This window comes from Streptomyces sp. NPDC057702, assembly GCF_042799315.1.
Lineage (GTDB): Bacteria > Actinomycetota > Actinomycetes > Streptomycetales > Streptomycetaceae > Streptomyces.
In genome coordinates this window covers 113,497-171,167 of the sequence record NZ_JBHVJC010000005.1, presented here as the reverse complement: position 1 = coordinate 171,167, position 57,671 = coordinate 113,497, and the positions used below count along the sequence as shown (strand labels likewise).

The following is a 57,671-nucleotide window of genomic DNA, read 5'->3' as shown; positions in this document are numbered from 1 at the left end:
GCCCAGGAGCGGCTGAACATCGCGGTCGCCTCCATCGCCGGTGCCGAGCACGTCCTGGAGATGACGACGGCCTACGTCAGGGAGCGCGAGGCGTTCGGCCGGCCGCTGGCCCGACTCCAACACGTGCGCTTCGAGATCGCCGAGATGGCCACCGAGTGCGCCGTCACCCGCAGCTTCGTGGACCGCTGCATCGTGGACCACGACGCCGGGGAGCTGGACGCCGCGCACGCCTCGATGGCCAAGTGGTGGGCGAGCGAACTCCAGAAGCGGGTCACCGACCGCTGCCTCCAGCTCTACGGCGGCTACGGCTACATGGCCGAGTACCCCATCGCCCGAGCGTTCACCGACGGCCGTATCCAGACGATCTACGGCGGCACCACCGAGATCATGAAGGAGATCATCGGCCGGTCCCTGCTCTCCTGACCCTCCGCCCCCGGCGAGCGCGGACGCGCCGACTCCGGTGGCACACCCCGTACCGCTCTCCCCGAAAGGCATCCGACGTGAGCACAGAAGCGTACGTGTACGACGCGATCCGCACCCCGCGCGGGCGCGGGAAGGCCAACGGCTCCCTGCACGGCACCAAGCCCATCGACCTGGTGACCGGCCTCATCCACGAACTGCGCCGCCGGCTGCCCGACCTGGACCCGGCGGCCATCGACGACATCGTCCTCGGCGTCGTCGGCCCCCTCGGCGACCAGGGCTCGGACATCGCCAAGGTGGCGGCCATCGCCGCCGGTCTGCCCGACACCGTCGCCGGCGTCCAGGAGAACCGCTTCTGTGCCTCGGGCCTGGAAGCGGTCAACATGGCCGCGGCCAAGGTCCGCTCCGGCTGGGAGGACCTGGTCCTGGCCGGCGGCGTCGAGTCGATGTCGCGGGTGCCGATGGGCTCCGACGGCGGCGCCTGGTTCGCCGACCCGATGACCAACCTGGAGACCGGCTTCGTCCCGCAGGGCATCAGCGCCGACCTGATCGCCACCGTGGAGGGCTTCAGCCGGCACGACGTGGACTCCTACGCCGCGCTCTCCCAGGAGCGGGCCGCCGAGGCGTGGAAGGACGGCCGCTTCGAGCGCTCCGTCGTCCCCGTCCGCGACCGCAACGGCCTGGTCGTCCTGGACCACGACGAGCACATGCGCCCCGGCACCACCCCCGAGACGCTGGCCGGCCTCAAGCCCTCCTTCGCCGCCATCGGCGACATGGGCGGCTTCGACGCGGTGGCGCTCCAGAAGTACCACTGGGTCGAGCGCATCGACCACGTCCACCACGCGGGCAACTCCTCGGGCATCGTGGACGGCTCGGCGCTGGTGGCCATCGGCAGCGGCGAGGTGGGGGAGCGGTACGGGCTCACGCCGCGCGCCCGTATCGTCGCCGGGGCCGTCTCCGGCTCCGACCCGACGATCATGCTCACCGGGCCCGCCCCCGCCTCCCGCAAGGCCCTGGCCAAGGCCGGTCTGACGGTCGACGACATCGACCTCTTCGAGATCAACGAGGCGTTCGCCGCGGTCGTGCTGCGCTACGTCAAGGACATGGGCATCAGCCTCGACAAGGTCAACGTCAACGGCGGGGCCATCGCCATGGGCCACCCGCTCGGCGCCACCGGCGCCATCCTCCTGGGCACCGTCGTCGACGAACTGGAACGGCGCGACCAGCGGTACGGCCTGGTCACGCTGTGCGTGGGCGGTGGCATGGGCATCGCCACCGTCGTCGAGCGCCTCTGACCGCCCGCCGCCACCCCTCATACGGAGACAGACAGATGAGCACCGAGCCCACCACCATCCGCTGGGAGCAGGACGACACGGGCGTGGTCACCCTCGTCCTGGACGACCCGGACCAGTCGGCCAACACCATGAACGCCGCCTTCAAGACGTCGCTGGCCGCCGTCGCCGACCGCCTTGAGGCCGAGCGCGACTCCGTCCGTGGCGTCATCGTCACCTCGGCCAAGAAGACCTTCTTCGCCGGCGGCGACCTGCGCGAGCTGATCGCCGTCACCCCCGAGGACGCCCAGCGGGTCTTCGACGCCGGCCGCGAACTCAAGCGCGACCTGCGCCGCATCGAGACCCTCGGCAAGCCGGTCGTGGCGGCCATCAACGGCGCGGCGCTCGGCGGCGGTTACGAGATCGCCCTGGCCTGCCACCACCGGGTCGCGCTGACGGCCCCCGGCAGCAAGATCGGACTGCCCGAGGTCACCCTGGGCCTGCTGCCCGGCGGTGGCGGCGTGGTGCGCTCGGTGCGTCTGCTCGGCATCACCGACGCGCTGCTCAAGGTGCTGCTCCAGGGCACCCAGTACAGCCCGGCCCGCGCGCTGGAGGCCGGCCTGGTCCACGAGGTGGCCACCGACCGGGACGAACTGCTCGCCAAGGCGCGGGCGTTCATCGACGCGCACCCCGAGTCCCGCCAGCCCTGGGACACCGACGGCTACAAGATCCCCGGCGGCACCCCGGCCCACCCCAAGTTCGCCGCCAACCTCCCCGCCTACCCGGCCAACCTGCGCAAGCAGCTGAACGGCGCCCCCTACCCGGCCCCGCGCAACATCATGGCCGCCGCCGTCGAGGGCGCCCAGGTGGACTTCGAGACCGCGCAGACCATCGAGGCCCGGTACTTCACCGAGCTGGTCACCGGCCAGATCGCCAAGAACATGACCCAGGCGTTCTTCTTCGACCTCCAGGCCGTCAACTCCGGCGCCAACCGACCCGGCGACAGCGAGCGGCACACCGTCCGCAAGGTCGCGGTGCTCGGCGCCGGCATGATGGGCGCCGGCATCGCCTACGCGTGCGCCAAGGCGGGCATCGACGTCGTCCTCAAGGACGTCAGCCAGGAGGCGGCCGACCGGGGCAGGGGCTACTCCGAGAAGCTGTGCGCCAAGGCCGTCGGGCGCGGGCGCACCACCCAGGAGAAGGCGGACGCGCTGCTGGCGCGCATCACCCCGACCGCCGACCTCGGGGACCTGGCCGGCTGCGACGCGGTGATCGAGGCCGTCTTCGAGGACACCGCGCTCAAGCACAAGGTCTTCCAGGAGATCGAGTCCGTCCTCGCGCCGGACGCGCTGCTGTGCTCCAACACCTCCACGCTGCCCATCACCCTGCTCGCCGAGGGCGTCTCGCGCCCCGCCGACTTCGTCGGCCTGCACTTCTTCTCCCCGGTGGACAAGATGCCGCTGGTGGAGATCGTCCGGGGCGCCGAGACCGGCGACCGGGCCCTGGCCCGCGCCTTCGACCTGGTCCGGCAGATCCAGAAGACCCCGATCGTGGTCAACGACTCGCGTGGCTTCTTCACCTCGCGCGTCATCGGCCACTTCATCAACGAGGGCGTGGCGATGCTCGCCGAGGGCGTCCCCGCGGCCACCGTCGAACAGGCCGCGGGCCAGGCCGGCTACCCGGCCAAGGTGCTGTCCCTGATGGACGAGCTGACCCTGACGCTGCCGCGCAGGATTCGCGAGGAGACCCGGCGGGCCGTCGAGGAGGCGGGCGGGGTGTGGCAGCCGCACCCCGCCGAGGCGGTCATCGACCGGATGGTGGTGGAGTTCGAGCGCCCCGGCCGCAGCGGCGGTGCCGGGTTCTACGACTACGTCGACGGCAAGCGCGCGGGCCTGTGGCCAGGCCTGCGCGAGCACTTCGGCCCCGCCGACGGCGCGCCCGAGATCCCCTTCGAGGACCTCAAGGAGCGCATGCTGTTCGCCGAGGCGCTGGAGACCGTGCGCTGCGTCGAGGAAGGCGTACTGACCTCGGTGGCCGACGCGAACATCGGCTCCATCCTGGGGATCGGCTTCCCCGCCTGGACCGGCGGCGTCCTCCAGTACGTCAACGGCTACGAGGGCGGTCTGCCCGGCTTCGTAGCCCGTGCCCGCGCCCTCCAGGCCGCCTACGGCGAACGCTTCGCCCCGCCGGCCCTGCTGGTGGACACGGCGGAGCGCGGCGAGCGCTTCACCGACGCGTAGCGCGTCACCGGCCCGCCAGCCCGCCCACCGGGCGCCCCGCCCACCGCCTCAGCGCGGGGCGGCGGGCCGCCCGGTGGCGGGGGCGCCCTCGGGCGCGGGGGCGGCCTCTCGGGCGCCGGGCCCCGGCTCCGCCGCGCCGTGCCCCGCGCGCAACTCCTCGCGCAGGGACCGCTGGAACGCGGTGACCAGGGCCTGGACCACCATGGGCTGCATGTGCGCCGACAGCGACCGCATCGCGGCCACCTGCGCCGGGTCCGCCTCCCGCTCGCGATAGGGGTCCCAGACCTCGTCCCGGAACAACCGGCTCAGCTCGCGCGCCGCCGCACGGGCGTGGTCCAGGACCACCGTGCGGGCCGCCAACACGGTCTCCAACGCGATGGGCACGTCCAACAGCCGCACGCCCAGGTGCAGGATCGCCGGGTCCACCCGGAAGACGTCGGGGTCGGCGGTGCGTTCCAGCACGTCCATGGCGGCCAGCCGGTCGATGTCCCCTTCCGCCAGGGGCCGCCCGGCGCGCCGCTCCAGCAGTTCACGCCCGGCCTCCTCGGCCACGTCCGGGGTCCAGGAGGCCACCAGCGCGCGGTGTATCGCCAGGTCGTGGGCGCTGATGTCGGCGGGCAACTGCTGGAGGTAGCGCTCGATGGCCGCCAGCGTCATGCCCTGGTGCTGGAGTTCCTCGATCAGGGCCAGCCGCGAGAGGTGCTCGGGCCCGTACCGGCCCACCCGGCGCGGCCCGATGTGCGGGGGCGGCAGCAGCCCCCGGGTGCCGTAGAAGCGCACCGTGCGGACCGTGACCCCGGCCCGCGCCGCCAGTTCGTCGACGGTGAGCCCGAGCCGGGCGGAGCCGGCGCCGCCGGCGGCCGTCGCCCCGGGCGCACCGTCGCCCCCGGACGCGTCGGGCGCGCGGTCGTCTCCGGCGGCGCTGGTCCGGCGGCGCCCTTCGGGCTCGCTGGCGTCCGTGGTCAGGGGCTGGGTCATCGGCTGCGCCTCGCTCTCTGGGCCACTGAGGTGCCGCGAGGTGGCCGATCGTGGCCTTGCGCGCACGCGGCACGGGTACATCTGAGTTCAACAGTATTGCTGTCGCACCGCTCCTGTGAAACCTTCCCTCCGCGCAGTCCGTCCGGCACCCACTCCACCAGGAGGCGGCCTTGGCCCTGACCTCGCACCTCTCGGACCCGCCCGGCGACCCCACACTGCCCGCCCTGATGTGGCGCAACGCCAGGGAGTTCGGGCACCTGCCCGCCCTGTCGTGGCGCGCGCCCGGCGGCGGCTGGACCTCGATGACCTGGGCCCGGGCCCGCGAGCGGGTGGCCGAACTGGCCACGGGACTGGCCGCGCTCGGCGTACGGCGCGGGGAGCGAGTGCTGCTGATGATGTCCAACCGGCCCGAGCACTGGCTCAGCGACCAGGCCCTGGTGCACCTGGGCGCGGTGCCGGTCTCGGTGTACGGCACGGCCGCGCCCGAGCAGATCGCGCACATCGCGCGGCACAGCGGTGCCCGGCTGGCGATCGTCGACGGCGCGGGGGAGCTCGCGCGCTGGGGGCCGCTGCTCGACGCGCGGGTGGGGCGCCTGGAGCGCCTGGTGGTCGTGGACCCGCCGTCGGCCGGCGCGGAGCCCCCGCCGGCCGCCGCCATCCCACCCGCCGCGCCGGCGTCGGCCGATGGAGCCCCCGCGCCCGCCGGGTCGGCCGTGACCACCGCCCCGGCCCCACCCGCCCCGCGCCCCGCCCCGTTCACGTCGTACGCCGATGTGGTGGCCGAGGGGGCGCGCCGGTTCGACTCCCCCCGGTTCGAGGGGTGGTGGCGGCAGGGCCGGCCGGACGACCCGGCGACCGTCGTGTACACCTCGGGCACCAGCGGTGAGCCCAAGGGGGTGGTGACCACCCACCGGCAGGTGGTGGTCAGCGGCGCCGCGCTGGACCGCAAGCTCGGTGTCGCCGCGCACGGGGCGCACATCTGCTACCTGCCCTTCGCACACATCGCCGAGCGCATGCTGGGCCTGTACATGCCGCTGCTGCGCGTCTCACACGTCTACTTCTGCGCCGACCCCGCCGAGGTGGCGGGCGCCGTGCGCGAGGTGCGGCCCGAGGAGTTCTTCGGGGTGCCACGGGTGTGGGAGAAGCTCACCGTGGCCGCGCGCGGCGCGCTCGCCGCGCTGCCCGCCGAGCGGCGGGCGGCCGTCCACGCGGCGGGCGAGACGGCGCGCGCCTGGGTGGCGGCCCGCGAGCGCGGCCAGGAGCCCGAGCCGGCGCTGGCCGCCGCGTACGACCAGGTCAAGCGGGAGGTGCTGGAGCCGCTGTTGGCCGTCATGGGCTTCGACCGGTTGGCGTGGGCCATCAGCGCGGCGGCGCCGATGCCGCAGGACGTGGTGCGGTTCTGGGCCGGGCTCGGGGTGGTCATCCTGGACGTGTGGGGCATGTCGGAGGCCACCGGCGTGTGCACGCTCAACCACCACGCGGGGTTCCGGCTCGGCTCGGTCGGCAGCCCGATCGACTGTGTCGAGGTGCGTACCGCCCCCGACGGCGAGATCGAGGTGCGCGGCGAGGTGGTGTGCGGCTACCTCCGCGCGGACGGCTCGGTGGCACGACTCGGTGACGCCGACGGGTGGTTCGCCACCGGCGACGTGGGTCACCTGGACGCGGACGGCTATCTGTACGTCACCGACCGCAAGAAGGAGCTGATCATCACCTCCACGGGCAAGAACGTCTCGCCCGCGCTGGTGGAGAACACGCTCAAGGAACACCCGCTGATCGGCCAGGCCCTGGTGTACGGCGACCGACGCTCCTACCTGGTGGCGCTGTTGGTCCTGGACCCGGACGCCGCCGCGGCCTGGGCGGCGGGCCGGGGCGTCACCGCCGAGGGCGAGGCGCTGGCGCGCCATCCCGAGGTGCGCGCCGAGGTCGAGCGCGCGGTGACCGCCGCCAACAGCCGGCTCAACCGCACCGAACAGGTCAAGCGCCACCGCCTCCTGGGCCGCGAGTGGGGACCGGCGACCGGCGAACTGACCCCCTCCCTCAAGCTGCGCCGGCACGTGATCCACGCCACGTATGCGCAGGTCATCGAGGGGATGTACGAGATGTGAGATGACCCACGGTATGACGTGAACACCGCAGCGGGAATGTGAGACTGCCGCGGGCCGCTCGACCAGCGGCCCGTTCCAGACATTCCGATGCGAAGGCGAGAGACGTAACTCGTGGGCAAAGAAGCCGTTCAGGACGCGACCCCGCCGCCGCCCGAGGGGGCGCTGCGCGACGCCGGCGACGCGGGGTACAGCAAGGACCTCAAGGCGCGCCACATCCAGATGATCGCGATCGGCGGCGCCATCGGCACCGGCCTGTTCCTCGGGGCCGGCGGGCGTCTGGAGTCCGCCGGGCCCGCGCTGGCCATCGCGTACGCGGTGTGCGGGCTCTTCGCGTTCTTCGTCGTCCGCGCCCTGGGCGAGATGGTGGTCTACCGGCCGTCCTCCGGCTCCTTCGTCTCCTACGCGCGGGAGTTCCTGGGCGAGAAGGGCGCCTACGCGGTGGGCTGGATGTACGTCGTGAACTGGTCCACGACCGGCATCGCGGACATCACGGCCATCGCGCTGTACACGCACTACTGGAGCATGTTCAGCGACATCCCGCAGTGGGTCATGGCGCTGATCGCGCTCGCCGTGGTGCTCTCCATCAACCTGGTCTCGGTGAAGATCTTCGGCGAGCTGGAGTTCTGGTTCGCGATCGTCAAGGTGGCGGCCCTGGTCGTCTTCATGGCCATCGGCATCTTCCTGCTGGTCACCCGGCACGAGGTGGGCGGCGAGACGCCGGGCCTCAGCCTCATCGGCGACAACGGCGGCATCTTCCCGACCGGCCTGCTGCCGGTCGTGGTGGTGCTCCAGGGCGTGGTCTTCGCCTACTCCGCCGTGGAGATGGTCGGCGTCACCGCGGGCGAGACGGCCGAGCCGGAGAAGGTCGTGCCGCGCGCGGTCAACTCCATCATGTGGCGGGTGGGGATCTTCTACGTGGGCTCGGTCGTGCTGCTGGCACTGCTGCTGCCGTGGGACGGGTACAGCGCGGGCGAGAGCCCGTTCGTCACCGTCCTGTCCAAGATCGGCGTCCCGGCGGCCGGACACGTGATGAACCTGGTGGTCCTCACGGCCGCCATGTCCAGCCTCAACTCCGGCCTCTACTCCACCGGTCGCATCCTGCGTTCGATGGCCAAGGCCGGTTCCGCGCCCCGGTTCACCGGCCGGATGAACCGCCACCAGGTGCCCTACGGCGGCATCATGCTCACCTCGGCGGTGTGCGTGGTCGGCGTGGGCCTGAACTTCGTCGTGCCGGACAAGGCGTTCGAGATCGTGATCAACATCGCCGCGCTCGGCATCATCGCCGCCTGGGCCTCGATCATGCTCTGCCACATCGTCTTCGTCCGCCGCGCCGAGGCCGGCCACCTCACCCGACCCGCCTTCCAACTGCCCTTCTCACCGTTCACCGAGATCGTCACCATCGGCTTCCTGGCCGGCGTCATCGTGCTGATGTGGTACGACGGCGGCGTCGGGCGCGACACCGTCATGCTGGCCCCGATCATCGTCGCCTCGCTGGTCGCGGGCTGGTTCGTGGTGCGCGGCCGGGTGCGCGAGATCAGCGCGGCCCAGGCGGCCGAGGGCGCCGGGGCGCCCGGCCCGGCCAGGGAGGCCGACGCCCCCCAGTGAGTCCGACGCGGGCCCGGGACGCCCCCTCGTCCGGGCCCGCGCCCCCGCCCGGCGTCGCGGCCGCGCGGGCCGCCCGAAGGACGCCGGCCGCCACGCGGCCTCGCTCCGTTCGCCCCCGCGCCACCCTCAACATCGTCAAGATCCTTGTGCCGCACCCCGTTTACCGCTTTCTTATGGGGAACGCGCGCGCACGACGGGCGCGCGCGGGGGCACGCGATCAGGACGACGGGGGTCGGGATGGGACAGGAGTGGGCCGGGGCGTCCGAGCGCGACCGGGCCGTGGAGAAGTACGTCGAGCGCGGACTGCACCTGCCCCGCGCCACCACCCGACTGTCCGGGGTCACCCGCACCGCGACCGCCGCGCTGGAGACCACGCTGCTACTCGGCCCGCGCGGCAGCGGCAAGACCACCCTGCTGCGCCACCTCGCCGACTGGGCCGAACGCGCCCCCGTCGCCCGCCTCGACCTGGCCGCGCTCGGCCGCGACGGCGGCAAGCCCATCGACGCGCTGGCCGCCCTGGCCTTCGACCTCAACGCCCGCAAGCGGGACTTCCCCCCGTTGGCCTTCCCCTCGTTCGGGCTGCTGGCCATCGCCGTGGCGACCGAGGTGGACGGCACGGCGCGCGGCAACGCCGTACGCGACATGGAGCGCGCCCTGTCCCACCCGCCGGCCGACCGCGGCGAGGTGCTGGGCCGGCTCGCCGAGGCAGCCGCCGCGCTCGGCGCCCCCGCCCTGGTGCGCGCCGCGCTACTGCTGCTGCCCGAGTGGCAGGGCGGCTGGGCCCGGCTGCGCACCCGCTGGCGGCTGGCCCGGCTGCGCCGCGGCTCCCCGCAGCAGCCGGTCGGCACCTTCCTGCTGGCCCTCAACGGCCGCTACGGGGCGCAGGAGGAGAGCGAGCGCAAGCGCGCCGAGGCCGTGCTCTTCCAGGCGTTCGTGGACGACCTGTGCCGGGCCTACGAGGGTCGCCGCGCCCGCCGTCGCACCACCCGCTGCCTGGTGCTCCTGGACAACGTGGACTGCCCGCTGGGGGACGAGTTCCTGCGGCTGCTCCTGGAGGCGCGGCAGAGCGCGCCGCCCACCGACCCGCTGGTGGTGCTGGCCGCCGCCGGCAGCTACCCGGACGTCCTCAAGACCTTCTCCTGGGGCGGGCCGCCGCAACCCGGCGGCTACCCGGGGCGCTGGGACGCGGACCAGCCGAAGTTCCTGCCACCACGGGTCGCCCGTGGCCTGCGCGTGGGACAGCTGCGCGACCTGCACCGCCACGAGGTGGAACAGCAGGCGGAGCAGGTGCTGCGGGTGGCCGGCCGCCAGGTGCCGGCGCCGCAGGCCGACAGTGGCGTCAAGTGGCTCGGCTGGGTGGTGTACGAGCTGACGCGCGGTCAGCCAGCAGCCACGGCCCGCGTGCTGGACGCCCTGCTCGTCCACGGCGGACGGCTGACCTGGGAGGAGCGGCTGCGACGGGCCTTCGAGCCCACCGGCGAGCTGGTGGACGAACTCCTGGGGCGGCTGCTGCCGATCGGCGCCGGCCGGGAACTGGTCCGCGTGCTGACCCGGGCCTCGGCGGCGGCGGACCTGGCCCAGGCCGGCACGGCCCGGACGCTGTGGGGCGAGGCGGACGAGGCCGTACACAAGGACTTCGACGACTTCTGCGCCGACGTGCTGAGCACCCTGCACATCGACACCGGCGACCGGGACACCGACGGCCGCACCGAGACCCCGCACCCCATGCTCCGCTTCCTGCTGCTGCGCAAGCTCGCCGTCGCCACCGGGCCCGCCACCGGCCCGCTCACCGCCGCCGCGCCCACCGGCTGGGAGGCGGCGCACACCGCGCTGCGCGCCCACGCCGTCGAGGGCGCGGCGCCCGGTACCGCCGCCTACCACGCGCTGGCCCTGGGCGACCTGCCCGCCGCGGCGGCCTACCTCAACGACCGCTTCGAGCGCGGCTCCCCGCACGAGTGGTGCGTCGAACTGTGCCGGCTGCGCCGGGCCCCGGTGCGCACGCCCGGCGGCGCCCTGGAGGGCCCGCCCTGGGAGCACTACGAGCAGCTGGTCGCCTTCCTCGCCGAGGGGGAGATCGACAGCAGGCTACGCACCGTCACCCGGCTGCTGGCGGCGAGCTGGATCGCCCCCGAGCCGCCCGCGGGGGCCGCCACCGACCGGGCCGGCGACCCCTACCGCAACCCGTTGGGCGACCCGTATGCCGAGCTCTACGGCGAGATCGCCGCCCGCTTTCGCACGCTGGCCGCGCACACCAACAGCGCCGACTGGTATCCGGTGCTGCTGGCCAAGGCGGCACAGTACGAGGGGAAGCCCTGGTGAGCGACGCGGGCACACGACGTTTCGTACCGACCCGCCCGCCGGTGCGCTGGCGGCTGTGGGCGCTGGTGGCCGTGGTGTGCGCCGCCGCCCTCGCGGTGACGCTGCCACTGGCCGGTGAGCGCTGGTGGCCCTCCGAGCGCCGCTGCGCGCCGGGGGTGACCCAGCGCGGCCCCGGCCAGGAGTGCGTGGGCGTCACGGACGGCTCCTACGTCTACGGAGCGGAGTTCGCCGAGGTCAGCGCGAAGATCCGGGAGGAGAACGAGCGGGTGGCGAGGTCCGGCGAGGACTGGGTGTCCATCGCCTACACCGAGCCCATGACGCGCCGCTCGGGCTCCTTCGCGCCCAGCGACCGCTCGCCCGAGGTGACCCGACAGGCCATCGAGGGCGCCTACCTGGCCCAGGTGGAGCTCAACCGGGGCGGCGGGCACGGCCGTACGCCGCAGATCAAGCTGTTGCTGGCGAACAGCGGGCAGGGCGGCGAGCAGTGGCGACCGCTGGTGGAGCAACTGGTGGAGCTGGCCCGCGACGGTGACCACCGGCTGGTCGCGGTCGCCGGCTTCGGCCAGAGCGTGGCCACCACCAAACAGGCCGTCGACGCGCTGCGCGCGGCGGAGATCCCCATGGTCGGCTCGACCGTCGCGGCGGACGACCTGTCCACCCCCGACCCGACGTTCTTCCGGGTCTCCTCGCCCAACGCCGACCAGACCGCCGTCGCCGCCGACTACCTCAGGGGGCGGCAGGCCCGTGGCGCGCGGATCGACGTCGTCAAGGACATCAAGCGCGACGACACCTACAACCAGTCGCTGGGCGCGGACTTCGCGCGCGCGGCGAAGGCGGCGCGCCTGCGCCTGGAAACCCCCGACGGCCACCGGTTCGTCTCGGGCAGCCCGTCGGCCGCCAACACCCTGGCCGACATCGCCGACACCGTCTGCCGCCCCGAACGGCGGCTGGACGCCGTGTACTTCGCCGGCCGTGGCCGCGAACTCAAGCTCTTCGTCGAGGCCCTGACCTCGCCCGGCCGGGACTGCCCGCTGACCGTGCTCTCCGGCTCCAGCGCGCTGGGCGTCTTCTACGACCCGCCGGTCACCGGAAGCGACGCGGTCGGCGGCGACGTGCTGGCCCGCTGGCGCGCCAGCAAGGGGCTGCGGGTGCTGTACACGGCCTACGCGCACCCCGAGGGGGCCGCGCGTGTCTACCCGACGAGGGCCGCCAACCCCTACCCGGCCTTCGCCGACGCCTACGACCTCGCCTTCGGCGGCGACCGGGAACTGCGCAGCGGCCAGGCGATGATGGGCCACGACTCGGTACTCGCCCTCGGCACGGCGATCCGCGACGCGGCCGGGCCCCGGGGCGCGGACGAGGTCGACGCGGCCGGCGTACGCAACATGCTCCTGCAGATCGGCCAGAGCGGGCCGCTGCCCGGACTCAGCGGGCCGATCGCCTTCGACGCCAAGGGCAACCCGCACCGCAAGCCCATGGCCCTGGTGGAGCTGCGCCCCGAGCCGGAGCGGCGCTACACCTACCGCGCGACGGTCCGGGCGACGGGCGCGCGCTGAGCCCGGGCGCGGGCACGACACCGATCGGGCTTCCGGGCCGGGGGCGGGTGGGGCCGTTGGTGGCGGGGCGCCGGTGACGGCCGTGGCGAAGCTCGGGACCGGTCCCCGCGTGAGCCTGTGACACTGCGCGGGCGCCCCCCACCAGGCCGAGGGAGACACCCGTGACACCCACCGACCCGCCGCCCGAGCGCACCACCATGCCCGCGTCCGTCATCTTCAGCCTGGTCGTGGTCTGGCTCCAGGTGCTGGCCAACGTCCTGCTCGGCTGGCTGGTCCTCGCGGAGATCGACTCGCGCGCCGACCACGGACAGGAGACGGAGGGCGAGGGGCCGCTGCGGTTCCTGGCCTACCTCGGCTGGGCGCTGGCCGGGGTGCTGCTGGTGGCCAGCGGGTACTTCTTCCGGCGTGCGCTGGTGGCGTGCAAGGTGGTCTACGCCTACCAGGTCCTCGCCCTGTGCTTCGGGGCGTTGGGCATCGTGTTCGCGGCGTCCGCCTCGACCCTCCACCCCCTCCAGATCCTCGGGGTGCTGCTGCCCGGCGCGGTCTGCTTCGCGCTGAGCCGACAGGACGCGGACGACTGGTTCGAGGCCCCCTCGCGCGAGCGGTCGGCCACCCCCGCCGCGCCCGAGCCGTGGCACGACACCACCCCGTGAGCGGGCCGCGCCCGGCCCGCCACCCCGACCCCGCCGAAGGGGCGCCCGGCGACCACGCGCGACCGGCAGGGGGGCGGCGCGTGAGCCCGGCGCCCGGTGCGCCGGTGTGGCGAGGGGAACTCGCCACACCGGCGCACCCGGGGCCCGAGGCCGACCGACCCGAGGCCGACCGACCCGAGGCCGACCGACCCGAGGCCGGGCGGCCGTGCCGTGGGCCGTGCGTCAGTGCTGGTGACCGCTGTGGCCGCGGTGACCGCGCGCGCCGTGGTCGTGCACCGAGTTGGTGGCCTGGATCTGCTTCCAGGACTTGGGCTGCTTCAGCGTCGCCGGCGCCGAGGAGGAGGCCGAGGACGCCTTGGCCTTGCGCGCGATGCCCGCCTCGTACGCGACGCCGGTGGCCGGCTTGCTGTCGGTGTAGAGCCAGGTGTCGAAGAGCTGCGCCAGCGGCTTGCCCGAGGACTTCTCGGCGAAGTGGACGAAGTCCTTCACCGAGGCGGTGCCGTACTTGTTGGCGGTCGGCCAGTCCTTGAGGATGGTGAAGAAGGCGTCGTCGCCGATCTCGTTGCGCAGCGCCTGCAGGGCGATGGCGCCCCGGTCGTAGACCGCGCCGTGGAACTGGTTGTCCGGGCCCGGGTCGCCCGGCTTGACCTGCCAGAACGGGTCATCGGCCGGGTGCTGGTCGTAGGCGTACTGAGCCAGCTCCCGCGCGGTGCCCTCGCCCTCCTTCTCCGACCACAGCCACTGGCTGTAGCGGGCGAAGCCCTCGTTGACCCAGATGTCCTTCCAGTCCTTGAGGGAGACGCTGTCGCCGTACCACTGGTGCGCCAGCTCGTGCACCACGACCGAGACGTTGCTGCCCCGGTCGAAGGCCTTCTTGCCGTAGAACGGGCGGGTCTGGGTCTCCAGCGCGTACCCGGCCGGCACGTTCGGCACGTACCCACCGACCGAGTTGAACGGGTAGTCCCCGAACACCGTCTCCAGCCACTCGGTGATCTCGGTGCTGCGCTCGATGCTGGCGCGCGCCGCGCCGTCGTTGGCGCCCAGGTCCTTGCTGAAGGCGTTGATGACCGGCAGGCCGGAGGCCGTGGTGTCCTTGGTGATGTCGAACTTGCCGATGGCGAGCGTGGCCAGGTAGGTGGCCTGCGGCTTGTCCGAGCGCCAGTTGTAGCGGGTCCAGCCGAGCTTGGAGGACTCCGAGAGCAGCACGCCGTTGGAGATGGCCTGCGTGCCGTCCGGCACCGAGATCGAGACGTCGTACGTCGCCTTGTCGGTCGGGTGGTCGTTGCCCGGGAACCACCACGCCGAGCCCTCGGGCTCCTGGGCGATGACGCCGCCGTCGGGCGTGCGGGCCCAGGCGGTGAAGCCGTCGATGGCCAGCTCGGAGGGCTTGCCCGCGTAACGGACGACCACCGAGGTCTGCTGGCCCTTGGCGAGCGGCGAGGCCGGGGTGATGACCAGCTCGTGCTTGCCGGCGGTGGTGAACGCGGCCTTCTTGCCGCCCACCCGCACCTCGCTGACGGGCAGTCCGAAGTCCAGGTTGAAGCGCGAGAGGTGCTGCTTGGCGGTGGTGACCAGGGTGGCGGTGCCCTCAAGGAGGTCCGTCTTCGGCTGGTACTTCAGCCGCAGGTCGTAGTGCGAGACGTCGTAACCGCCGTTGCCGCTCTCCGGGTAGTAGCTGTCGCCAACGCCCGGGGCGCCCGGGGTGGGCTGCGCGGCCGACGCCGGGATCGCCAGCAGCAGGCAGGCGGCAGCCGCGCTCGGGGCGAGGAATCTGTAGCGCACGAGTCCTCCAACTCGGTCAGGCAGAAACGATCCGTCCTGGTCGGGACGAGTGATCGCTGGGTTGGCTTGACCTTATGTTTTTCACATCCGTCAGGACATGTCCATGGCGCTCACTGTCACGCGATCGACATGCCCCAGACGCAGGACACCCCTGTCACACATCGCCGGAATACTCCCGTCACACGCGGGCGTTCCGACCCGTCGCCCTCTTCTGTCCGCGCGGTCGCCCGCGCTACCGTCCGCCCGTGCAAAAACGCGCGCGGGGCACCCGCATCCAGTGGACGACACTCATACTGGCGGTCGTGACCGCCCTGATGGCCTCCCTCGCCGCCCCGGCCGCCGCACACGGCAGCCGGGCGGAGGCGGGCACGGTCCGGGACGGCGCGAGCCGGCCGATCTATTCCTACGCCGACGCGATCCGCGAGTCCGTGTGGGTGGACACCGGACTCGACCTGGACCGCAACGGCAGGACCGACCGCGTCGCGGCCGACATCGTGCGCCCGAGCGAGGCCGCGCGCGAGGGCCGCCAGGTGCCCGTCGTCATGGACGCGAGCCCCTACTACTCCTGCTGCGGGCGCGGCAACGAGCCGCAGAAGAAGACCTACGACAGCGCGGGCCGGCCCGTGCAGTTCCCGCTGCACTACGACAACTACTTCGTGCCGCGCGGATACGCCGCCGTCCTGGTGGACCTCGCCGGCACCAACCGCTCCGACGGCTGCGTCGACGTCGGGGGCACCTCCGACATCACCTCGGCGGCGGCCGTCGTGCGATGGCTGAACGGCGACGCCACCGCGTACACCAGCCGCACCGGCACCACCAGGGCCACCGCGAGCTGGAGTAACGGCGCCACCGGGATGATCGGCAAGAGCTACGACGGCACGGTCGCCAACGGCGTCGCCGCCACGGGCGTACCGGGCCTGAAGACCATCGTCCCGATCGGTGCCATCTCCTCCTGGTACGACTACTACTTCGCCAAGGGCGCTCCCTACCACAGCGGTGGCCCCGACGGGCTGGCCCGTGGCATCGAGAGCCCCGAGGCCGCCGCCCGCTGCGGTGCCGTCAAGAGCGAACTGGTCAACGGCGCGCCCCGCAGCGGCGACTGGACCGCGCTGTGGAGCGAGCGTGACTACGTGCCGGACGCGGGCAAGGTCAAGGCCAGCGTCTTCGCCGTGCACGGCGGGCAGGACCTGAACGTGCGGATGAAGCACCTGGGCCAGTGGTGGGACGCGCTGGCCGCGGCCGGCGTCGAGCGCAGGATCTGGCTGTCCCAGGCCGGCCACGTCGACCCGTTCGACATCCGCCGCGCCCAGTGGGTGGACGCCGTGCACCGCTGGTTCGACCACTACCTGCTGGGTGTGGACAACGGCGTGGAGCGCGAGCCGATGGCCGACATCGAGCGCGAGGTGGACCGCTGGACCACCGACGCGACCTGGCCCGCGCCCGGCACCCGGGCCACCACGCTGCTGCCCCGCAAGGGCACGACCCCGGGCGTGGGCGTCCTGGGTACCGAGCCCGCCACGGCCGGCAGCACCGAGACCTTCACCGACGACCCGCGCCAGAGCGAGGCCGACTGGGCCGCGCGGGCCGACCAGTCCACCGCCGCCAAGGTCGCCTTCACCACCCGGCCGCTCGCGAAGGACCTGCGCGTGTCCGGGTCGGCGAAGGTGCGGGTCACCGCGACCCCCAGCACGCGTACGGCCCACCTGTCGGCGGTCCTGGTGGACCTGGGCCCCGACACCATCCGCAACTACACCGGCGCCGGCGAGGGCATCTCCAACCTCACCACCCGCAGTTGCTGGGGCGAGAGCCGACCGGGCGACAGCGCCTGCTTCCTGGACACCAGGGCCGACACCCGAGGTGTGGACTACACCATCTTCAGCCGTGGCTGGGCCGACCTCGGCAACTACGCCGACGACCACGTGGGCCGGCCGCTGACCCCCGGCCGCGCCCACACCATCACCCTCGACCTGGCCGCCAGCGACCATGTCGTCAAGGCCGGCCACCGACTCGCGCTGATCGTCGCCGGTACCGACCGGGGCCTGATCAGCGCCCCGAACAGCCAGCCCCGACTGACCCTGGACCTGACCCGTACCAGCGCCGAACTGCCGCTGGTGGGCGGCGCCCCGGCGCTCGTGGAGGGCCCGGCGACCACACCGGCGCCCGGCGCCAGCACCCCGCTCGCCTCGGTCCCCGAGCCCGGCGCCATCGACCGGCGGCCGGCCGGCGGGGCCCCGGGCCCGCTCGGCGGCTAGCCACCCCCAGGACCCACCGCTGGGGGGCCGGGGGGGGGGGCCCCCGGGCGGGGGGCCCCCGGCCCCCCCCGGCCCCCACCCCCCCCCCCCCCCCCCGCGCCGGGGGGGGGGGGGCCGCCCCCCCCCCCCCGCCCCCCCGCGCCCCCGGCGGCCAGCGCCCCCGGAATCGGCAGGAGTGCGTCGCGCCCTGGGGGGTAGCGGGCAGGGGAACTGCTTGCCTGTTCCATGAAAGAAGGTCGACGCGTGGCGGAGAACTCACAGGAGAAAGGTGGTCGGGGCGAGCCCACGGTGCCGGCGAACGCGCCCGGCAGTCCGCGGCGGACCGTGCCGCCACGAACCGACCGTGTGGTCTTCGGCGTCACGGCCGTCCTCACCCTCGCGTTCGTGACCTGGGGCGCGATCGCCACCGACGCGCTCCAGGACGTCTCGTCCGAACTTCTGACGGACCTGATCCACCACGGCGGTTGGGCGTTCATGCTCGCCGCCTCCGGATTCGTGGTCTTCGCGCTGTGGCTGGCGATGAGCCGCTACGGCAAGATCACCCTCGGCAGGGAGGGGGAGGAGCCGGAGTTCCGCACGGTCTCCTGGGTGGCCATGATGTTCAGCGCCGGCATGGGCATCGGCCTGATGTTCTACGGCGTCAGCGAGCCGATGTCGCACTTCATCAAGCCGCCGCCGGGCACCAACCCCGACGGTGACGCCGAGGCCATGCAGACCGCGATGGCCACCACGCTCTTCCACTGGACGCTGCACCCGTGGGCCATCTACGCGGTCGTCGGCCTGGCCATCGCGTACAGCACCTTCCGACGTGGGCGCCGGCAGACCATCAGTGCCGTGTTCACCCCGCTGATCGGCAAGCGCCACGCGGGCGGTACGCCGGGCCGCGTCATCGACATCCTGGCCATCTTCGCCACGCTCTTCGGCTCCGCCGCCTCGCTGGGCCTGGGCGCCGTGCAGATCGGCAGCGGGATGAAGAAGCTGGACTGGATGGACGACGTGAGCACCGGGCTGCTCGTGGCCATCATCGCGGTCCTCACCGTCGCCTTCATCGCCTCGGCGGTCTCCGGCATCGCCAAGGGCATCCAGTGGCTGTCCAACATCAACATGGTGCTGGCGCTGGCGCTGGCCGTCTTCGTCTTCGTGGCCGGCCCCACCATCGTCATCCTGGACATGCTGCCCACCTCCCTGGGCGCCTACCTGGGCGACCTGCCGCAGCTGGCGGGCCGTACCGAGGCGACCGGCGGGCAGTCCGTCGCCGACTGGCTCGGCTCGTGGACGGTCTTCTACTGGGCGTGGTGGATCTCCTGGACACCGTTCGTCGGCATGTTCATCGCCCGCATCAGCCGGGGCCGCACCATCCGGCAGTTCGTCGGCGGCGTGATCCTGGTGCCCAGCACCGTCTCCCTGCTCTGGTTCGCCATCTTCGGCAGTTCCGCGATGAAGTTGCAGGCGGCCGACAAGCTCGGCTCCGACTCCTCGCCCGAGGGCCGGCTGTTCGAGGTGCTGGAGCAGTACCCGATCGCGACGGTCACCAGCATCCTGGTGATGATCCTGGTCGGCATCTTCTTTGTCTCCGGTGCCGACGCCGCCTCCATCGTGATGGGCACGCTCTCGCAGCGGGGCTCCTTCGAACCCACCCGACTGGTCGTCATCTTCTGGGGCGTGGTGACCGGCGCCGTGGCGGCCATCATGTTGATGGTCGGCGAGGGCGGCGCGGACGTACTGACCGGCCTGCAGAACCTCACCATCCTGGTGGCCGCGCCCTTCGTGCTGGTCATGGTGGGCATGTGCGTCGCGCTCATGCGGGACCTGCGCCGCGACCCGCTGATCGTGCGCGGCGAGATGGGCGAGGAGGCCGTGGAGATGGCCGTCATCGCCGGACACGAGCGGTACGCGGGCGACTTCGAGCTCCAGATCGCCCCCGGCTCCGGCGCCACCGCCGAGGACGAGGAGCAGCCGTCACCGATCAGCGGGAGGTAGCGCCGAGCCCGCGCGTACGGCGCGCCACACGGAGGGGCCTCGCGCACCGCGCGAGGCCCCTGGCCGTCGCGTACGCCGGTCGGGCCGGCGGCGTGGGTCAGCCGCTCAGCGCGCGGACGGGCTCGCGAGCGGCCAGCGCCGTGGTCCGCGCCCCGGACGGCAGCGGGCGGCGCGCGAGGGGACGGCGCCGGCCGGCGGGGCCGTCCGAGGTGACCGAGCGCAAGCCCACCGCCAGCGCCTCGCGCCAGTGCCGGGGCGGCGTCAACCCCGACTCCTCCCACCGGTCGTGACCGAGCACGCTCCACGCCGGGCGTGGCACCACCGCACCCAGGCTGGCCCCGTCCACCGGCAGCACCCGGTCCGGATCGGCCCCGCACAGCCGGAACACCTCGCGGGCCAGGTCGTACCAGGTGGTGCGGCCCCCACAGGTGGCGTGGAAGATGCCCGTCGTCTGCGACGCGGGCAGCCGGCCCAGTGCCAGCAGCCGGCCGGCCACGTCCCGGGTCCAGGTGGGCTGGCCGTGCTGGTCGTGCGCGACGGCCAGGGTGCCCTCGCCCGAGGTGGCCGAAGCGGCCATGGCACGCACGTAGTTGGGGCCGTACGCCCCGTACAGCCACGCCGTGCGCACCACGGTCCCGGTACGCGGCAGCTCCTCCAGCACGGCGCGTTCGCCGGCCAGTCGGGTGCGCCCGTACGCGGTGCGGGGCGCGGGCCGGGCGGTCTCGTCGTAGGGGTGGCTGGCCCGGCCGGGGAAGACGGCGTCGGAGGAGACGTGCAGCAGCCGCGAGCCGGTCGCCGCGCAGGCGCGGGCCAGGCCGCGCACCGCGTCCCCGTTGACCCGCAGGGCCTCGGCCTCGCGGGTCTCGGCCGCGTCCACGTCCGTCCACGCCGCGCAGTTGACGACGATCGCGGGCCGGGTGCGCCGAATGGCGCGGGCCACCGCCCCGGTGTCGGTCAGGTCCAGGTCGGCGTGGGTGAGGGGAAGCGCGGGCACGGACGCCGCGGCCAGCCGGGCCCGCAGTTCGCGGCCGAGCATGCCGCCCGCTCCAGTGATCAACCAGCCGTTCATCGCACTGCCTCCTGTGGTGCGTGCTGGTCCCCCCGCCACCCCGAGCGGTGACGGCGGTACCAGTCGATGGTCTCGGCGAGTCCGTCGGCCAACGAGTGCCGGGGCGCGAAGCCGAGTTCGGTGCGGATCCCCGTCCCGTCCAGCGCGTGGCGCGGCGCGGGCGGGTGGGGTGTGATGCTCTCCCGGGCGTGCTCCGGGTCGGCGCCGAGCGGCGCCGACAGCCGCTCGGTGAGCTGCGGCCCGCTCGCCGGTGCGCGGCCGGCCAGGCGGGAGATCTCGCCCGGTCTGCCGCCGTCCAGGCCCCTGCTGACGGCCCGACAGGGGTCGTCGACGTGCGGCCGCCGCCGGGTCGCCGTGCCGGTCGCGGTCGGCGGCAGGCCACCGCCGGCCAGCTGGCGCGTGACGCGCGACGGGACGGGGTGGTCGGGATGGTCGGGGTGCTGGCCGGGGCCGTACGTCGCCGAACAGCGGACCACCCGGACGTCGAGCCCGTGGGCGCGCTGGCAGGCCGGGGCGAGCAGGCCGGCCGCGGCCTTGGCGGCGGCGTGGTGGGTGGTGGGGAACAGGGCCTCGGTCTCGTCCCGGGCGCCTGCGGGAAGGGGGTCGTGGACCTCGTCGCAGGAGGTCTGGACGCGGCGGCGCACGCCGTGGCGCGCGGCCGTGTCCAGCGGGGTCCGGGTGCCGGCGACCACCTCGGCCGGGAGCCCCGGGTCGCCGGCCGGCGCCACTGCGGCGGGGGAGGGGGCCGCACGGTGCACCACCGCCCCGTGGTGTCGGGCCGGGGCGTCGGCCGACGCCGTGTCGCGGGTGTCGTCCTGGACGAACTCCCGGCACGGATGGCCTTCGACCGGCCGCGGGCTGGCCCGGTCGGACGCGGGGGTCAGGGCGCCCAGGACGGTCACGGCCGACGCGCCGCCACGGCCCCGGGGGCCGAGGGGGGAGCGGACGAAGGGGGAGCCGACGAAGCCGGCCCCTCCGGTGACGAGGATGCGCATGGGAGTTCCGGGGGTTGGGGACGGGGGAGGACGGCGGTGCGCCCCGCGCGGTGGTCGTGGTGCGCGGTGGTCGTGGTGCGCCGCGGAGTGGGGTGGCCCCGGGGGGCGCCAGGGGTGGTGCGTCAGGGATGGTGCCCGGCGCGGGCCGGATGGGGCCCGGCCGGCGGAGGCAGCGACGCGCGACACGGTCGCGGGCGGGAGCGGGCCCGGTAGAGAGGCCCGGTGGCGCCGAGTTGGGGTGCGTGGCCGGTGGGTGTTGTTGAGCTGTGAGGCACGTGGTTAGCTTAGGCTTACCTAAGTAGATGGTCGCCTCGTTCCGTGTGTGACCTCACCCACAGCCGTCCCTCTCTATGCCCCTGTGTCGGGTCGCCCGCCCCACGTCCCACGGACGGGGGAGCGGGCGACACAGGGCGCGGAAACGCAGGTTGCCGATGTGTGTCCGGTTCGTCGGTCGCTCTTCCCACGGCTCGCCCCACGCCCCGTCGCTCCCAACGGCCCCGCCGCCACCGGCGTATCGCGCGTATCGCGCCGCGCGCCCACCGGTACGCGACGAGGGGAGCGGCCGATGAACGCCCGCCCCGCCCCGTCGGCGGCCTCCCTGCGGGGGGCGCTCGCCGCCCGTCGCGCGACGCCCCGACCCGTAACGGGCCCCACCTCCCGCCGCACTGACGCCCCCTCACCGGCCGCCGGGGCGCCCACCCCGCGCTCCGCCCCCGCTCGCCGGGCCGACAGCCCGCGTCTGCTCGCGCTGGGCGCGCGCCTGGCCGCCGCCGTCGACACGGTGGCCAGGGAGCGAGCCGTGGCGCGGTTCTGGAGCGAGGTCCAGGCCGTGGGCGCCCCGCTGGTCGAGCCCGTCGACCGCGACCCCCACCACCGCCTCGTCACCTTCGTCCACCGCGACGCCGACGCCCGCGCCGTGCTGCTGTTCGCCGACTGGCTGCCCGACGGGGCACCCGGGCGCATGCGCCACCTGCCGGGCACCGACGTCTGGCACCTGGCCTACCGGCTGCGCACCGACCACCGTGGTACCTACCGCGTCGCCCGCGTCGACTCCACGGCCGCCGACCCCGAGCCCCCGACGGCCCGGGCCGAGGCCGCGCCCGACCCGTTCAACCCGCGCGTGGTGCCAGGCCGTTGGTACGGCCAGCCCGGTTCCGTGCTCGCCCTGCCCCAGGCGCCCGCGCTGGCCTGGTCGGACGCGCCCGACGACGTACCGGCCGGCAGCCTGCGCCGGCACCGGCTCGGCAGCGGTGCGCTGGCCAGCGAGCGCGACGTGTGGGTCTACGAACCGCCGGGGCCGCCGCCCGAGGAGGCCGACACGGTGGTCCTCCTGGACGGCGACATGTGGTTCGGCCAACTGGGCTTCGAGTCCGTCCTGGACCGGCTCATCGCCATCGGCCTGCTGCCCCCGCTGGTGGTGCTCGCGCCCGACGCCGTGGACGCGGCCACCCGGGACCGCGAGTTCGGCGCGCGGGACGCGCAGGTCAACTTCCTGGCCGCCGAACTGCTGCCGTGGGCCGCCGCGCGCTGGCCGATCACCTACGACCCGGCCCGCACCGTGATCGCGGGCCAGGGCCTGGGCGGCGTGAGCGCGCTGTACGCCGGCTACGCGGCACCCATGCGCTTCGGCAACGTGCTGGCCCAGTCCGCCACGCTGTCCTGGCACCCGCGAGAGGAGCCGGCGGCGGCGACGGCCCCCGTGCCCTGGATCACCCGCCGGTACGCCGACGGCGCCCCCCGCGAGCTGCGGCTGCACCTGGACGTGGGCCTGTGCGAGGCGGGCCCGCTGGAACAGACCCGTGGCCTGCGGGCCGCCCTGCGAGCCCGTGACTACGCGGTGACCTGGACCGAGTTCAACGGAGGCCACGACTACGCCTGCTGGCGGGGCGCCCTGGCCGACGGGCTGATCTCCCTCCTCGGCGACCACCCCCACTGACCCGCCGGACGCGGCGGGTCCCCGGTCGGCCCCCACCGGCCGACCCCACGAACGTGCTCCCCGCGAGCCCGGCGGTCACCAGGCCCTGCCGTCGGACCTCGCGGGGAGCACCACCACGACCCCGGGGTGGGCCCGCCCCCCCCGAGGAGTTACGCGCCCGCCAGCGCCACCGCCTCGCGCGCGCAGCCCCAGGCCACGGTCACGCCGGCGCCACCGTGCCCGTAGTGGTGCACGCAGCGTGCCCCGCCGGGCAGTTCCGTGACCTCCAGGCGGACCCGGGGGCGCGCCGGCCGCAGCCCCACCCGGTGGGCCAGCACGCGCAGCCCGGCCAGCTCCGGGCGGGCCCGCACGCAGCGGGCCAGGATCGCCTCGGCCGCCGCCGGCTCGGGCCGCGTCTCCCACACGTGGGCCCGCGCCGTGCCGCCGAGCACGACCCCGTACGGCTGCGGCAGGACGTACACCGTCTCCTCGGCCACCGGGTCGGCCGCCACCAGCCACTCGCTCAGCCCCGGATTCTCCACGACCACCACCTGCCCTCGCACCGGGTACACCTCGGGGTCGGGGACCAGCTCCCGGGCCCCGAGCCCCGAGCAGTTCACGACCACCGGCGCCGCCCGCCCCGCCTCCGCGAGCGAGGTCAGCGCGCGCCGCTCGACCGTGCCGCCCGCCGCCACCAGCCGGCGCTCCAGGTACCGCAGGTGCGTGGGCATGTCGATCAACGGCACCCGGGCACGCAGCCCGGTGGCGTACCCCGTGGGCAGCTCCGCCGACGCCGCCGGGCGCAGCTCCGGCAGCGCATCCGCCCACGAGCCGAGGTCGGCCCGCTCCAGGCCCGCCTGGGTGCCCTCGGCGAACCGCACGCCGGTCTCCCGTGGGTCGCCCGCCAGCGCCGTCAGCTCGGCCAGAGAGGCCACCGACCAGCGGCCGGCGGCCTCCTCGGGCTCGATGCGGTAGGGCCACCACAGCCCGCCGGCCACCGCCGACGTCGTCCCGCCCGCCGCCTCCCGGCTCCACACGGCCACCCGCCGCCCGCGCTCCGCCAGCGTGACGGCGCAGGTCAGGCCGATGACCCCGGAGCCCACCACGATCACGTCGTGCCCTGTGCTCACCATGCGCGGACGCTATCCGCTCATCGCGCGTCCCGCGAGCCCCCGCCCGGCGCGCGGGCCCGACCGCCGCCCGAGACCGCCGCCCGACATCCCCGCCTGACACCCGCCCCGCGCCCGGTCCGGACGACAGCGCCGGGCGGCCCGCCGCGCCCCACCGCTAGGATCGCCGCCTGATGACTGCCACTCTCGTTGCCAAGAACCTCGCAGCCGGGCACGGCGACCGCACCCTGTTCGCCGGCCTCGACCTCGTCGTCGGCGCCGGGGACACCATCGGGCTGGTCGGCGCGAACGGCGCGGGCAAGTCCACCCTGCTGCGCCTGCTGGCGGGGCTGGCCGAGCCCGTGGAGGGCACGGTCACGCTCAGCCCGCCGCACGGCACCATCGGCTACCTGCCCCAGGAGCACGAGCGGCGCCGCACCGGCGGCTCCGCCCCCGGCGGCGCCGAGACCGTCCGCGACTTCCTGGCCCGCCGCACCGGGGTCGCCGCCGCGCAGGCCGCGCTCGACGCCGCCACCGAGGCCCTGTCCGCCGAACTGCCCGGCGCCGACGACGCGTACGCCACCGCCTGGGAGCGCTGGCTGGCGCTCGGCTGCGCCGACCTGGACGAGCGGGCCGAGAGCGTCGTCGCCGGGCTCGGCCTCGCGGTCGGCCTGGACCGGCCCATGACCGCGCTCTCCGGCGGCCAGGCCGCCCGCGCCGGCCTGGCCTCGCTGCTGCTCAGCCGCTACGACGTCTTCCTGCTCGACGAGCCGACCAACGACCTGGACCTGGACGGCCTCGGGCGCCTGGAGGACTTCGTCCGTGGGCTGCGCGCCGGCACCGTCCTGGTCAGCCACGACCGCGAGTTCCTGGCCCGCACCGTCGACAAGGTCCTCGAACTGGACCTCGCGCAGCAGCAGATCACCCTCTTCGGTGGCGGCTACACCGCCTACCTGGAGGAGCGCGAGACCGCACGCCGGCACGCCAGGGAGCGCTACGAGCAGTACGCGCAGACCCGCGCCGGCCTGGAAGAGCGCGCCCGCACCCAGCGCGGCTGGATGGACAAGGGCGTACGCAACGCGCGCCGCAAGGCCACCGACGGGGACAAGCTGCTACGCAACGCGCGCATCGAGAGCACCGAGAAGCAGGCCGCCAAGGCCCGTCAGACCGAGCGGCTGCTGGAGCGGCTCGAAGAGGTCGACGAGCCCCGCAAGGAGTGGGAGCTGCGCATGGAGATCGCCGCCGCGCCCCGCTCGGGCTCGGTGGTGGCCACGCTGCGCGGCGCCCACGTGCGACGCGGCACTTTCGCCTTCGGCCCCGTGGACCTCCAGATCGACTGGGCGGACCGGGTGGCCATCGTCGGGGCCAACGGCTCGGGCAAGAGCACCCTGCTCGCCGCGCTCCTCGGCCGGCTACCGCTGGACGGCGGGTACGCCTCCCTCGGCTCCGGTGTGGTCGTCGGCGAGGTGGACCAGGCCCGCGCGCAGCTCTTCGACGGCGGGGCGGGCCGCGCCGCCGACGCGAAGCGACCGGCCCCCGACGCCGGTTCGAGCCCCACCGCCACCGGGCCCGGGTCCCTCCTGGACACCTTCGGCGCCGTGGCCACCGAACTGGAGCCGGCCGAGGTCCGCACCCTGCTGGCCAAGTTCGGCCTCAAGGCCGACCACGTGCTGCGCCCGGCGCACACCCTCTCGCCGGGCGAACGCACCCGGGCCGCGCTCGCGCTCCTCCAGGCCAGGGGCGTCAACCTGCTGGTGCTCGACGAGCCGACCAACCACCTGGACCTGCCGGCCATCGAGCAACTGGAGTCGGCGCTCGCCTCCTACGACGGCACCCTGCTGCTGGTCACCCACGACCGGCGGATGCTGGACGCCGTACACACCACGCGCCGCGTCGAGATGACCGACGGGCGGGCCAGCGAACACTGACCCCTGGCCGGCGCCGGGCCCCGCCACCGAACGGGGCCCGGCGGCCCGGGCGAGCCGGCCACCGTGTCGCAGGAGACGCCCCGTGGCCCAGGGGACTACTCGGGCCAGGGCGAGTTCTCGATGACGGACACGAAGTCACCGCGTTCGAAGCCGGGCACGAAGTGCGCGAGGACATCCGCCTTCACGTTGCCGAACGTGGTCTCCGGCTTGGGCGCGATGCCCTCGGTGAAGGCTGCCAGAATGCGCCGCTTGAAGTCGGGGCGCGGGTGCAGCGCGGTGATCGCGGCCCGGTCGGCCGCGCTGACGCTCTCGTAGTCCAGCCCGAGCACGTCGTACTCCACACCGGCCGTGACCAGCGCGACCTCCGGCTCCATGAACTCCGGCACGCCGGGCGTGGTGTGCAGCGCGATGGCCGTCCACACCCGGCGCACGGCATCCTCGGGCACGTCGCGCGAGCGCAGGAACGCCGCCGCCTCCTCCGCCCCGTCCACCTCGAAGCGCCGCCCACTGGTACGGAACCGCTCGCCCAGCCCCAGGTCGTGGAACATGGCGCCGACGTACAGCAGCTCGGGGTCGCACTCCAGGCCCCGCTCGCGCCCGAGCAGGCTGCCGAAGAGGAACACGCGTCGGGAGTGGTGGTAGATCAGGTCGGTGGTCGCCGTACGCACCAGGTCGGTGGCCTCCCTGGCGAGCGCACTGTCGGGCACGGTGATCCCGGCGGCCTGCGATGCATCGGACATGAGCTGATCTCCTCGTCCTCGGTCCTGGCTGGGGCGTCGCCCGCGCCGGCCACGAAGGACACCGGCGCGGGCGGCGACGGAACGCACGGGCACCAGTGAACCAGCGCGCCCCGCCCGCACCACCACACCCACCACCATGCGGCCCGCCGCCGCGCCCGCCACTCGGCCCGGTGACCCGCCACCGCGCGCCGGCCGTGGCCGGGTCTCGCCTCCGCTCAGCGGGCCTCCGACGCCTCCAGCAGCTCGCGCACCTCGTCGGCCGAGGTCTCCCGGAGGGTCTCGTCGACGAACAGCCAGCGCGTGATGCCGATCGAGGCGAGAAAGGCCAGATCGTGGCTGGCCACCAGCAGCGCGCCCTGGAAGGAGCCCAGCGCGCCGGTCAGATGGCGCACGCTGGCCAGGTCGAGGTTGTTGGTCGGCTCGTCCAGCATCAGCAGCTGCGGGGCCGGCGCGGCGAGCATCGTCGCGGCCAGCGCGGCCCGGAAACGCTCCCCGCCCGACAGCGTCCCGGCCGGCTGCGCGGCCCGCGCGCCCTTGAACAGGAACCGGGCGAGCTGGGAGCGGATCTCGTTGTCGCTGATCCCCGGCGCCATCCGGGACACGTTGGCCGCGATGCTCAGCCCCTCGTCCAGCACGTCCAGCCGCTGCGGCAGGAAGCGCAGCGGCACATACGTCGTGGCCTGGCCCGACAGCGCCGGCGACGTGCCGGCGATGGTGCGCAGCAACGTCGTCTTGCCGGCGCCGTTGCGCCCCACCAGCGCGACGCGCTCGGGCCCGTGCACCGACAGGTCCCCCTCCCGCAACCGGCCGAACCGGGGCCGCAGCCCCTCCAGCCGCAACACGGTGCGGCCGGCCGGCACGGCCGTGTGCGGCAGGCTGACCCGGATCTCGGCGTCCTCGCGCAGCGCCTCCGCGGCCTCCTCGCGCCGCTCGCGCGCCGCGTTGAGCCGCTCCTCCTGCACGCCCCGGAGCTTGTCCGCCGACTCCTGCGCGGACCGCTTGCGTTCGCCCGCCACGATGCGCGGGGCCCGCCGCTGGGCGTCCATCTTCTTGCTGTGCCGCTCGCGGCGGGCCACCTTGATGTGGGTCTCCTCCAGTTCGCGCTTCTGCTTGCGCACCTCGGCCTCGGCGGCCCGCAACGTGCGCCCGGCGGCCTCCTGCTGGGTGGCCAACGCCTGTTCGTACCGGGACCAGTTGCCCCCGTACCAGGTCACCGACCCCGAGCGGAGCTCGCCGATCCGGTCGACGCGCTCCAACAGGTCACGGTCATGGCTGACGATCACCAGAACGCCGGAGCGCCAGGCGTCGACCGCGTCGTAGAGCCGGCGCCGGGCGAACAGGTCGAGGTTGTTGGTCGGCTCGTCCAGCAGCAGGATGTCGGGGCGCTCCAGCAGCAGCGCGGCCAGCCGCAACAGCACGGTCTCCCCGCCCGACAACTGGCCCACCGTGCGGTCGAGTTCGATCGAGCCGAGCCCGAGCGCGCCCAGGGTCGCCTGGGTGCGCTCCTCGATGTCCCAGTCGTCGCCGATCGTCTCGAAGTGCTCCTCGCGCGCGTCCCCGCCCTCGATGGCGCGCAGCGCGGCGCGCCGCTCGGCGATGCCGAGCGCCCGGTCGACGCGTGACTCGGTGTCGAGCGTGATGTTCTGCGGCAGGTAGGCCAGGCTGCCGCGCAGGGCCACCGCGCCGGCGGCCGGGCGTAGTTGGCCGGCCAGCAGGCGCAACAGCGTGGACTTGCCGGTGCCGTTGGCGCCGACCAGCCCGGTGCGCCCCCGGCCGACGGTGAAGGACAGGTCGTCGAAGACGGTCGCCCCGTCCGGCCACCGGAAGGTCAGGGCCGAGCAGGTCACGGCGGCGGGGGAGGAGGGAGCGGAAGGAGAGTGAGCCATGGTGATTCTCGCAGTCGCAAGCGCGGGGATGGGGGCTTCGTATGCGAGCACCACGCGGCGACCGGTCCGGAACCGGAAGGAGGAGCGCGATCGTCCGACGGGTCGGGACGACTCGGGCACCGAGGTCGCATCCGCGCGGGTCACGGGCGGCAGAAATGCCGGCGTCAGCGTGACGGGCGTACGGCCGGAGCCGCACCGCGCGATGGTCGCGAACCTCAGATGCGCAACGTCCACCTCAATCGGAGACAACAGGACCCGAACACTGTACCCCGTCCCCGCTCCGGCCTCCCTTCTCCTCCCTTGCCTCCCGTCTTCCTCCGTCTGCCTTCCGCGCCGGGCCGGGCCCGCAGGCCCCCGGGCGGCTGGAGCCGGTGTGGCGCGCGGGCGCGTGGCGCGTCGGCCGGGCCGTCCGGCGCCCGCCGTCAGGGTGCGACGCCGGGGTGCGACGCCGGGGCGCGGCGTCGGTCTCGGCCGGGGCGCGGCGTCGGTCTCGGCCGGGGCGCGGCCACATCGGCGCCCAGGTGACCGGAGGGCCATCCGGAGCACGCCCCCACCATGTCGCGCTCGCCCGTGGTGGTGCCGGCCGGCCCGCCGTCGCCGGCAGCCGTGGGGCGGGGTGCGACGCCTCCTCGCTCCCGGCCGGCGCCGGTGCGGCCCCCTCCGGCGCGGCCGGCTCCAGCCCGCCCGCCGCATGCCCGGGTTTGCCGGTTCGGCAAAGCGGCTCGCGGCGGCGTCGGGGAGCCCTCGATGATCGAACCGTGCCCACGGCGCCGGCCCGCGATACCGGAGCCCCGCACCGCGCTCGCAGGCGGCGCGGCGCCGCTCGCCCCCCGTGGTCACGGGTCCACGCTTCGCCCCACCTCGTACCGGAGGCACCCATGATCCAGCCCGATCCACCGCGACCGACCGTTCACCGGCTCCTGCCCTCGCCAGCGGGCCGCACCCATGTCGTGGAGAGCGGCACCGGACCGCTGGTGCTGCTGGTCCACGGCTTCCCCGAGTCCTGGTACTCCTGGCGCCACCAGCTGCCGGCCCTTGCCGCCGCCGGCTTCCGCGCCGTGGCCGTCGACGTGCGGGGATACGGCCGCTCCTCCAGGCCGGCGCGGATCGAGGCGTACCGCATGGTGGAACTGGTCGCCGACGTCGTCGCCGTGGTGCGGGCCCTCGGCGAGCGGACCGCGGTGGTCGTCGGCCACGACTGGGGAGCGACCATCGCGGCCCACGCCGGACTGCTCCACCCCGAGGTCTTCCGTGGCGTCGGCATGCTCAGCGTGCCGTACGCGCCGCGCGGCGCGACCAGGCCCAGCGACGCCTTCGCCGCCCTCGGCGGGGACGAGGAGTTCTACGTCAGCCACTTCCAACAGCCGGGTCGCGCCGAGGCCGAGATCGAACCCGGCGTGCGGGGCTGGCTCGCGGGGTTCTACGCGGCGCTCTCGGCCGACACCATGCCCGCGCCCGGCGCGCCCAGCCCGCACTTCGTCCCGCCGGGCGGACGGATGCGCGACCGCTTCCCCCGCGACCGCACCCCCTCCTGGCTGGGCGTCGCGGACTTGGACACCTACGCCGGGGAGTTCGAGCGGACCGGGATGGCGGGGGCGCTGGCCCGCTACCGCGTCCTTGACCGGGACTGGGCCGACCTCGCCGCCTGGGACGGCGCGCCGATGACCCGGCCCGCGTTGTTCGTCGGCGGCACCCGCGACGCCTCCACCACCTGGATGGCCGAGGCGATCGCGGCGTTCGACCACACCCTGCCCGCCCTGACCTCCTGCCACCTGCTCGACGGCTGCGGCCACTGGGTCCAGCAGGAGCGCCCCGACGAGGTCAACCAACTGCTCCTCGACTGGCTACGCGCCCTGCCCGCACCGTCTCCTTCGCGCTGAGCCCCGCCCGCCGCCCCGCACCACGGCCTCACGTCCGCCGGCACGCGGCGAACCGCGCCGCCGTGACCGCGCCCCGCCGTGACCGCGTCTCCCGACCAACCCGCTCCCTACCGGCTACCGGGCGTGCACGAGCGCGGGCGACCCACGGGCGGTGACGCCCGCGTGCGGAGGCGCGACGGCGGCACCCCACGCGCGGAATGCCGCACGGGGCCGGGCTGGCCGAGCACTCCGGGCCGCACCCCGCGCCCCGGCCCGCCCGCGCGGGCCGCCTCCGTCTCGCGGCCTCACACCGCGGGCCACGGCACCTCGCGGCGCGTCCACCGGCGACGCGCACCTCGCGGTCGGCCCTTCGACGCGCCCACCCGTGGCGCGCCCCGCCCGGCCGTCGCCGGCCGGGCTCCACCTTTCGGGCGCCGGCCTCGGTCAGCCGCGCCCCGGGTCCAGCAGGCCCGCGCGGCGCAGCGCGTCGGCCATGGCACCGCTGGCCGGCGCTTCGCGGCGGCCCCCGGAGCGCTGCCCGGCACCCGAGCGGGCGCCCTGGCCACCACCGGAGCGAGCCCCCTGACCAGCGCCGCCCGGCCGGGCACCCTGGCCGCCGCCCGAGCCGCGCTGTCGCTGCTGCGGGGCGCCGCGCCGGGTGCCGCCCTCGCGCTCGGCACGCTCGCCCTCGCCGCCGCGTCCGGCCTCGTCGTCGAGCCGTAGCGTCAACGAGATCCGCTTGCGCGGTACGTCCACCTCAAGCACCTTGACGCGCACGACGTCGCCCGACTTGACCACGTCCCGTGGGTCCTTCACGAACGTCTTCGACATCGCCGAGACGTGCACCAGACCGTCCTGGTGCACACCGACGTCCACGAACGCGCCGAACGCGGCCACGTTGGTGACCACGCCCTCCAGCAGCATCCCCGGCTCCAGGTCGCCGAGCTTCTCGACGCCCTCCTTGAACGTGGCCGTCTTGAAGGCGGGGCGCGGGTCGCGGCCCGGCTTCTCCAGCTCCCGCAGGATGTCGGTGACCGTCGGCAGCCCGAACGAGTCGTTGACGAACCGCGCCGGGTCCAACCGCCGCAACACCGCCGTGTTGCCGATCAGCGCACCGACGTCCGTCCCCGCCGTGGTCACCATGGCACGCACCACCGGGTACGCCTCGGGGTGCACGCTGGAACCGTCCAGCGGGTCGTCCCCACCCCGGATGCGCAGGAACCCCGCGCACTGCTCGTACGCCTTCGGGCCCAGCCTGGCCACGTCTTTGAGGGACTTGCGGTTGCGGAAGGGGCCGTTGGCGTCGCGGTGGGTGACGATGTTCTCGGCCAGCGAGGCGCTGATCCCGGAGACCCGGCCGAGCAGGGGCGCCGAGGCCGTGTTGACGTCCACGCCCACGCCGTTCACACAGTCCTCCACGACCGCGTCCAGCGAGCGCGAGAGCTTCACCTCGGACAGGTCGTGCTGGTACTGGCCGACGCCGATCGACTTGGGGTCGATCTTGACGAGCTCGGCGAGCGGGTCCTGGAGCCGCCGGGCGATGGACACCGCGCCGCGCAGCGACACGTCCATGTCGGGCAGCTCCTGGGAGGCGAACGCCGAGGCCGAGTACACCGAGGCGCCGGCCTCGGAGACCATCACCTTGGTCAGCCCCAGCTCGGGATGGCGCTCGCACAGCTCGCCGGCCAGCTTGTCGGTCTCGCGCGACGCGGTGCCGTTGCCGATCGCGATCAGCTCGACGCCGTGCTCCCGGGCCAGCTGGGCCAGCGTGGCGAGCGCGGCGTCCCACTTCTGCCGGGGCACGTGCGGGTAGATCGTCTCGGTGGCGGCCACCTTGCCCGTCGCGTCCACGACGGCCACCTTCACGCCCGTACGGAAACCCGGGTCCAGGCCCATCGTGGCGCGCGTGCCGGCGGGGGCGGCCAGCAGCAGGTCCCGCAGGTTGGCCGCGAACACCCGCACCGCCTCGTCCTCGGCGGCCTGCCGCAGCCGCAACCGCAGGTCGATGCCCAGGTGCACCAGCACCCGCGTACGCCACGCCCAACGCACCGTGTCGGCCAGCCAGCCGTCGGCCGGCCGGCCGCGCTGGGCGATGCCGAAGCGACGCGCGATGGCCTGCTCGTACGCGCTGGGGCCGGGCTCCTCCGAGGGCTCCTCCGGCTCCAGCGTCAGGTCCAGGACCTCCTCCTTCTCGCCCCGGAGCATGGCCAGCACCCGGTGCGAGGGCAGCTCCGTGAACGGCTCGGCGAAGTCGAAGTAGTCGGCGAACTTCGCCCCCGCCTCCTCCTTGCCCTCGCGCACCCGCGCCGCCACCCGGCCGCGCTGCCACATGCGCTCGCGCAACTCTCCGATCAGGTCCGCGTCCTCGCCGAACCGCTCGGTGAGCACGGCCCGCGCGCCTTCGAGGGCCGCCGCCGCGTCGGCGACACCGCGCTCCGCGTCCACGTACCCCTCCGCGGCGGCCCGCGGGTCCACCGACGGGTCGGCGAGCAGTCCGTCGGCCAGCGGCTCCAGCCCGGCCTCCCGGGCGATCTGCGCCTTCGTGCGCCGCTTGGGCTTGAACGGAAGATAGACGTCCTCAAGGCGGGCCTTGGAGTCGGCGGCCACGATGCGCGCCTCCACCTCCGCGTCCAGCTTGCCCTGCGAGCGGACCGACTCCAGGATCGCCGCCCGGCGTTCCTCCAGCTCCCGCAGATAGCGCAGCCGCTCCTCGACCGCGCGCAACTGCGCGTCGTCGAGCGTCTCGGTCGCCTCCTTGCGGTAGCGCGCGATGAACGGCACGGTCGAGCCGCCGTCCAGCAGCTCGACAGCGGCCTTCACCTGCCGCTCCCGCACCCCAAGCTCTTCGGCGATCCGGCCTTCGATGGACGTCGTCACTTCACGCTCCGCTTTCGTCTCTGCACCGCGACCTGCATTGTGGCAGGTGGGTACGACAACACGACGGCGTCCGAGCGCCCCGCCGCCCGCCGCGTGCCACCGCCCGCCGCGCGCCGGCGCGCCGGGCCAGGTGAGAGGCGGGGTGAGCCGGCCACGCCCACGACCACGGGGTCGATGGAGGGGCGGCGTCGCCCCGGGCGCGCCGCGCGCCACCGACCAGGCCGCCACCTGGCGACGCGTCACGCCGCCGCGGCCACCCGTGCCGAGGCCGCCACACCGGCCAGGGGCCGACCGACGCCACCGCGCCAGCGACCCGCCGGCGGGGCCGAGGTGCCGCAGCCGCCCGGCGCGTGGGCCGGGCGGCTGCGGTCAGGCGCGTGGGGTGCGACACCTCGCGGGCGGGGTCAGGACGTCACCCGCCGACGCGTGCTCACACCCCGCGTCGGTGCGGGCCACCGCGCGACGCTCCGCCGAAGAGCCGAGCGAGTGCGCGGAAGGGGAGCGTCACCACGGCGGCGAGGGTGCCGCCGATGGCGCGCAGGACATCTGCGATGGCACGGAACACGGAATCCTCCCTGTCTGCGCCGCCGACGCGCCCGCTGGGACGCTCCGTGGCTCGTGACCCCGGGTAACCCGCGCCGTGTGCGCTAAACCGCCGTGGGGCTCCTTCCCGCCAGCCCCCGGCCGAAGCGGTGCGGACCGAGGACGGTCGGGCCCCGCCCGAAGTGGCGGGTCAGCCCTTGCCGATGAGGTCGGCGGGGAAGACCCCCGCGGCCAGCACGGTGGCGACGTAGGACCCGGTCAGCTCCGTCAGTCGGGCCACCCCCTCCGCGCCCAGGTGCTCGTACGGCGCCCGGTCCAGCCGGTCGGTCTCGGCCTCAAGTCGCTCGCGCAGCGCGGTGCCCGCCTCCGTCAGGTCGCCGTCGGCGGTCAACAGTCCGCGCTCGCGCAGCCGCTCCTCGCCCGCCGCCCACTCCTCCTCCGACCAGCCGCGCATCAACCGGGACCACTTGGGGGACAGGGCGGCCCCGCCGGCGGCGTCCGACACGACCGCCTCCAGGCCGTCGAGCTCGGCGTCCAGAAGCACGGCCACGTGGACGTCCCCACGGTGCTCGCGCAGCAGCGTGGCGGCGTGCCACAGGGCCAGGTGCGGCGCGTCGGGCACGGGCAGCTCGGCGTACGCCGCGTAGAAGGGACGGCCGGTGTGGCCGCACGCCTCGGCGGCGCGCAGCGCGAGTTCGGCCGCCTCGGCCAGCTCCGGCGAGTCGATCGTCTCCGCGCCGAGCACCCGACGCAGCGCACCGTCGACCCCCGTTAAGCGGGCCTTGATGGCGGCCTCGGGGGCCGTCGCTTCCCAGACGGCGGGCAGGTGCTGGGCGACGAAGTCGTACTTGAAGGTGTAGAGGGACGCGGCGACCGGGCCCGCCCCCACCCGGCCCAGCGGAGCGGTGCGGGCGGCGAAGTACGCGGCGCCGTCCTTGGCACCGACCCGCCCCAGCTCCTCGATGACCTCCGGGGCGAAGTACGCGGTGGAGTGAAGGAAATTCAGAACTTCGTGGCAGCGCCGTCCGGCGCGCTCGGGCAGTGAGCTCATGTTCGGAACGCTAATCCGAGGGAGCTGATCTCCGGAACAGCGAAAACCGGCCCCCGAGGCCGTCCGGTGACGGCGCCGGAAGCGGGCGGGCCGGCCGCCGCCGGGGCCCGCGTCGGGGCGGTTGGCCGGTTCGCGGGCCAGGCGTGGCGGCCGAGCGCCCGGCGCGGGCCGTCAGCTCGCCGGCAGGGTCCAGCTGAAGCGCGGCGCCCGGTGCTCCAGGAACGCGGTCACGCCCTCGACGGTGTCGTCGCTGGTACGGGCCTGGTCGCTCCAGTAGGCGAGACGCTCGGCGTCGGCCGGCCCCGCGATGAACTCCTTCGCCGCGGCCTGGGTGAGCTGTGACCGGGAGGCCAGGACGCGGGCGAAGTGGGCGACCTCGTGGTCGAAGTCCTCCGGTGCGAACACCTCGTCCACCAGGCCGCGCAGATGCGCCCGCTGTGCGTTGATCAACTCGGCCGAGAACAGCAGGTGTTTGGCGGTGGCCGGCCCCACCAGGCTCACCAGTCGGGCCGTGGAGGAGGCGGGGTAGACGATGCCGAGCTTGGCCGGTGTGATCCCAAAAGCGCTGTCAGAGGTGGCGAAGCGCAGGTCGCAGGCGGTGGCGAGCTGACAGCCGCCGCCCACACAGAAGCCGCGCACCGCCGCCAGGGTGGGCTTGGGGAACGTCGCCAGCGCCTCCTCGGCGGTCACCGCCAGCCCCTGGGCCTCCTCGCCCCGCTCGATCAGGGAGCCGATGTCCGCGCCCGCGCAGAAGGTGTCCCCGTCACCCGTCAGCACCAGGGCCCGCACATGCGGGTCGACCGTGAGCTTGTCGAGCAACGGGGGCAGCTCGCGCCACATGTCGTACGTCATCGCGTTGCGCTTGGCGGGATTGTGGATCATGACGGTCGCGATGCCGTCGGTGACCGAATACAGCAGGCAAGGCTCCATGCGCGGATCGTATCCGGGTGGCCGGAAGGCTACGGCGAAGATCGCATCGTCGGCTGAGTGGAAGAGATCACTTCCCGCCCGTCAGGCCGCCGGGCAAAGGTCTCAGCGGCGGCCAGAGGGTGCAATCCGCCTGGTCGGGGGCGGGCGAGTGGAGTGAAGGCCAGCGCCGCGCGCGGGAGTTGCGTGGCGCGCGGCGGCGGGGTGGCCCGACCGGTGAGCGCCAAGTCCACCCGGACGAGTGGGGCGGGCGGCGCCGGGACCGGCCGCGTCATCCCGCTCCGGACCGGCCACCGACGGTTGATCAACGCGCCCCACGACGGGTGGACAAGATGTGTCGTATGAGTGCGTTACGCACCGTCAACCGGTCAAAAAATATCGATAGGCGCTGACTTGTGTTCAGTTGCTCGGCGGGGGCCCGGACCTTCCCAACACTCGTCACGAGTATCGAGCCGCGGCGATGGGTGGGTATCGGACATGGAGATCCTCGGGAGCGTCCCGCCTGGTCGAGGGCAGGCCCCGCCCCGGAGAGCCATCGCGTACGAGGGTGTCTGGCGCTTCACCGCCAGGACCGAGGAGGCGGCCGTACCGCAGGCCCGGCACGCCGTACGGGACCTGCTCAGGAGCCAGCGCGTCCCCGTCGCCGACGAGATCCTGCACTCCCTGTTGCTGATCGTCTCCGAGCTGGTCACCAACGCCGTCAAGCACGCGGCGCTGCTCTCGCCCGAGATCGCCGTCGAGGTCTCCGTCGGGCGTGAGTGGGTGCGGGTCGCCGTCGAGGACAACCACCCCTACCGGCCGAAGGCCCTGGTCGCGGACCAGGGCCAGACCGGCGGGCGGGGACTTCTGCTGGTGAAGGCGGTCGCCGACGAGGTCGGTGGCAGCTACGACGTCGAACACACCGCGCGGGGCGGCAAGGTCGTCTGGGCCGCGCTGCCGCTCGCCACTACCAGCCCGCCTCGGCGCCCGTGATCTCCCGGATCGTGGGCCGCGCGGTGTCCAGGACGTCCATGAACCACGCCGAGAACGTCCGCTCCGCCCGCAGCGCGTCGAGCTCCTCGGGCGTTACGAAGACCGTGTCGGCGACCTCCTCCGGATCGGGCCGCAGGTCGGGCGCGATCAGCCCCGCGAACAGGTGGTTGTACTCCTGCTCCACCAGGCCCGACGCGGGATCGGGGTGGTTGTACCGGACCCGACCGGCCTCCCGCAGCAGCAGCGGGGCCACGCCCAGCTCCTCGCCCGTACGCCGCGCGGCGGCCACGAAGGGAGGCTCGTCCGGGTACGGGTGGCCGCAGCAGGTGTTCGACCAGACACCGGGGGAGTGGTACTTGCTCAGGGCGCGCTGCTGGAGCAGCAGCCGCCCACGGTCGTCGAAGAGGAACACGGAGAAGGCGCGGTGCAGGTGGCCGGGCGCCTGGTGGGCCCAGAGCTTTTCCGCGGTCCCGATCGTGATGCCGTCCTCATCGACCAGTTCGAGCATGATCGGCGGTGCGGCGGAGGCGGGCACGGACGCCACCGCGCTGTCGGTGGAGCGGCCGTTGGTGGGTGTGGTCGGCATGTCCATCCTCGTCGTCGGGCTTCGGCGACCCAGTTTGCCGTATGTCAGCGGCACACGTCAGTGGCACAACTTGGCCTCGTGCGCGGCATGTCCGCCCGGCTCCAGCTGGAAGGTGCAGTGCTCCACGTCGAAGTGCTCGCCCAGGCAGCCCTGGAGCTCGTGCAGCAACTTCTCGTGTCCTACCGAATCCAGCGCATCCTGACGTACCACGACATGAGCGGAGAGGACGGGCATCCCCGAGGTGATGGTCCACACGTGCAGGTCGTGTAGGCCCTCCACCTCGGGCAGCGCCAGGATGTGGGTGCGCACCTCCTCCATGTCCACGTCCCGGGGTGCGGCCTCCAGCAGGACGTTCAGCGTCTCCCGCAGGAGCTTCCAGGTGCGGGGCACGATCATCAGGCCGATGACCAGCGAGGCGATCGGATCGGCGGCCTGCCAGCCGGTCGCCATGATCACACCGGCCGACACCAGCACGGCCACCGAGCCCAGCGCGTCGGCCAGCACCTCGAGGAAGGCGCCGCGCACGTTCAGGCTGTCGCGCTGGCCGCGGAGCAGCAGGGAGAGCGAGATGACGTTCGCGACCAGGCCGATCGCGCCGAAGATCAGGGTCAGCCCGCCCTCGGTCTCGGCGGGCGTGAGGAAGCGGCTGATGGCCTCGTACAGGATGTAGCCGCCGACGCCGAGCAGCAGCAGACAGTTGGCGAGCGCGGCCAGGATCTCGGCCCGCGCGTACCCGAAGGTGCGGCGCGAGCTCGCCGGCCGGTTGGCGAAGTGGATCGCGAGCAGGGCCATGGCCAGGCCGACCGCGTCGGTGGCCATGTGCCCGGCGTCGGCCAGCAGGGCCAGCGAGCCGGCGAGGAGCCCGCCCAGGATCTCCAGCACCATCACGGTGAGGGTGATGCCGAGCGCGATCCGCAGGCGCCCGCGATAGGCGGCGGCAGCGGTGCCCGTCACCCCGGCGGGCGGGGTTGCGTGGGAGTGTCCGTGCTGGTGCCCAGCGCCCATGAAAATGCCTCCACATCGGACTCGGTCCGGACGCCGCGCGTCGGCGCCGATCTCAGTGAACGGCCCCGTGGGGGGTCTTTGCAACGCGGCGCTGAATACCGTTGTCATGTGCTGTGACCTGCGAAGATGCCCTATCCGTCCGACTGCCGGGGGTGGCCTGGGCGCGCCGCGCGGACCGCGTCCCACCCCGGTGGCCGGCTCCGTCGGACAAGCCGCTGGTCACCGGCGTCACCGGCCGTGACGCGGCGGTGGCCACCGCTCCCACCCGACGGTGCCCCGGCCGCCCGCCCCGGCCCCCGAGCGACGGCCGGGCGGCGCGGCGTCGGCCGAGGAGCGCGCGGAATCCGGTGCGGAGCGGGCGGGGGCGGCCGGCGTGTGGCGGACGTACACCGGCGGACGGACGCGTCGCGGTGCGGCGCGGCGGCGGTGCCGCGCGGGCCTGGCGCGCGAGCCGCGCTCCGCTCCCCGTGGCGCCCCGACGAGCGGGGCCACGCCGGGCTCCGGCGGCGCACCCCGAGAGGCCGGGCGCGCCGGCGCGTGCGCATCGCACAGCGGGCTGGCCGCCGGGAAGGGGGGAAGAGCCTCGGTGGCACGGGCCGCCCGTCACGCCGGGGTGCCCCGACAGGGTGTGGGGCCGGCCGTGCGGGACGCACCGGCGGTACGGGACGGCCTGGGCCGGTCCGGCCCAGGCGGCGCTGGCGCACCGGCGCTCCGGAACACCCGCCCGACCCGAGACGGCTCACCGCGTGGCGGCTCGGCGGTCCGGGTGTGAGCCGAGCCGGCCCGTCGGCGTGGCGGGCCTCCGCGCGGCTGGCTGGCGGGCGGCCCGGGGGCACGCCAGCGCCGCGCCACGGCTGCTCATGGCGTGCGGGCACCTCCGACCGACCGGGCGGGCGGCGCCAGGCGCCTCAGCGGGTCGCGCCCCGGTGGTGGACCCAGCCCCGCCACGCGGACTCGACCATCTCGCGTACGTCGTGCCGGGCCGACCAGCCGAGCTCCCTGGAGACCAGCTCGGCGGAGGCGACCACGCGCGCCGGGTCGCCCGGTCGACGGGGGGCGACCTCGGCGACCGGGCCGCCGTGCCCGGTCACCTCGGCGACCAGCTCGGCCATCTCCCGCACGGACACGCCGTGGCCGGTGCCGATGTTCACGGTCAGGTCGCGGGGGGCGGGCCGGTCGGCCAGCCAGCGCGCGGCGGCCAGGTGCGCGGCGGCGAGGTCGGCCACGTGGATGTAGTCCCGTACGCAGCTTCCGTCCGGGGTCGGGTAGTCGTCGCCGAAGATCAGCGGGGTGCGGCCGGTGGTGATCCGGTCGAAGAACATCGGGATGATGTTGGACACCCCGGTGTCGGCCAGTTCGGGGCGGTCCGCGCCGGCCACGTTGAAGTACCGCAGGCAGGCCGTGGCCAGGCCGTGGGTGCGGCCGGCGGCCCGGACCAGCCACTCACCGGCCAGCTTGGTCTCGCCGTACGGATTCATCGGCAGGCACGGGGTGTCCTCGGTGACCAGGTCCACGTCCGGCATGCCGTAGACGGCCGCGGACGAGGAGAACACGAAGGCCCCCACGCCCGCCGCGACCACCGCGTCCAGCAGGACGGCGAGACCGTGCACGTTCTCCTCGTAGTAGCGGACGGGCTGTTCGACGGACTCCGCCACCTGCTTGCGGGCCGCCAGGTGCACCACACCGGCCACCTCGTACTCCGCCAGGGTCCGGGCCACCAGCTCGCGATCGAGGACCGAGCCGTGGACGACGGGCACCTGGGCCGGCAGCCGGTCGGCCCGCCCCGCCGTCAGGTCGTCCAGCACCACCACGTGCTCGCCCGCCGCGCGCATGGTCGCCACGACGTGCGCCCCGATGTATCCGGCACCGCCGGTGATCAGCCACATCATGCCCGCACCCTACCGACCGGAAATCGGCCGCCTGAGCGAGACGGGGTTTGGCGCGGGTGGCCGGCATCGACCATGATGATCGCTATAGGCCAAACCGTCGTTCACCCGATCGTGAAGTGAATGCGCGGTGAACGGTCGCCCTCGGTGATCCGATAGCCTCTGCCGACGCCCTGTCCGCCGCGCCCGGGGCGGGGCAGGTCACGACCGCTGCCCGGCCGTCGCGTGAACCGGCCATGAACCGGGGCGGCCACGCCAGTTGCCAAGGAGTGAGTTCGTCTGTCGACCGCCATTGTGACCGGTACGCCGGTCGTCGGCTCGTCCGTCGTGGAGGACCTGCGGACGCTCGGCTTCGACGTCCGCCAGGTGGCCGACGCCGCCGAGGCCGCCCGCGAACTGGCCCAGACCCCGCCCGACCAGCGCGTCGCGCTGGTCGACGGCCGCTTCACGGGTCATCGACACGCACTGCGCCTGGCCCTGACCGACCCCCGCTTCCCGGCCGCCGCCGTGACCGGCGCGCTGACCGCCCAGCCGGAGGCCCGTGCCGCGCTCACCCGCGCCGTGCGGGCCCGCGCCTCGGTCCGCGCCGCCCTGCCCGAGCTCGCCGAACCGGCTCCCCGCGCCCCGTACGCGCGGCCCTCGGCCGCCGAACCGGCCGACCCCGTCGAGCCCGCCGCGACCAACCTGCCCGACCTAGTCGCCGCCGACCTGGCCGCCGACGGCGTGCCCGTGCACCGGCCCGAGCTGGGCGTGCTGGTGGCCACCGTGCCCGTCGACGACGCCATGCGGACCCGCGCCCGGAGCGCCGTCGCGGACGTCGACGAGGAGAAGGTGCGGCTACGGAGCGCGGTCAAGAGCCGCGACGGCTTCTTCACCACGTTCCTCATCAGCCCCTACTCCCGCTATCTCGCCCGCTGGTGCGCCCGCCGGGGGCTGACCCCCAACCAGGTCACCACCGCCTCGCTGCTGACCGCGCTCGTCGCGGCGGCCTGCGCCGCCACCGGCACCCGCCCCGGCTTCGTCGCCGCCGGCCTGCTGCTGATCGCCTCCTTCGTCCTGGACTGCACCGACGGTCAGCTCGCCCGCTACTCGCTCCAGTACTCCACGCTCGGCGCGTGGCTGGACGCCACCTTCGACCGGGCCAAGGAGTACGCGTACTACGCCGGCCTGGCCATCGGGGCCGCGCGCGGCGGTGGCGACGACGACGTGTGGACGCTGGCGCTGGCCGCCATGGTGCTCCAGACCTGCCGACACGTCGTGGACTTCTCCTTCACCGAGGCCAACCACGACGCCACCGGCAACACCAGCCCCACTGCCGCCCTCTCCGACCGGCTCAACTCCGTCGGCTGGACGGTGTGGGCCCGGCGCATGGTCGTGCTGCCCATCGGCGAACGCTGGGCCATGATCGCCGTGCTGACCGCGCTGACCACGCCCCGGATCACCTTCTACGCGCTCCTCGTCGGCTGTGCCCTGGCCGCCTGCTACACCACGGCCGGCCGGGTGCTGCGCTCGCTGAGCCGGGCGAGCACGCGCACCGACCGGGCCGCCGCCGCCCTCGCCCAGCTCGCCGACTCGGGCCCGCTGGCCGAGGCGCTGGGCGCGCGACCGCGCCGCTACGCCGCCCTGGCTCCGTTCGCCGCCCCGCTGCTCGCGGCGGTGGGCACGGCCGCGCTGATCGGCTCGCTGTGGGTGGGGGAGCCGGGCGCCTGGTGGCCGGTGCTCGGCGCCGCCCTCTACGTGCTCTGCTCGGGCCGGGCCGTGGCCGCGCCGCTCAAGGGCGCCCTGGACTGGCTGGTGCCGCCGCTGTTCCGGGCGGCGGAGTACGTGACGATCCTGGTGCTCGCCGCCCGCTCCGGGGTGAACGGAGCGTTGCCCGCTGCTTTCGGACTGGTGTCCGCGGTCGCCTACCATCACTACGACACGGTGTACCGCATCCGCGGCGGTACCGGCGCGCCGCCCGCCTGGCTGGTGCGGATGACCGGTGGGCACGAGGGACGCGTCCTGGTGATCACGGTCGTCGCGGCCCTGCTGCACGGCACCGGCTTCACCGTCGCGCTGACGGCCCTCGCGGTCGCCCTCGCCCTGGCGGTGCTCATCGAGAGCATCCGCTTCTGGGTCTCCTCCGGAGCACCCGCTGTACACGACGAATCAGGAGAACCCGCATGATCGGCCTCGTGCTGGCGGCAGGCGCCGGGCGGCGTCTGCGCCCCTACACCGACACCCTGCCCAAGGCCCTGGTGCCCGTGGACCCCGCCGGGGAGGGCACGAGCACCGTGCTCGACCTCACGCTGGGCAACTTCGCCGAGGTGGGTCTGACCGACGTCGCCATCGTCGTGGGCTACCGCAAGGAAGCCGTCTACGAGCGCAAGGAGGCGCTGGAGAGCAAGTACGGCGTCCGCCTGACCCTCATCGACAACGACAAGGCCGAGGAGTGGAACAACGCCTACTCCCTGTGGTGCGCCCGCGAGGTGCTCAAGCAGGGCGCCATCCTGGCCAACGGTGACACCGTGCACCCGGTCTCCGTCGAGAAGTCGCTGCTGGCCGCGCGCGGCCAGGGCCGGAAGATCATCCTCGCGCTCGACACGGTCAAGCAGCTGGCCGACGAGGAGATGAAGGTCGTCACCGACCCGACCAAGGGTGTCCAGCGGATCACCAAGCTGATGGACCCGGCGAGCGCCACCGGCGAGTACATCGGCGTCACGCTGATCGAGCCGGAGGCGGCCGAGGAGCTGGCCGACGCGCTGAAGACCACCTTCGAGCGCGACCCCGACCTCTACTACGAGGACGGCTACCAGGAGCTGGTCCACCGCGGCTTCACCATCGACACCACCCCCATCGGCGACGTCAAGTGGGTCGAGATCGACAACCACGACGACCTCGCCAAGGGACGGGAGATCGCGTGCCAGTACTGACCCGGCTGATCCCCTCGCCGGTCGTCGTCGACATCAGGTCGGGCGCACTGGAGGACCTGGCCGGGCTCCTGGTCGACCAGCGGATCTCCGCCTCGGGCAAGCTCGCCATCGCGATCAGCGGCGGCTCCGGCGCGGCGCTGCGCGAGCGGCTGGCGCCGGCGCTGCCCGGCGCCTCCTGGTACGAGGTCGGCGGCGGCACGCTGGACGACGCGATCAAGCTCGCCGACGCCATGAAGTCGGGGCGCTACGACGCGGTCGTCGGCATGGGCGGTGGCAAGATCATCGACTGTGCGAAGTTCGCCGCCGCGCGCATCGGCCTGCCGCTGGTGGCCGTCGCGACCAACCTCTCGCACGACGGCCTGTGCTCCCCGGTGGCCACGCTCGACAACGACGCGGGCCGCGGTTCGTACGGTGTGCCCAACCCGATCGCCATCGTCATCGACCTGGAGGTGATCAGGGAGGCCCCGATCCGCTTCGTACGCTCCGGCGTCGGCGACGTGATCTCCAACATCTCCGCGGTCGCGGACTGGGAGCTCTCGCACCGCGAGACCGGCGAGCAGATCGACGGGCTGGCCGCCGCCATGGCGCGGCAGGCCGGCGAGGCGGTGCTGCGGCACCCCGGTGGCTGTGGGGACGACGAGTTCCTCACGGTGCTGGCCGAGGGCCTGGTGCTGACCGGGATCTCGATGTCGGTGGCCGGCGACAGCCGCCCCGCCTCGGGCGCCTGCCACGAGATCAACCACGCGTTCGACCTGCTCTACCCCAAGCGCGCCGCCTCCCACGGCGAGCAGTGCGGCCTCGGCGCCGCCTTCGCCATGCACCTGCGTGGCGCGCACGAGACGGCGGCCCTGATGGTCGACGTCCTCCAGCGGCACGGGCTGCCCGTGCTGCCCAGCGAGATCGGCTTCACCACCGACGAGTTCGTCGCGGCGGTGGAGTACGCGCCGCAGACCCGCCCAGGGCGCTACACGATCTTGGAGCACCTGGGGCTGTCCACCGATGAGATCAGGGACGCATACGCCGACTATGCCAAAACCGTCAGTAGCTGAACTCCGTCCGGTCGTCCACCCCGAAGGGGTCAAGGACCGGCGCAGCGGTGAGCACTGGGCCGGGCGCCTGTACATGCGAGAGATCTCGCTGCGGTGCGACCCGTACCTGGTGAACACCAGGATCACGCCCAACCAGCTCACCTACCTGATGGTGGTCGCGGGCATCCTGGCCGGCGCCGCACTGCTGGTACCCGGGCTGACCGGGGCGCTGCTCGGCGCCGTGCTCATCCAGCTCTACCTGTTGCTCGACTGTGTCGACGGCGAGGTGGCCCGCTGGCGTGGGCAGACCTCGATCACCGGGGTCTACCTGGACCGGGTCGGTCACTACCTCTCGGAGGCGGCCCTGCTGGTCGGCTTCGGCGTGCGGGCGGCCGACGTCTTCCACCAGGAGGGCGCCTCGACGAACTGGATGTGGGCCTTCCTCGGCACGCTGGCCGCCCTCGGCGCGATCCTGATCAAGGCCGAGACCGACCTGGTGGACGTGGCCCGCGCCCGGAGCGGACTGCCCGCGGTCAAGGACGAGGCCGCCACGCCGCGCTCCTCGGGGGTCGCGCTGGCCCGCAAGGCCGCGGCGGCGCTGAAGTTCCACCGCCTGGTCGGCGGCGTCGAGGCGTCGCTGGTGATCCTGCTGGTCGCCGTGTTGGACATGGTCCGAGGCGACCTGTTCTTCACCCGGCTCGGCGTCGCGGTGCTCGCGACCATCGCCCTGGTGCAGACACTGCTGCACCTGGTGTCCATCCTGGCCTCCAGCAGGCTCAAGTGAGTGCCGGTTCCGGGCTCTCCGTCGGTGCGGTCGTCCTGACCATGGGCAACCGCCCCGACGAGCTGCGGGCCCTGCTCGACTCGGTGGCCCGCCAGCACGGCGACCCAGTGCGGGTGGTCGTGGTCGGCAACGGCTCGCCGCTGCCGCCGCTGCCGGCGGACGTGGAGACCGTCGAACTGCCGGAGAACGTGGGCATCCCCGCCGGGCGCAACGTGGGCATCGAGGCGTTCGGGCCCGGCGGCCGGGACGTGGACATCCTGCTCTTCCTGGACGACGACGGGCTGCTGGCACAGGAGGACACCGCCGAGCTGTGCCGTACGGCGTTCGCCACCGACCCGGAACTGGGCATCATCAGCTTCCGCATCGCCGACCCCGACACCGGGCGGACCCAGCGTCGCCACGTGCCCCGGCTGCGCGCCTCCGACCCGATGCGCTCCTCCCGGGTGACCACCTTCCTCGGGGGTGCCAACGCGGTGCGGACCCGGGTCTTCGACCAGGTCGGAGGGTTGCCCGACGCGTTCTTCTACGCGCACGAGGAGACCGACCTCGCCTGGCGGGCGCTGGACGCGGGCTGGATGATCGATTACCGGTCAGACCTGGTGCTCTTCCACCCGACGACCGCGCCGAGCAGGCACGCCGTCTACCACCGCATGGTGGCCCGCAACCGGGTGTGGCTGGCCCGCCGGAACCTGCCGTTTCTCCTGGTGCCCGTATATCTGGCGGTATGGATGCTGCTCACCCTGGCGAGGAAGCCGTCGGGGCCGGCGTTGCGCGCGTGGTTCGGCGGGTTCAAGGAAGGCTGGACGACGCCCTGCGGCCCGCGACGGCCGATGAAGTGGCGTACGGTATGGCGCCTGACCCGGCTGGGCCGACCTCCTGTGATCTGACAAGCTCTGGTCTGAGAGCATCGGGCGCGATCCTGGGCACGGCCCCGGCAGCGCACCTTGAGGACGAAAGTGTCAACTGTGAGCGAGACTACGCACGACAGTGTGGTCGCCATGACTTCCCCACCATCCCCCGACGACGGGCTCACCCCCGCCGAGCTCGCCCAGAAGTACGGGCTGTCGGTCAGCGGGGCCCGGGTGGGGCTTGGCGAGTACGTCCAGCAGTTGTGGGGGAGGCGCCACTTCATCTTGGCCTTCTCGCAGGCCAAGCTCACCGCGCAGTACAGCCAGGCGAAGCTCGGCCAGGTCTGGCAGGTGGCGACACCGCTGCTGAACGCGCTGGTGTACTTCCTCATCTTCGGCCTGGTCATGGGCGGCCGGGGCAACATGGACAACCACGACTACATCCCGTTCCTGGTCACGGGAGTCTTCGTGTTCACCTTCACCCAGACCTCGGCGCTCGCCGGCGTCCGGGCGATCTCGGGCAACCTGGGACTGGTGCGGGCGCTGCACTTCCCCCGGGCCGCGCTGCCCATCTCCTTCTCGCTCCAGCAGTTGCAGCAGCTCCTGTTCTCGATGATCGTCCTGGCCATGGTGCTGGTCGGGTTCGGGCACTACCCCGGCGTGTCCTGGGTGCTGATCGTCCCGGTGCTGGTCCTGCAGTTCGTCTTCAACACCGGTCTGGCCATGATCATGGCCCGGCTCGGCAGCAAGACGCCCGACCTGGCCCAGCTGCTGCCCTTCATCACGCGCACCTGGCTGTACGCGTCCGGCGTGATGTACAGCATCCCGGACATGCTGGCCAAGAAGAACGTCCCGGACTGGCTGGATGACCTGCTGCTGTCCAACCCGGCGTCGGTCTACATCGACCTGATGCGCTACGCCCTCATGGACGACTACTCCGCCTCCAACCTGCCACCGCACGTGTGGCTGCTGGCGTTCGGCTGGGCCGTGCTCGTCGGCGTCGGCGGGTTCCTGTACTTCTGGAAGGCAGAGGAGCAGTACGGCCGTGGCTGAGCGAACCCCCGAGCAGACCCCCGTCGACCCGCGCCCCACCGTCATCGCCGACGACGTGCACATCGTCTACCGCGTCAATGGCGGCGCCCGAGGCAAGGGCAGCGCCACCGCCGCGCTCAGTCGCATCATGCGCCGCACCTCCGCGCCCGGCATGCGCGAGGTGCACGCGGTGCGCGGGGTCACCTTCGTCGCCCGCCGGGGCGAGTCGATCGGCCTGATCGGCTCCAACGGCTCCGGCAAGTCCACGCTGCTCAAGGCCGTGGCCGGGCTGCTGCCCACCGAGCGGGGCAGCGTCTACACCGACGGCCAGCCCTCGCTGCTCGGCGTGAACGCGGCCATGATGAACGACCTGACCGGCGAGCGGAACGTCATTCTCGGCGGCCTGGCGATGGGCATGACGCGCGAGCAGGTCCGCGAGCGGTACGACGACATCGTGGACTTCTCCGGCATCAACGAGAAGGGCGACTTCGTCACGCTGCCCATGCGCACCTACTCCTCCGGCATGGCGGCCCGACTGCGTTTTTCCATCGCCGCCGCCAAGGACCACGACGTGCTGATGATCGACGAGGCGCTGGCCACCGGCGACCGCAAGTTCCAGCGGCGCTCCGAGGAGCGCATCCGCGAGCTGCGCAAGGACGCCGGCACGGTCTTCCTGGTCAGCCACAACAACCGGTCGATCCGGGACACCTGCGACCGCGTGCTGTGGCTGGAGAAGGGCGAACTGCTCATGGACGGCCCGACCGACGAGGTCATCAAGGCGTACGAGAAGGAGACGGGTCGCTAGTTTGCGCCGGCCCCCGCCGCGCCCGCCCCGCGTTCACACGCTGGGCGGGCTTTTTCTGTGCGTTTCCCAGGCTCCGGGCGTTCGCCACCCATACAATTCGTAGCGGTTTTATGAATTGGCCCGTACCACATTCTGAGAAATCGAAGAGAGGCATTCGGCCGACGGAAGTGGAGGGCGCGTGAACAGGTGCGTGCGCTATCACTTTTCGTACGCTGTGTTGTGTGTGCGATCGTGTGCCCGTAGGGTGCTGCCGCGCTGATACTCGCGGTCTTTCCCGGATTTTCGGGGGCGAGCCTTTTCGGTGCGAGATGTTCCATAGTGCGGCCGGGTGGGAGCGGTCGGGGCGGCGAATGGGGGCCGCCGGTCTTCGCGCGCCGCGCGGAGCCGGCACGTACGGCGAGCGGTCGGTGACCAGCCGGTGGCCGTGGGTGCTGAGGGGTTCGAACGTGGGGCGTGCTCGCACGCGTGTGGTGCGCACGCGAAAGCGCCGGGCATAGGGAGGGCGTGTGTCGCAAGAAGCAGTACCTGTCGCACCATATTCGCGTCGTGAACGACTGCGGATCGCGACCATTCAGGAGATCAAGGATGTGGCGCGGGAGTTTCTTGTCCAGGACGGCCCGGGCAATGTAACCATCCGCGCCATAGCCCGTGAAATGGGCATGACGGCACCCGCCGTGTATCGCTACTTCTCCAGTCGGGACGAGCTGATCCAGGCGATACGCCGTGACATCTTCGGCGAGATGGGGGGTCATCTGCGGGCGGTGATCGAGGCGCTTCCGGAGCGGGAGGCCGCCGTGGAACTGCTGGCCTCGGGGCGCGCGCTGCGCCGCTGGGCGATCGACCACCCGCACGAGTTCGGCCTGATCCTCGGCCCGTGGGGGCCGGGCGAGGGCCGCCAGGCCGGCCAGGCCGAGCGGGAGGCGAGCTGGGCCTTCGGCTCGCTGTTCGCCGGCCTCATCGCGGAGCTGTGGCGCACCCGGGGCTTCCCCGCACCCGCCCCCGAGTCCCTGGACCCCGAACTCGTCGCCCAGCTCATGGCGCTGCGCCGGGAGTACGAGGTCGAGCTTCCGGTGGAAGCCCTGGCCATCATGGTCCGCTGCTGGGTGCGGCTGTACGGCGTGATCTCGATGGACGCGCTCGGCCACCTCGCCTTCGCGCTCCCCAACGGCGACGCCTTCTTCGAGCGTGAGCTCCAGGATCTGGCCACCGTGCTGGGCATCGAGGAGTTCTACGCGACCAGCCAGCCGGTGGCCCACTGACCGCTCGCTGAACGCCCGCTGACCCCGGTGAGTGCCCGCCCGCCGCGCGGAGCCGACCCGCGGCGCGGCGGGCGGGGCGCGGGGGCGGGCCCGGCAGCCGACAGGCGCCCGCCGGCGGTGCCGGACGGGGGCCGCGACGGCACCGCGCGACCCAGGTCAGGGGGAGTGCTCCGATGCCCGCGGCGGGGCCCGCCGGCCCCTCGCGGGCGCGCCGCCCTCCGGCCGGACCCCGAGCAGATGGCGTACCGCTCAGCTCCGCGTACGCTGTACTGATGACCATCCGGACTATGGCGGACATGTGTCCGGCCCCCCGTTCGGGGGTCCGGAGGCCGGCGCCCACGACCTGGGGCGCGGCGTGTCCGCGTCGTGCCGTGACTGATATGCGGTGTAGAACGGGGGATGTGACGGCATTGGCCACGCGGCCCCTACTCAGTGCCCCCGCAGGCCCCGGCGCCCCGGCCCCCTGTGGTGGCGCTGTGCGCGCCCGTACGCCTGGCTGTCTCCGGTGACCCTGGAAGACGAGCGCAGCCGGTCCCACACCACCCCGCGAGCCTGGCCGCAGGACCAGGCGCGAGCGGTGCTCGACAAGGCCGCGCACGAGAACTTTCCCGTCGCCCCCTTCTTCCTCCCGCGCGCCTGGCGTGCCGACCTCATGGCCGTCTACGGCTACGCCCGGCTCGTCGACGACATCGGCGACGGCGACCTGGCGCCGGGCGGCGGCGACGCGCTGCTGCTGGGCCTGGACCGGTCCCGCGCCGACGACACCACCGCGCTGCTCGACGCCCTGGAGGAGGACCTGCGCCGGGTCTTCGCCGCCCACGCCGAGCCGCCCCGCCACCCGCTGCTGCGCGCGCTGGTCCCCACCGTGCGCCGCTGTGGCCTGGGTCCGACGCCCTTCCAGGGGCTGATCGAGGCCAACCGACAGGACCAGCGCGTCCGCCGGTACGCCAGCTACCAGGACCTCCTGGACTACTGCGAGCTGTCCGCCAACCCGGTGGGGCGTCTGGTGCTGGCCATCACCGGCACCGCGACCCCCGAGCGCGTGCGCCGCTCGGACGCCATCTGCACCGCGCTCCAGATCATCGAGCACCTCCAGGACGTCGTCGAGGACCTGGGCCGGGACCGGATCTACCTGCCCGCCGAGGACATGCGGCGCTTCGGCGTGAGCGAGGCCGACCTGCGGGCGCCGACGGCCGGCGCGTCGGTGCGCGCGCTGATCGCGTTCGAGGCCGAACGCGCCCGCGACCTGCTGCGTGCGGGTTCCCCCCTGGTGGGGAGCGTCCACGGCAGGCTGCGCGTCCTGCTCGCCGGATTCGTCGGCGGCGGGCGAGCCGCCCTGAAGGCGATCGAGGACGCCGGCCACGACGTGTTCCCCGAACCACCCAAGCCCACCAAGTTCAGCCAGTTGCGCGCGGTCGGGGCGACACTGCGAGGAGAGGGGTGAACCAGACGGTGGAGGCATCCTCACCCACCCCCGCGCCGGTGGCCGCCGCGTACCGCTACTGCGAGGCCGTCACCGGCCAGCAGGCCCGCAACTTCGCGTACGGCATCCGACTGCTGCCCACGGACAAGCGACGGGCCATGTCCGCGCTGTACGCCTTCTCCCGCCGGGTGGACGACATCGGCGACGGCGCCCTGAGCCCGGCCGCCAAGGAGGAGCGGCTCCAGAGCACCCGGGTGCTGCTGCGGCGCGTCGCCGACGGCGCGGTCGAGGAGGACGACACCGACCCGGTGGCCGTCGCCCTCACCCACGCCGCGCGCCGCTTCCCCATCCCGCTGGGCGGGCTCGACGAGCTGATCGACGGCGTGCTGATGGACGTACGCGGTGAGAGCTACGAGACCTGGGACGAGCTGCGCGCGTACTGCCGGTGCGTGGCCGGCGCCATCGGGCGGCTCTCGCTCGGCGTCTTCGGCACCGTGCCCGGAGCGCCGGGCGCCGAGTACGCCGCCGAGTACGCCGACACGCTCGGACTCGCCCTCCAACTGACCAACATCCTGCGGGACGTCCGCGAGGACGCGGCCAACGGGCGGGTCTACCTGCCGGCCGAGGACCTGGCCAAGTTCGGCTGCGCGGCGGGGTTCCACGCGAGCACGCCACCCGCCGGCGCCGACTTCACCGGCCTTGTCCACTTCGAGGCCCGGCGCGCACGGGCCCTGTTCGCCGAGGGCTACCAGCTCCTGCCGCTGCTCGACCGGCGCAGCGGGGCCTGCGTGGCCGCCATGGCCGGCATCTACCGCAGACTGCTGGAGCGCATCGCCCGGGACCCCGCGGCCGTGCTGCACGGCCGCGTTTCGCTGCCCGGAAGGGAGAAGGCGTACGTCGCCGTGCGCGGCCTGGTCGGTGTCGACGCGCGCACCGTGACCCGGCGGGGCGCCGGGGGGCGCGCGTGAGCTCCTGTCCGCCCGTCCCGCACGCCGCTCGGCCACCGCGCACACCCACGGGCCCACGCGTGCGGGCCATCCAGCGTGAGAGCCCCGTGGACGGGGCAACCCTACGGGGCGCCGTGGCGTCCCCCGTCGCAGCCGAGGAACAGCCGAGAAAGGGGCGGCCCGATGGCGTCGAACACGCACCCTGAGCACCCGACCCGCGTGGGACGTAGCGCCCTCGTCGTCGGCGGCGGCCTCGCGGGCATCACCTCCGCGCTCGCGCTGGCCGACGCCGGACTGCGAGTGACCCTGCTCGAAGGCCGGCCCCGCTTGGGTGGCGCGGCGTTCTCCTTCCGCCGCCACTCGCCCGCCGGCGACCTGACCGTCGACAACGGCCAGCACGTCTACCTGCGCTGCTGCACCGCCTACACGTGGTTCCTCGACCGCGTCGGCGCCCGCGACCTGGCCCCGCTCCAGGACCGGCTCGACGTGCCCGTGCTCGACGTGGGGCGCGCCCGGCCACGCTTGGGGCGCCTGCGCCGCACCGCGCTGCCCGTCCCCCTGCACCTGGCCGCCACCCTGGCCACCTACCCGCACCTGTCGCCGGTCGAGCGGGCGGCCGTCGGCCGGGCGGCACTCGCCCTGAAGTCGCTGGACCCGCACGACCCGGCCCTGGACGAGATCAACTTCGGGGACTGGCTGCGGAGCAAGGGCCAGAGCGCGCGGGCCATCCAGGCGGTGTGGGACGTCGTCGCCGTAGCCACACTCAACGCGCGCTCCGCGCAGTGCTCCCTGGGCCTGGCCACCATGGTCTTCAAGACCGGGCTGCTCACCAGGCCCGGCCACGCCGACATCGGCATCCCCCGGGCGCCGCTCGGCGAACTGCACGACACCCGGGCCCGCGCCGCGCTGGAGGCGGCCGGCGTGCGCGTGGAGCTGCGGAGCCGGGTCACCGGCGTAGGCCGTGACGCGGACGGCGGCTGGGGCGTCGAGGTGGAGACCGCGCCGCACACGGGCACGCGACTGGTGGCCGACACGCTGGTGCTCGCCCTGCCGCAGCAGGAGGCGCACGGGCTGCTGCCGGCCGGCGCCCTCGACGACCCCGGGCGACTGCTGAAGATCGGCACGGCGCCCATCCTGAACCTGCACGTCGTCTACGACCGCAAGGTCCTGCGCCGCCCCTTCTTCGTGGCCATCGGCACCCCCGTGCAGTGGGTCTTCGACCGCACCGACACCTCGGGCCTGACCGAGGGTCAGTACCTGGCGGTCTCCCAGTCCGCCGCCCACGACGACATCGACCAGCCCGTCTCCCGCCTGCGCGAGCGCTACCTGCCCGAGCTCGCCCGGCTGCTGCCCGCCGCGCGCGGCGCCACGGTGCGGGACTTCTTCGTCACCCGGGAGCGCACAGCGACGTTCGCCCCCGCACCGGGCGTCGGCCGACTGCGCCCGCCCGCCCCGACCAACGCGCCCGGCCTGTACCTGGCCGGTGCGTGGACCGCCACCGGCTGGCCGGCGACCATGGAGAGCGCGGTGCGCAGCGGGCTCAGCGCCGCCGACGCGGCGCTCGCCGAACTCGGCCAGCCACACCGCAGCCCGCTGCGGGAGGCGGTATGAGCACCGTGACCGGAAACAGAGGAGAGATCGTGACTCCGGCCATCCCCGTCGAGACCGCGGACGTCAGCGCCATGCTGGCACGCGGGCGCACCCTGGTGGCGCCCGTGCTGCGCGAGGTCGTCGACCGGCTCGCCCCGCCCATGAACACCGTCGCCGCCTACCACTTCGGCTGGATCGACGCCGAGGGCAACCCGTCGGCCGCCGACGGCGGCAAGGCGGTGCGGCCCGCGCTGGCGCTGCTCTCCGCCGAGGTCACGGGCGCCGCCCCCGAGGTCGGTCTGCCCGGCGCGGTCGCGGTCGAGCTCGTGCACAACTTCTCGCTGCTGCACGACGACCTCATGGACGGCGACGAACAGCGCCGCCACCGCGACACCGTGTGGAAGGTGCACGGCCCCGACCAGGCCGTCCTGGTGGGCGACGCGCTCTTCGCGCTGGCCAACGAGGTCCTCCTGGAGCTCGGCACGGTGGACGCCGGCCGCGCCACCCGGCGGCTGACCACCGCCACCCGCCGCCTCATCGACGGACAGGCCCAGGACATCGCGTACGAGCAGCGCGGGCGGGTCAACGTCCAGGAGTGCCTGGACATGGAGGGCAACAAGACCGGGGCGCTGCTGGCCTGTTCGGTCTCCATCGGCGCGGTCCTGGGCGGCGCGGACGACCGCACCGCCGACACCCTGGAGACCTACGGCTACCACCTCGGTCTCGCCTTCCAGGCCGTCGACGACCTGCTCGGCATCTGGGGCGACCCGGTGGCCACCGGCAAGCGGCCCTGGAGTGACCTGCGCCAGCGCAAGAAGTCCCTGCCCGTCGTCGCCGCGCTGGCCGCCGGTGGGCCCGCGTCCGAGCGGCTGGCCGCCATTCTGGCGGCCGACGCGAGCCATGACGGGAAAACACATGACATCGATGACTTCGATGAGGAAGAGTTCGCTAGCCGGGCGGCGTTGATCGAGGAGGCCGGTGGCCGCGAGTGGACCACCCAGGAAGCTCGCAGGCAGCACGCCACCGCCGTCGCGGCACTGCACGAGGTAGACATGCCCGCCGCGGTACGAGCGCAACTGGTGGCGCTCGCCGACTTCGTCGTCGTACGAGAGGGATGACCCGCCCATGAGAGACGGGGGCTGGCAGGGGCACCCCGCCAGGCTCAGCCACCACACCTAGCTCGCGGTCGCCGGGGGGCGCCGTCCACGGCGCCCCTCGACGCAACCCCAGCACGGCAGAGACCACACTGCGAAAGGGGAAGCCATGACAGCGACAGCCGTCGAATCGTCCACGACCTTAGGCGCGGCCCGGCAGGCGACGGCCCGCGCCGTCGACCATCTGCTGGCCCGCCAGGACGAGGAGGGGTGGTGGAAGGGCGACCTGGAGACCAACGTCACCATGGACGCCGAAGACCTCCTGCTCCGCCAGTTCCTCGGCATCGACGATCCCGCCGTCACCGCGGCCGCCGCCCGGCACATCCGCTCCCGGCAGCGCCCGGACGGCACCTGGGCCACCTTCCACGGCGGCCCTCCCGAACTCTCCGCGACCGTCGAGGCGTACGTGGCGCTGCGCCTGGCCGGGGACCTGCCCGACGCGCCGCACCTGGCCGCCGCCTCCGCCTGGGTGCGCGGGGCCGGGGGTATCGCCGCCAGCCGGGTCTTCACCCGCATCTGGCTCGCCCTCTTCGGCTGGTGGAGCTGGGACGACCTGCCCGAGCTGCCACCCGAACTGATCTTCCTACCCAAGTGGGCCCCGCTCAACATCTACGACTTCGGCTGCTGGGCCCGGCAGACCATCGTGCCCCTGACCATCGTCTCGGCCAAGCGCCCGGTACGCCCCGCGCCCTTCGCCCTGGACGAGCTGCACACCGACCCGCGCCACCCGAACCCGCCCCGCCCACTGGCCCCCGCCGCCACCTGGGACGGCGCCTTCCAACGCCTGGACCGGGTGCTGCACACCTACCGCAAGGTCGCGGTCCGACCGCTGCGCCGGGCCGCCATCCACGCCTGCGCGCGTTGGATCATCGAACGACAGGAGAACGACGGCTGCTGGGGCGGCATCCAGCCACCGGCGGTGTACTCCGTGATCGCCCTGCACCTGCTCGGCTACGACCTGGACCACCCGGTGCTCCGCGCCGGCCTGGCCTCCCTGGACCGCTACGCCCTCTGGAGCGAGGACGAGAACGGCGAGCGGGTGCGCATGGTCGAGGCGTGCCAGTCACCCGTGTGGGACACCTGTCTGGCCACCATCGCGCTCGCCGACGCGGGCGTGCCCGACGACCACCCGGCCCTGGTGCGCGCCGCGGACTGGATGCTCGACGAGCAGGTCTTCAAGCCGGGCGACTGGTCGGTGCGCCGCCCCGAACTGCGCCCCGGCGGCTGGGCGTTCGAGTTCCACAACGACAACTACCCCGACATCGACGACACCGCCGAGGTGGTGCTCGCGCTGCGCCGGGTCAACCACCCGGACCCGCGACGCCTGGAGCGGGCCGTCCAGCGCGGCGCCGAGTGGAACCTGGGCATGCAGTCCAGCAACGGGGCCTGGGGCGCGTTCGACGCGGACAACGTCAGCCCCTTCCCCAACAAGCTGCCCTTCTGTGACTTCGGCGAGGTCATCGACCCGCCGTCGGCCGACGTCACCGCGCACGTGGTGGAGATGCTGGTGGCCCTCGGCGAGCGGAGCGACCCGCGTACCCAGCGCGGCATCGACTGGCTGCTGGCCGACCAGGAACCCACCGGCGCCTGGTTCGGCCGCTGGGGCACCAACTACCTGTACGGCACCGGCTCCGTGGTGCCCGCGCTCGTCCTGGCCGGCATCCCCGCCACCCACCGCTCCATCCGCCGCGCCGTGAGCTGGCTGGAGAGCGTCCAGAACGAGGACGGCGGCTGGGGCGAGGACCAGCGCTCCTACCGCGAGCGCGGCTGGGCGGGCCGGGGCGAGTCCACCGCCTCGCAGACCGCGTGGGCGCTGCTGGCGCTGCTGGCGGCCGGCGAGCGGGAGAGCGAGACCGTCCGACGCGGGATCGCCTGGCTGGTCGAGACCCAGCGCGCGGACGGGAGCTGGGACGAGCCGTACTTCACCGGCACCGGCTTCCCCTGGGACTTCTCCATCAACTACCACCTGTACCGGATGGTCTTCCCCATCACCGCGCTCGGCCGCTACATCCACGCGCAGCCGTTCGGGGCGGAACGGCAGGGGGCCTGATGGCCCACGGCCCGACCGTCGGCCCCGACGCGGCCCCGCCGCTGCTCGTGGTCTGCGCGTTGGGCATCGAACGGCTCGCGCTGCGCGGCGGCGACCGCCGTGAGGCCGCGGGTCCCATGGTGCTGCTGCGCACCGGGATGGGCCCCCGGGCGGCCGAACGGTCGATGAACCGCATCCTGGCCACGGGCGCCGGCCCCGGCCCGGCCGGCCTGCCGGAGGCCGGCCATGCCCAGCCCCCGGGACGTCCGTCGGGGCCGGTCGCGAGGCGCGGGGCGGCTGCCGCTCCGGGGCCGGCCGCCGTCATCGCCACCGGGTTCTGCGCCGGGCTCGCCCCCGGAATGCACCCCGGGGACCTCGTCGTCGCCGACCGGACCCGCGACGCGGCCGGCAGCACCGCCTGTACCGGCACCGACGTGCTGGCCCAGGCGCTGGAGGACCTCGCCCGGCGGGCCCGTCGGGGCCCCGCGCCCACCGTGCACGTCGGCCCGGTGGCCGGCTCCGACCGCGTGGTGCGCGGCGCCGAGCGGGCCCGGTTGCGGGCGACGGGCGCCGTGGCGGTGGACATGGAGTCCGCGGCGACGCTGCGTACCGCCGTGCGGGCCGGTCCGCGCCCGGTTGCGGCCGTACGGGTGGTCGTGGACGCTCCAGAGCATGAGCTGCTCCGCATCGGCACCCTTCGCGGTGGAATATCCGCCTTCCGGATGCTGCGCTCGATCCTTCCCGCTTTCTGCCAATGGCACCGTTCTTTACCGCTCTCCAGGAGGTGAGCTAGATGGCCATGCCGCTCCGTCAGACCATCCGGGTCGGTACGTATCTCTTTGAACAGAAAGTGCTCCGGCGGCGGGAGAAGTTCCCGCTGATCGTCGAACTGGAGCCGCTGTACGCGTGCAACCTCTCCTGCGAGGGGTGCGGCAAGATCCAGCACCCGGCCGGCGTGCTCAAGCAGCGGATGCCGGTGGCGCAGGCGGTGGGCGCGGTGCTTGAGTCGGGGGCCCCGATGGTCTCCCTCGCCGGCGGTGAGCCGCTGATGCACCCGCAGATCGACGAGATCGTCCGACAGTTGGTCAAGCGCAAGAAGTACGTCTTCCTCTGCACGAACGCGGTGCTGCTGCGCAAGAAGCTGCACAAGTTCACCCCCTCGCCCTACTTCGCCTTCACGGTGCACATCGACGGCCTGCGCGAGCGGCACGACGAGTCGGTCGCCAAGGAGGGCGTGTTCGACGAGGCGGTGGAGGCGATCAAGGAGGCCAAGCGGCGCGGCTTCCGGGTCACCACCAACTCGACGTTCTTCAACACCGACACCCCGCAGAACATCATCGAGGTGCTCAAC

General features: G+C 73.8%; 43 protein-coding genes (2 of these 43 only partly in view). 29 read left to right on the top strand and 14 right to left on the bottom strand.

The genetic code is table 11. The features are described 5' to 3' along the window. From ACFVFR_RS05335 to ACFVFR_RS05325, 3 genes are all read left to right on the top strand, one after another. Nucleotides 1-423, top strand: partial view of an acyl-CoA dehydrogenase family protein gene (locus tag ACFVFR_RS05335; protein ID WP_383698317.1) — the end only. It extends 720 nt beyond the left edge of the window; the window shows 423 of its 1,143 coding nt (coding positions 721-1,143); its start codon lies off the left edge, out of view; the stop codon is at nucleotides 421-423. Between the two features lie 77 nt (nucleotides 424-500). Then, entirely contained in the window at nucleotides 501-1,715 is a 1,215-nt protein-coding gene (locus ACFVFR_RS05330) for an acetyl-CoA C-acetyltransferase (RefSeq protein WP_383698316.1), read from the top strand. A gap of 35 nt (nucleotides 1,716-1,750) precedes the next feature. Beyond that, complete coding sequence (locus ACFVFR_RS05325) at nucleotides 1,751-3,931, top strand: 3-hydroxyacyl-CoA dehydrogenase NAD-binding domain-containing protein (RefSeq protein WP_383698315.1); 2,181 nt, start codon at nucleotides 1,751-1,753, stop codon at nucleotides 3,929-3,931. Nucleotides 3,932-3,979: 48 nt separating this feature from the next. On the opposite strand, the gene ACFVFR_RS05320 is transcribed toward ACFVFR_RS05325, so the two are convergent. Next, entirely contained in the window at nucleotides 3,980-4,909 is a 930-nt protein-coding gene (locus ACFVFR_RS05320) for a MerR family transcriptional regulator (RefSeq protein ID WP_383698314.1), read from the bottom strand. Nucleotides 4,910-5,085: 176 nt separating this feature from the next. Between ACFVFR_RS05320 and ACFVFR_RS05315 the strand changes: the two genes are divergently transcribed. The 5 genes from ACFVFR_RS05315 to ACFVFR_RS05295 all read left to right on the top strand — a co-directional run bounded on the left by ACFVFR_RS05315 (nucleotide 5,086) and on the right by ACFVFR_RS05295 (nucleotide 13,147). Further along, nucleotides 5,086-7,014 carry an AMP-dependent synthetase/ligase gene (locus ACFVFR_RS05315; protein WP_383698410.1) on the top strand — a complete coding sequence of 643 codons (1,929 nt, stop codon included), beginning with the start codon at nucleotides 5,086-5,088 and terminating at the stop codon, nucleotides 7,012-7,014. 111 nt (nucleotides 7,015-7,125) lie between these two features. Next, nucleotides 7,126-8,619, top strand: a complete 1,494-nt coding sequence (locus ACFVFR_RS05310; protein WP_383698313.1) for an amino acid permease — start codon at nucleotides 7,126-7,128, stop codon at nucleotides 8,617-8,619. A gap of 237 nt (nucleotides 8,620-8,856) precedes the next feature. Continuing rightward, nucleotides 8,857-10,938, top strand: coding sequence for an ATP-binding protein (locus ACFVFR_RS05305; protein WP_383698311.1), 2,082 nt, complete (start codon nucleotides 8,857-8,859; stop codon nucleotides 10,936-10,938). Beyond that, nucleotides 10,935-12,494, top strand: a complete 1,560-nt coding sequence (locus tag ACFVFR_RS05300) for an ABC transporter substrate-binding protein (RefSeq protein WP_383698309.1) — start codon at nucleotides 10,935-10,937, stop codon at nucleotides 12,492-12,494. The genes ACFVFR_RS05305 and ACFVFR_RS05300 overlap by 4 nt, the downstream gene beginning before the upstream one ends. Nucleotides 12,495-12,655: 161 nt before the next feature. After that, nucleotides 12,656-13,147 (top strand): hypothetical protein, encoded by a 492-nt coding sequence (locus ACFVFR_RS05295; RefSeq protein WP_383698307.1) that lies wholly within the window; start codon nucleotides 12,656-12,658, stop codon nucleotides 13,145-13,147. A 222-nt stretch (nucleotides 13,148-13,369) separates the two neighbouring features. Here the strand turns inward: ACFVFR_RS05295 and ACFVFR_RS05290 are convergent, their stop codons facing one another. Further along, nucleotides 13,370-14,929, bottom strand: coding sequence for a M1 family metallopeptidase (locus ACFVFR_RS05290; RefSeq protein ID WP_383698305.1), 1,560 nt, complete (start codon nucleotides 14,927-14,929; stop codon nucleotides 13,370-13,372). 245 nt (nucleotides 14,930-15,174) lie between these two features. Between ACFVFR_RS05290 and ACFVFR_RS05285 the strand changes: the two genes are divergently transcribed. Both ACFVFR_RS05285 and ACFVFR_RS05280 read left to right on the top strand, forming a co-directional pair. Next, entirely contained in the window at nucleotides 15,175-17,181 is a 2,007-nt protein-coding gene (locus ACFVFR_RS05285) for a Xaa-Pro dipeptidyl-peptidase (protein WP_383698303.1), read from the top strand. Between the two features lie 225 nt (nucleotides 17,182-17,406). Further along, entirely contained in the window at nucleotides 17,407-19,161 is a 1,755-nt protein-coding gene (locus ACFVFR_RS05280) for a BCCT family transporter (protein WP_383698301.1), read from the top strand. A 97-nt stretch (nucleotides 19,162-19,258) separates the two neighbouring features. Here ACFVFR_RS05280 and rfbD read toward each other — a convergent pair whose 3' ends face one another. Next, nucleotides 19,259-20,230, bottom strand: coding sequence for a dTDP-4-dehydrorhamnose reductase (gene rfbD, locus ACFVFR_RS05275; protein WP_383698299.1), 972 nt, complete (start codon nucleotides 20,228-20,230; stop codon nucleotides 19,259-19,261). Further along, nucleotides 20,227-21,225 carry an NAD-dependent epimerase/dehydratase family protein gene (locus ACFVFR_RS05270; RefSeq protein ID WP_383698297.1) on the bottom strand — a complete coding sequence of 333 codons (999 nt, stop codon included), beginning with the start codon at nucleotides 21,223-21,225 and terminating at the stop codon, nucleotides 20,227-20,229. Before ACFVFR_RS05270 ends, rfbD begins: the two co-directional genes overlap by 4 nt. A gap of 565 nt (nucleotides 21,226-21,790) precedes the next feature. Here ACFVFR_RS05270 and fes point away from each other — a divergent pair. Further along, nucleotides 21,791-23,161: an enterochelin esterase gene (gene fes, locus ACFVFR_RS05265; RefSeq protein ID WP_383698296.1), complete on the top strand. Its 1,371-nt coding sequence runs from the start codon at nucleotides 21,791-21,793 to the stop codon at nucleotides 23,159-23,161. 149 nt (nucleotides 23,162-23,310) lie between these two features. Here the strand turns inward: fes and ACFVFR_RS05260 are convergent, their stop codons facing one another. After that, nucleotides 23,311-24,273, bottom strand: a complete 963-nt coding sequence (locus ACFVFR_RS05260; protein WP_383698294.1) for an FAD-dependent oxidoreductase — start codon at nucleotides 24,271-24,273, stop codon at nucleotides 23,311-23,313. 170 nt (nucleotides 24,274-24,443) lie between these two features. On the opposite strand from ACFVFR_RS05260, the gene ACFVFR_RS05255 reads away from it, so the two are divergent. Then, complete coding sequence (locus ACFVFR_RS05255; protein ID WP_383698292.1) at nucleotides 24,444-26,177, top strand: ABC-F family ATP-binding cassette domain-containing protein; 1,734 nt, start codon at nucleotides 24,444-24,446, stop codon at nucleotides 26,175-26,177. A gap of 95 nt (nucleotides 26,178-26,272) precedes the next feature. Here ACFVFR_RS05255 and ACFVFR_RS05250 read toward each other — a convergent pair whose 3' ends face one another. Next, a complete protein-coding gene (locus ACFVFR_RS05250) occupies nucleotides 26,273-26,917 on the bottom strand; it encodes an HD domain-containing protein (protein WP_383698290.1) in 645 nt (214 codons plus the stop codon). A gap of 215 nt (nucleotides 26,918-27,132) precedes the next feature. Beyond that, on the bottom strand, nucleotides 27,133-28,803 hold the full coding sequence (locus ACFVFR_RS05245) for an ABC-F family ATP-binding cassette domain-containing protein (RefSeq protein ID WP_383698288.1): 1,671 nt from the start codon (nucleotides 28,801-28,803) through the stop codon (nucleotides 27,133-27,135). 878 nt (nucleotides 28,804-29,681) lie between these two features. Between ACFVFR_RS05245 and ACFVFR_RS05240 the strand changes: the two genes are divergently transcribed. Further along, entirely contained in the window at nucleotides 29,682-30,683 is a 1,002-nt protein-coding gene (locus ACFVFR_RS05240; protein ID WP_383698286.1) for an alpha/beta fold hydrolase, read from the top strand. A 423-nt stretch (nucleotides 30,684-31,106) separates the two neighbouring features. On the opposite strand, the gene ACFVFR_RS05235 is transcribed toward ACFVFR_RS05240, so the two are convergent. The 4 genes from ACFVFR_RS05235 to ACFVFR_RS05220 all read right to left on the bottom strand — a co-directional run bounded on the left by ACFVFR_RS05235 (nucleotide 31,107) and on the right by ACFVFR_RS05220 (nucleotide 36,063). After that, the gene (locus ACFVFR_RS05235) at nucleotides 31,107-33,539 is read right to left on the bottom strand and encodes a Tex family protein (RefSeq protein ID WP_383698284.1); all 2,433 of its coding nucleotides are present in this window, start codon (nucleotides 33,537-33,539) and stop codon (nucleotides 31,107-31,109) included. A gap of 430 nt (nucleotides 33,540-33,969) precedes the next feature. Continuing rightward, on the bottom strand, nucleotides 33,970-34,104 hold the full coding sequence (locus tag ACFVFR_RS05230; RefSeq protein WP_383698282.1) for an LPFR motif small protein: 135 nt from the start codon (nucleotides 34,102-34,104) through the stop codon (nucleotides 33,970-33,972). A 168-nt stretch (nucleotides 34,105-34,272) separates the two neighbouring features. Further along, complete coding sequence (locus ACFVFR_RS05225) at nucleotides 34,273-35,133, bottom strand: hypothetical protein (protein WP_383698280.1); 861 nt, start codon at nucleotides 35,131-35,133, stop codon at nucleotides 34,273-34,275. Nucleotides 35,134-35,304: 171 nt separating this feature from the next. Further along, nucleotides 35,305-36,063: an enoyl-CoA hydratase/isomerase family protein gene (locus ACFVFR_RS05220; protein ID WP_383698278.1), complete on the bottom strand. Its 759-nt coding sequence runs from the start codon at nucleotides 36,061-36,063 to the stop codon at nucleotides 35,305-35,307. 474 nt (nucleotides 36,064-36,537) lie between these two features. Here ACFVFR_RS05220 and ACFVFR_RS05215 point away from each other — a divergent pair, with 474 nt between their 5' ends. Next, on the top strand, nucleotides 36,538-37,032 hold the full coding sequence (locus tag ACFVFR_RS05215; protein ID WP_383698276.1) for an ATP-binding protein: 495 nt from the start codon (nucleotides 36,538-36,540) through the stop codon (nucleotides 37,030-37,032). Here the strand turns inward: ACFVFR_RS05215 and idi are convergent. From idi to galE, 3 genes are all read right to left on the bottom strand, one after another. Continuing rightward, nucleotides 37,007-37,618: an isopentenyl-diphosphate Delta-isomerase gene (gene idi / locus ACFVFR_RS05210; RefSeq protein ID WP_383698274.1), complete on the bottom strand. Its 612-nt coding sequence runs from the start codon at nucleotides 37,616-37,618 to the stop codon at nucleotides 37,007-37,009. The genes ACFVFR_RS05215 and idi overlap by 26 nt on opposite strands. A gap of 57 nt (nucleotides 37,619-37,675) precedes the next feature. Next, on the bottom strand, nucleotides 37,676-38,623 hold the full coding sequence (locus ACFVFR_RS05205; RefSeq protein WP_383698272.1) for a cation diffusion facilitator family transporter: 948 nt from the start codon (nucleotides 38,621-38,623) through the stop codon (nucleotides 37,676-37,678). A 908-nt stretch (nucleotides 38,624-39,531) separates the two neighbouring features. Further along, the gene (gene galE, locus ACFVFR_RS05200) at nucleotides 39,532-40,512 is read right to left on the bottom strand and encodes a UDP-glucose 4-epimerase GalE (RefSeq protein WP_383698270.1); all 981 of its coding nucleotides are present in this window, start codon (nucleotides 40,510-40,512) and stop codon (nucleotides 39,532-39,534) included. 276 nt (nucleotides 40,513-40,788) lie between these two features. Between galE and ACFVFR_RS05195 the strand changes: the two genes are divergently transcribed. From ACFVFR_RS05195 to hpnH, 15 genes are all read left to right on the top strand, one after another. Beyond that, complete coding sequence (locus tag ACFVFR_RS05195) at nucleotides 40,789-42,675, top strand: DUF5941 domain-containing protein (RefSeq protein WP_383698409.1); 1,887 nt, start codon at nucleotides 40,789-40,791, stop codon at nucleotides 42,673-42,675. Then, on the top strand, nucleotides 42,672-43,421 hold the full coding sequence (locus ACFVFR_RS05190; protein ID WP_383698268.1) for a sugar phosphate nucleotidyltransferase: 750 nt from the start codon (nucleotides 42,672-42,674) through the stop codon (nucleotides 43,419-43,421). The genes ACFVFR_RS05195 and ACFVFR_RS05190 overlap by 4 nt, the downstream gene beginning before the upstream one ends. Further along, the gene (locus ACFVFR_RS05185) at nucleotides 43,409-44,470 is read left to right on the top strand and encodes an iron-containing alcohol dehydrogenase family protein (RefSeq protein WP_383698266.1); all 1,062 of its coding nucleotides are present in this window, start codon (nucleotides 43,409-43,411) and stop codon (nucleotides 44,468-44,470) included. Before ACFVFR_RS05190 ends, ACFVFR_RS05185 begins: the two co-directional genes overlap by 13 nt. Beyond that, nucleotides 44,448-45,233, top strand: coding sequence for a CDP-alcohol phosphatidyltransferase family protein (locus tag ACFVFR_RS05180; RefSeq protein WP_383698264.1), 786 nt, complete (start codon nucleotides 44,448-44,450; stop codon nucleotides 45,231-45,233). Before ACFVFR_RS05185 ends, ACFVFR_RS05180 begins: the two co-directional genes overlap by 23 nt. Before the next feature lie 41 nt (nucleotides 45,234-45,274). Then, a complete protein-coding gene (locus tag ACFVFR_RS05175) occupies nucleotides 45,275-46,120 on the top strand; it encodes a glycosyltransferase family 2 protein (protein ID WP_383698408.1) in 846 nt (281 codons plus the stop codon). 78 nt (nucleotides 46,121-46,198) lie between these two features. Then, the gene (locus ACFVFR_RS05170) at nucleotides 46,199-47,134 is read left to right on the top strand and encodes an ABC transporter permease (protein ID WP_383698262.1); all 936 of its coding nucleotides are present in this window, start codon (nucleotides 46,199-46,201) and stop codon (nucleotides 47,132-47,134) included. After that, a complete protein-coding gene (locus ACFVFR_RS05165) occupies nucleotides 47,127-47,918 on the top strand; it encodes an ABC transporter ATP-binding protein (protein ID WP_383698260.1) in 792 nt (263 codons plus the stop codon). The genes ACFVFR_RS05170 and ACFVFR_RS05165 overlap by 8 nt, the downstream gene beginning before the upstream one ends. Nucleotides 47,919-48,424: 506 nt before the next feature. After that, nucleotides 48,425-49,177: a TetR/AcrR family transcriptional regulator gene (locus ACFVFR_RS05160; protein ID WP_383698258.1), complete on the top strand. Its 753-nt coding sequence runs from the start codon at nucleotides 48,425-48,427 to the stop codon at nucleotides 49,175-49,177. A gap of 577 nt (nucleotides 49,178-49,754) precedes the next feature. Continuing rightward, entirely contained in the window at nucleotides 49,755-50,621 is an 867-nt protein-coding gene (gene hpnC, locus ACFVFR_RS05155; protein WP_383698407.1) for a squalene synthase HpnC, read from the top strand. Then, the gene (gene hpnD / locus ACFVFR_RS05150; RefSeq protein ID WP_383698256.1) at nucleotides 50,618-51,568 is read left to right on the top strand and encodes a presqualene diphosphate synthase HpnD; all 951 of its coding nucleotides are present in this window, start codon (nucleotides 50,618-50,620) and stop codon (nucleotides 51,566-51,568) included. Before hpnC ends, hpnD begins: the two co-directional genes overlap by 4 nt. A gap of 162 nt (nucleotides 51,569-51,730) precedes the next feature. After that, on the top strand, nucleotides 51,731-53,158 hold the full coding sequence (gene hpnE / locus ACFVFR_RS05145; protein ID WP_383698254.1) for a hydroxysqualene dehydroxylase HpnE: 1,428 nt from the start codon (nucleotides 51,731-51,733) through the stop codon (nucleotides 53,156-53,158). Then, the gene (locus ACFVFR_RS05140) at nucleotides 53,155-54,255 is read left to right on the top strand and encodes a polyprenyl synthetase family protein (RefSeq protein WP_383698252.1); all 1,101 of its coding nucleotides are present in this window, start codon (nucleotides 53,155-53,157) and stop codon (nucleotides 54,253-54,255) included. Before hpnE ends, ACFVFR_RS05140 begins: the two co-directional genes overlap by 4 nt. A gap of 145 nt (nucleotides 54,256-54,400) precedes the next feature. After that, complete coding sequence (shc, locus tag ACFVFR_RS05135; RefSeq protein WP_383698251.1) at nucleotides 54,401-56,341, top strand: squalene--hopene cyclase; 1,941 nt, start codon at nucleotides 54,401-54,403, stop codon at nucleotides 56,339-56,341. Continuing rightward, nucleotides 56,341-57,108 carry a 1-hydroxy-2-methyl-2-butenyl 4-diphosphate reductase gene (locus ACFVFR_RS05130; protein ID WP_383698249.1) on the top strand — a complete coding sequence of 256 codons (768 nt, stop codon included), beginning with the start codon at nucleotides 56,341-56,343 and terminating at the stop codon, nucleotides 57,106-57,108. The genes shc and ACFVFR_RS05130 overlap by 1 nt, the downstream gene beginning before the upstream one ends. A 5-nt stretch (nucleotides 57,109-57,113) precedes the next feature. Further along, nucleotides 57,114-57,671: the 5' portion of an adenosyl-hopene transferase HpnH gene (gene hpnH / locus ACFVFR_RS05125; protein ID WP_383698247.1), read on the top strand. It continues 465 nt past the right edge of the window; the window shows 558 of its 1,023 coding nt (coding positions 1-558); it begins with the start codon at nucleotides 57,114-57,116; the stop codon falls past the right edge of the window.

Bases quoted from the DNA above. Each gene is read 5' to 3' on its own strand.
- galE (WP_383698270.1), bottom strand. From the start codon at position 40,512: ATGATGTGGCTGATCACCGGCGGTGCCGGATACATCGGGGCGCACGTC.
- ACFVFR_RS05320 (WP_383698314.1), bottom strand. From the start codon at position 4,909: ATGACCCAGCCCCTGACCACGGACGCCAGCGAGCCCGAAGGGCGCCGC.
- ACFVFR_RS05140 (WP_383698252.1), top strand. From the start codon at position 53,155: ATGAGCACCGTGACCGGAAACAGAGGAGAGATCGTGACTCCGGCCATC.
- hpnE (WP_383698254.1), top strand. From the start codon at position 51,731: ATGGCGTCGAACACGCACCCTGAGCACCCGACCCGCGTGGGACGTAGC.
- ACFVFR_RS05205 (WP_383698272.1), bottom strand. From the start codon at position 38,623: ATGGGCGCTGGGCACCAGCACGGACACTCCCACGCAACCCCGCCCGCC.
- ACFVFR_RS05255 (WP_383698292.1), top strand. From the start codon at position 24,444: ATGACTGCCACTCTCGTTGCCAAGAACCTCGCAGCCGGGCACGGCGAC.
- ACFVFR_RS05245 (WP_383698288.1), bottom strand. From the start codon at position 28,803: ATGGCTCACTCTCCTTCCGCTCCCTCCTCCCCCGCCGCCGTGACCTGC.
- fes (WP_383698296.1), top strand. From the start codon at position 21,791: ATGAACGCCCGCCCCGCCCCGTCGGCGGCCTCCCTGCGGGGGGCGCTC.
- ACFVFR_RS05190 (WP_383698268.1), top strand. From the start codon at position 42,672: ATGATCGGCCTCGTGCTGGCGGCAGGCGCCGGGCGGCGTCTGCGCCCC.
- ACFVFR_RS05280 (WP_383698301.1), top strand. From the start codon at position 17,407: ATGAAAGAAGGTCGACGCGTGGCGGAGAACTCACAGGAGAAAGGTGGT.
- ACFVFR_RS05250 (WP_383698290.1), bottom strand. From the start codon at position 26,917: ATGTCCGATGCATCGCAGGCCGCCGGGATCACCGTGCCCGACAGTGCG.
- idi (WP_383698274.1), bottom strand. From the start codon at position 37,618: ATGCCGACCACACCCACCAACGGCCGCTCCACCGACAGCGCGGTGGCG.
- ACFVFR_RS05325 (WP_383698315.1), top strand. From the start codon at position 1,751: ATGAGCACCGAGCCCACCACCATCCGCTGGGAGCAGGACGACACGGGC.
- rfbD (WP_383698299.1), bottom strand. From the start codon at position 20,230: ATGAACGGCTGGTTGATCACTGGAGCGGGCGGCATGCTCGGCCGCGAA.
- ACFVFR_RS05220 (WP_383698278.1), bottom strand. From the start codon at position 36,063: ATGGAGCCTTGCCTGCTGTATTCGGTCACCGACGGCATCGCGACCGTC.
- ACFVFR_RS05225 (WP_383698280.1), bottom strand. From the start codon at position 35,133: ATGAGCTCACTGCCCGAGCGCGCCGGACGGCGCTGCCACGAAGTTCTG.
- ACFVFR_RS05215 (WP_383698276.1), top strand. From the start codon at position 36,538: ATGGAGATCCTCGGGAGCGTCCCGCCTGGTCGAGGGCAGGCCCCGCCC.
- ACFVFR_RS05240 (WP_383698286.1), top strand. From the start codon at position 29,682: ATGATCCAGCCCGATCCACCGCGACCGACCGTTCACCGGCTCCTGCCC.
- ACFVFR_RS05305 (WP_383698311.1), top strand. From the start codon at position 8,857: ATGGGACAGGAGTGGGCCGGGGCGTCCGAGCGCGACCGGGCCGTGGAG.
- shc (WP_383698251.1), top strand. From the start codon at position 54,401: ATGACAGCGACAGCCGTCGAATCGTCCACGACCTTAGGCGCGGCCCGG.
- ACFVFR_RS05180 (WP_383698264.1), top strand. From the start codon at position 44,448: ATGCCAAAACCGTCAGTAGCTGAACTCCGTCCGGTCGTCCACCCCGAA.
- ACFVFR_RS05260 (WP_383698294.1), bottom strand. From the start codon at position 24,273: ATGGTGAGCACAGGGCACGACGTGATCGTGGTGGGCTCCGGGGTCATC.
- ACFVFR_RS05270 (WP_383698297.1), bottom strand. From the start codon at position 21,225: ATGCGCATCCTCGTCACCGGAGGGGCCGGCTTCGTCGGCTCCCCCTTC.
- ACFVFR_RS05175 (WP_383698408.1), top strand. From the start codon at position 45,275: ATGGGCAACCGCCCCGACGAGCTGCGGGCCCTGCTCGACTCGGTGGCC.
- ACFVFR_RS05130 (WP_383698249.1), top strand. From the start codon at position 56,341: ATGGCCCACGGCCCGACCGTCGGCCCCGACGCGGCCCCGCCGCTGCTC.